We start from the raw sequence: 55,456 nt of genomic DNA on the forward strand, positions 1-55,456 counted from the left end.
GACCCCATGGCCCGGCGCGCCGAGCAGGCGCCGGCGACGGCCTCGGTCGTCGACGTCAGCACCTACGAGTGGGGCGACGCCGACTGGCTGTCGCATCGCGCCGCGACGAACGCGCACGAACGCCCCATGTCGATCTACGAGCTGCACCTCGGATCGTGGCGGCCGGGCAGGGGCTACCGCGAGATCGCCGACGAGCTCATCGAGTACCTCGACTGGCTGGGCTACACGCACGTCGAGTTCATGCCCCTCGCGGAGCATCCCTTCGGCGGGTCGTGGGGCTACCAGGTGACCGGCTACTACGCCGCGACCAGCCGGTTCGGCTCCCCCGACGACCTCAAGCACCTCATCGACCGCCTGCACCGCGCCGGCATCGGCGTGATCATGGACTGGGTGCCCGGGCACTTCCCGAAGGACGAGTGGGCGCTCGCCCGCTTCGACGGCGAACCCCTCTACGAGCACGCCGACCCCCGGCGCGGCGAGCAGCAGGACTGGGGCACGCTCGTCTTCGACTACGGCAACCCCCGCGTGCGCAACTTCCTCGTCGCGAACGCCCTGTTCTGGCTGGAGGAGATGCACGTCGACGGGCTCCGCGTCGACGCGGTGGCATCCATGCTCTACCTCGACTACTCGCGCGCCGACGGCGAATGGCTGCCGAACGTGCACGGCGGCCGCGAGCACCTCGAGGCGATCGCCTTCCTCCAGGAGGCCACCGCGACCGCGTACAAGCGCAATCCCGGCATCGTGATGATCGCCGAGGAGTCGACGTCGTGGCCGGGCGTCACCTCGCCGACCTCGTCGGGCGGACTCGGCTTCGGCTACAAGTGGAACATGGGCTGGATGCACGACTCGCTCGAGTACGTCCGTCGCGACCCGATGCACCGATCGCACCACCACCACGAGCTGACCTTCTCGTTCCTCTACGCCTTCAGCGAGCACTTCATCCTGCCGATCTCGCACGACGAGGTCGTGCACGGCAAGGGTTCGCTCGTGCGGAAGATGCCCGGCGATCACTGGCAGCAGCTCGCCAACGTACGGGCCTACCTCGCGTTCATGTGGGCGCACCCCGGCAAGCAGCTGCTGTTCATGGGCCAGGAGTTCGGGCAGCTCAGCGAGTGGAGCGAGGAGCGCGGGCTCGACTGGTGGATCCTCGACCAGCCGAGCCATCGGCAGCTCGCCGAGTTCGTCGGCGCGCTGAACCGCCGCTATCGCGACACGGCGGCACTGTGGCAGCTCGACGACGACGCGGCCGGCTTCGAATGGGTCGAGGGCGGCGCCGCGGCCGAGAACGTGCTCGCCTTCCTCCGCTTCGACCGGGAGCGACGCCCGCTGCTCTGCGTCGTGAACTTCGCCGGGCGCCCCCACGAGGGCTTCCGGCTGGGCCTGCCGTTCACCGGTCGGTGGCGCGAGGTGCTGAACTCGGATGCCGCGGAGTTCGGCGGCTCGGGCGCCGGCAACCTCGGCGGCGTCGACACCCAACCGGTGCCGTGGGCCGGGCGCCCCGCCTCGGCGAGCTTCACCCTGCCGCCGCTCGGCGCGGTCTGGTTCGAGCTCGAGTGACGACGGACGGCGGTGCCCCACGGCACCGCCGTCATCGCATCGCGGGTCGTGGCCTCAGTAGAGCAGGCTCGCGAGCCGGCGACGGGCGGCCGCCACGCGGGCGTCCTCCGTGCCGACGACCTCGAACAGCTCCACGAGCCGTTCCCGCACGAGCTTCTGCCCGTCGGCGTCGAGCGACGGGAACATCGTGAGCAGCCGGTCGAACGCATCGTCGACATGACCGCCCGAGACGTCGAGGTCGACGACGTCGAGCTGCGCGGCGAGGTCGTCGGGCGCGCCGGCTGCCGCCTGGCGGATCTCGTCGAGGGTCTTGCCGGCCAGCCGGCCGAGGAGGTTCACCTGGGCCAGGCCGGCGACCGCCAGGGCGTCACGAGGGTCCTGTGCGATGGCGGTACGGTACGCCGACGCGGCCGCGTCGTAGTCGCGACGCTCGATCGCGTCGTACGCCTCCTGGTGGAGCGGGGGCAGCGGCGCCTCCACCGGCTCGGCCGCGGGCTCGGTCTCGCCGTCGGCGGGCTCGACCCGACCCGACACGCCGTGCTGCGACCCGAGGTCGAGCAGCTGGTCGAAGAGCTGCGAGATGACGTCGTCGGGCTGCTCGCCCGCGAAGAGCGGCACCGGCTGCCCCGCGACGAGCGCGACGACCGTCGGGATCGCCTGCGCCTGGAACGCCTGCACGAGCTGCGGGCTGCGGTCGGCGTCGGCCGCGGCGAGGACCAGCCGGCCGTCGCGGGCTCGCACCAGCCGTTCGAGGGCTCCGAGGAGCGCCTGCGACGGCTCGCTCCACGAGGCCCACAGCGCCACGACCACGGGCACCGTGCGCGAGAGTTCGAGGACGGCGCCGAAGCCCGCGTCGTCGGTCTCGACCACGATCCGGTCGGCCGACGACGGCGCGTGCGCTCCGGTGGGGGCTGCGGCCGACTGCTGACGCTGCACGAGCGACGACAGGTCGACGGCGCCGCGGAGGGCCGCCCCTGAGGGAGGAATCGGGTTCGTCACTTGACCTCCGCTGCTCGGATGAGGTTCTCGGACCAGCCGAGGAGTTGGATCTGCGCGTTCTCGCCCGCACTCACGCCAGGCACGTAGAAGAGCAGCTGGATGCCGCTCGCCCGCGAGACGCCCTTGGCGCTCTGCTCGGTGAAGCCAGAGAGCGCCGCGGCGCTGCCGCCCTCCTGGAAGCCGGTGGTGCCGCCGTCGTTGGGCACGCTCTTCTCGCCGCGGAGCACGTCGACCGCGACGATCGCGCCGGCGTCGATCGTGCCGAACGAGATCGGCGCCATCGAGCCCGCGGCCGTCGACACGGTCAGGGTCGCCGTCGGGTTCTCGGTCTCCGCCGCCTTCTTGCGGGTCGCGGCGTTGAGCGCCTCGTCGAGATCGGAGTCGTCGAGGGCGAACATCGGGGCGAAGGCGCTCTCGGCGCCGTTCTGCAGGATGTCGGCGTAGGCCGCGGCGACCTGGCCCGTGGGCATCACGAGGCCCTTGTACTCGGGCGAGATCGGCGGGGCGCCGATCGAGGCGGGGGCGACCTCGGGCACGTCGGTGTCGGGCACGAGCGCGGTCTGGGAGATGACCCGGTAGTTCTCGCGGGGGGTCTCCTGCACGAGCACGAGCGCCGTCGGCGCGATCGTCTCGTCGTCGGCGTTCTTCGCGATCGTGAGCACCGTGCGCGGCCAGCCCGTGGACTGCTGCGGAAGGGTGAGCGTCACCGGGGAGGCTGGGATCGCCGGCGGAAGCGGGTGATCGGGAAGCGTGCCCCGGATGGTGTAGTTGGCGACGCGCGCCTGGAGGGGCGGACCGACGAACCGCTCGGCGATGGCCTCCGTCCCGCGGGACTCGTCGACGTCGCTCGTGAAGACCGCGAGGCGGCGCATGATCCGCTCCATCTGAGGCACAGTCACCGCCGGTTCGACCGTCGGCGCCTCGGGATCGACCTCGGCCTCGGCCTCGGCGTCGCCGGAGGCGGGCGGCGTCGCCGGCGCGGTCGTCGCCGGGGCGCCCGCGCCGTCGAAGCTCGGCCAGTAGTCGGCCGAGCATGCGGAGAGAGCGAGGGCGGGCACGAGCAGGGCGGGCACGATCGCGACCCGCTTGGCGCGCCCGATGGCACGGCGGCCGCCGCCGGCGACCTGGTTGCGGGTCGGCTTCGGTGCGCTCGGGAGCCGGCCGCGCGGGCCCTTCGGCAGGTTGCGTCGCGGGCCGCGCGATCGCTTGTGCCGGATGAACCCCGACGCGAGCAGCGCGAGCCCCACGAGGAAGACGAGCGCGCCGCCGACGATCAGCGGGCCGGCCCACGGCGTCACGGTGTCGGTGGGCCAGTCGAGCGACACGCGGGCGGGGGCCGGGGACAGCCCGTCGGACGCGACGAGCACGGAGATGCCCTCGGGGACGTCGATGGTCGTGGTCACGAAGCGCTCTCCGGTGAACTCGTCGAGCCAGAGGTCGGAGCCGACGGGGGTCGCCGCCGCGAGCGCCTCGGGGTCGGGTGCGGCCTCGGTGGCAGCCGGCGTCCCGGTCGCCGTCGGCGCCGGGGTCGCGGTCGGCGCGGAGGTTGCGGGCGTCTCGGCCGGGGTCTCGGCCGTCGGGTCGTCGCTCGGCGCGGCGGCGACCGTCTCGGTCACGAGCGCCTTCTCCTCGGGGTCGTAGCCCACGGACACGTAGGGGATCTCGCCGAGCCACGCCTCGATGTCGGTCGTGCGGCCGTAGGAGATGAAGACGGGCCCGTCGCCCGTCACCGAGATCTCCTGCTTGCCCGGGTTCGCGGCCAGCGCGTCGGGACCGATCACGAGGAACGCGCTCTCGCCGTCGGACTCCGCCGACATCGAGACCCGATCGGGTTCCATGAACACCGTGCGTTGGGCGATGCCGAGCCCGATCATCACGGCCGCGGCGACGAAGGCCACGATTGCGAGGGCGAAGCGCACGAACAACCTCCAAAGCCGCGCGTGGCGGCATCCGACAAAGACATTCCACACTACCGGCTGAGTCTGTGAGTCGCCTCACCGAACGCTGGCAACGAGCGGACCCCGAGGCCTCCCGAAGCCCCGTACAATCGGAACGATTCCCGCATGAGCCCCCACAAACGCGGGACACGACCCGGAGGAAGCATGGCCGTCGAAGAGACCGAGTTCACACAGGTGTTCCGCGGATACGACAAGGACGAGGTCGACAAGGCCATCAACGGCCTTCGTCGCGACATCATCACCGCGAACAACCAGTCGTCCGACTCGGCGAAGGAGAACAAGCGCCTGCTCGCGCGCATCGAAGAGCTCACCGCGGAGCTCGAAGAGGTCGGCAGCCCGACCTTCTCGGGTCTCGGCACCAAGCTCGAGAACACGCTGCGCGTCGCCGAGGAGCAGTCCACCCGCCTCATCGCGCAGGCCGACATCGACGCCGAGAAGCTCCGCCGGGCCGCCGAGGACGAGGCGCACCTCATGCGCTCCGACGCCCACGAGCTCGCCGAGCGCACGCTCACCGAGGCGCGCGCCCAGGCGAACCGCGTGCTCGAGAACGCCCGCGTCGAGGCCGACGACATGGTCGCCCGCGCCCACGAGACGAGCGAGCAGCTGCGCCAGGACGCCGCTCGCGACGCCGCCGCGATCCGGGGCGCCGTCGCCACCGAGACCGCCGAGCTGCGCACCACCGCGAAGCGCGAGTCCGCTGCGCTCGTGTCGGCCGCCGAGCGGAAGTCCTCCGAGATCCTCGTCGCCGCGAACACCGAGGCGAGCGAGGCGCGCGCCACCGCCGCGGGCCTCACGCAGGAGACCGAGCAGACCCGCGCGGAGGTCGCCATCGAGCTCGACCGCGCCCGCGCCGAGCTCGCGAAGGAGACCGAGCAGGCCCGCATCGACCTCGCCCGCGAGACCGAGCAGTCCAAGCTCGACCTCGAGCGCGAGTCCGCCGAGGCCCGCGCCGACATCGAGGCCGAGATCACCGAGCGCCGTGCCGCCCTCGTGCACGAGCTCGAGCAGGCGCGCACCGACCTCGACCGCGAACTCGCCGGCAGCCGTGCCGAGCTCGCCGAGCAGCGCGAGCAGGCCAAGGTCGACCTCGAGCGCGAGGCCGAGGCCGCGCGCCTCAAGCTCCAGCACGAGCTCGACCGCATCCGGGCCAAGCACGCCGCCGACCTCGACCAGATGCGCGCCGACCTCGCCCTCGAGCAGGAGCAGGCCCGGGCCGACTTCGACGCCGAGTCCGAGCAGTCGCGCATCGACCTCGACAACCAGCTGACCGCGATGCGCAAGAAGACGACGCACGAGGTGAACCGGATGCGTCGTGAGATCGAGAAGGCGCACCTGGACCTCGAGTCCGAGCTCACCGCGAAGCGCGACGAGTCCGAGCAGGAGCGCCTCACCGCGCACCAGGAGGCCGTCGCCCAGACGCAGCAGTTCCTCGAGGACGCGAACGCCGAGCTGGCCGAGGCCGTCGCCCGCACCGCCGCGAGCCGCGCCGAGGCCGAGCGGCTCGAGACCGAGGTCCGCGCCGAGATCGCGGGCGTCCGCGACAAGGCCGACGAGGAGGCGCGCGAGCGCGTCGCCGCCGCGCACGACCAGGCCCGCAAGCTGATCGCCGACGCCGAAGAGCGCACGCGCGCCCTCGTGGCGGACGCGGAGGACCGCCTCTCGCAGATTAGGATCGAGCGCGACGCGGTCGCCGGCTACTTCGAGAGCCTGCGCGGCGTCCTGACTCAGGCAGAGCAGATCGCCGCCGAATCGAAGTAGACCGGCCCGAAGGAGCGCGTTTCCCGTGAAGATCCAGAACGCGTTCCGCATCGGCCTCGTCGGCACGCTGGGGGTCGGCGTCGGGCTCTTCATCCTGGCGTCGATCGTCAGCCTGTCGGCGATCATCACCTACATCGGAGCAGCACTCTTCCTGGCCCTCGGCCTCGATCCGGCGATCAGCTGGCTCGAGCGCCGAGGGCTTCCGCGTTGGGCCGCCATCCTCATCGTGATGAGCGGGGTCGGGCTCATCTTCGCCGCGCTCGTGCTCGCGGTCGTGCCGACCATCGTCGAGCAGGTGAGCGACTTCATCGACGAGATCCCCCGGATCGTCCAGCAGGTCAGCTCCCAGGACTGGCTCGAGTTCCTCCAGGAGCAGTTCCCGCTGCTCAAGGTCGAGGAGATCGCCGACCAGGTGACGGCGGCGCTCACCGACTTCTTCACGAACCCCGACAAGCTCTCGGAGCTCGCGGGCGGCGTGCTGCAGGTCGCCGTGGCGATCGGCACCGGCGTGTTCGCGGTCATCATCGTCTTCATCCTGATGCTCTACTTCACCGCCTCGCTCAACACGATGAAGCGGGCGACCTACCAGCTGGTGCCCGCGTCGAAGCGCGCCCGATTCGCCGATCTCACCGAGCAGATCACCCAGTCGGTCGGGCGCTTCGTGCTCGGGCAGGTCTCGCTCGCGGCCGTCAACGGCGCGCTGAGCTTCATCTACCTGTCGATCATCGGCGCGCCGTTCACAGCGGTGCTGGCGTTCCTCGCCTTCATGTTCTCGCTCATCCCCCTCGTCGGCACCCTGACGGGCTCGGTGATCATCGTGCTCGTCTGCCTCATCCCGACCATCGGCTCGCCGCTCACCGCCCTCGCCGCGGCGATCTACTACGTGATCTACATGCAGGTCGAGGCGTACGTGCTGAGCCCGCGCATCATGAACCGCGCGGTCAAGGTCCCGGGCGCCCTCGTCGTCATCGCCGCACTCGCGGGCGGCGCGCTCGGCGGCATCCTCGGTGCGCTCGTCGCGATCCCGGTCGCGGCCGCGTTCCTGCTGATCATCAAGCAGGTCGTGATCCCGCGGCAGAACGAGCGCTAGGTCACTCGCTCGCGGCCCCGGCGCGCACCGGCCAGTGGTCGGGCAGCGGCGCCGCAGCGGGATTCACCGCGGACACGATCTCGTCGAGCACCCGCCGGGTCTGGGACTCCCCCACCCACAGGTGGCGGCCTCCCGCGACGTCGATGCGCCGCAGGCGAGGAAGCCCCGCGAACCGCTCGGCGGCCTCGGCGGGCCTCAGGTAGTCGTCGTGCTCGGGGATCAGGGCCACGAGAGCCGGCGACGCGTCGCGCCATCTCGCGAGCTCGGCGTCGCTCGTGCGATGCAGCGGCGGTGAGAGCAGGATCGCCCCGTCGATGCCGTGGTCGAGCCCGTACTTGAGTGCGAGCTCGGTGCCGAACGACCAGCCGACGAGCCAGGGATGCGGCAGCCCCCGCTCGGCCACGAACGCCATCGCCGCGGCCACGTCGGCCCGCTCGGCCAGGCCCTCGCCGAACGCGCCCTCGCTCGTTCCGCGCGGCGATGCGGTGCCCCGGGTGTTGAAGCGCAGCACGGCGAGGTCGGCGAGCGCCGGCAGCCTCGCCGCGGCCTTCCGGAGGATGTGCGAGTCCATGAAGCCGCCCGCGGTCGGCAGCGGATGCAGCGTGACCAGCGTCGCGACCGGGTCGCGCTCGGCCGGCAGCGCGAGCTCGCCGACGAGGCGCAGTCCGTCGCTCGTCCGCAGCTCGATCTCCTCACGGCGAGCGGGCAGCTCGACACCGGCCCGGATCTCGATCGACTCGTCTGTTCCGCTCACCGTGCGCCCAACCTCCAACAGTGCGTGTGCCAGTGCCGCCGCCCCGCGAGGTCGGCGGCGTCGCCGAGGACGCCGTCGGCGCGCCAGGCGACGAGGTGCGCGACGCCCGGCGCTACCTCGAGTCCGCAGCCGGGGCAGAGGTACGCCTTCAGCGCCTGCGCCTCCGAGACGGGCTGGACGTTCCACTCGCGGCCGGCGTGCACCTCGGTGCGCCGCCAGCCGGCCGTGAGTCGCTCGACGTCGAGGTCGGGATGCCCTTCGCGTGCGCGAGCAGCGCGGCCCCGGGATCGGTTCGAACGCGCCATGCCGTCAAGTCTAGGGCGACGCGAGCCGCCCTCCGCCCTCGTCGGGCTCAGTACCAGCCGACGGACTCGGAATGACCCCACGCGCCGCAAGGGGTGCCGTAGCGACCCGAGATGTACCCGAGGCCCCACTCGATCTGCGTCCCGGCGTTGGTCTCCCAGTCGGCGCCCGCGGTGGCCATCTTGGAGCCGGGGAGCGCCTGCGGGATGCCGTACGCGCCGCTGCCGGCGTTGTAGGCGTTCACGTTCCAGCCGGACTCCTTGTTCCAGAGTGCGACGAGGCAGTCGAACTCGCCCGTGCCCCACCCGCGTGCGGCCACCGCGCCCGCGGCATAGGCCTGGGCCGAACCGGGGTCGGGCGTCACCGCGGGCGGCGCCCAGCCCTCGCCGGAGGAGGCGGGCACGACGACGACCTCGGGCTTCTCCTCGACGACGTAGTTCTCGGGGCCGCCGAGCGTGACCTCGTAGCCGGTGCCCGCGGCGACCGACTGCGCGGCCTCGCCTCCGAAGCGATCGCCGTCGAACGCGAACTCGGCGGAGGCGGTCGCGCCCGAGTACGGGTCGACGATGTTGACGAGCACGAGGCCCGACGCGGCGAAGAAGGCGAAGAGCACCGAAGCGGCCTGCTTGACCGGACCCCTGGTGGGTCGACTCCTCGTCACCGGCGCCTGCTGCACGGCCGCGTCTGATCCATTGTGTCTACCCACGATTCGTCGAGTGTATCGGAGCGCGGGCGGGCACGTCGACCGCGACGCGGCACGTCATCGGACGGCGAGCATCACGTCGACGACGGCGTCGAGCACGAGGTCGACCTGCGCCTCGCGATAGCCGCCGCGTTGGGTCGCGAAGACCACCGAGCGGACGTCCTCGACGGAGATCGGCCACCCGTCGCGGAAGTAGCGCGTGAGGCGATCGGTGAAGCGGTCGACCTCGCGCACGCTGTACCCGAGCACGAGCGGGTTCATCCGCTCGAACCGCTCGCCCTCCGGGCGCGCGAGGCGGTTGGAGACGACCTGGGCCGTCATCCTGGCCTCGCGCAGCCATGCCTCGTCGCCGTGCAACCTGGCGGCGACCTGGCGCTCCTGCGCGGCGAAGGCGTCCTCGAGGCGCGCAAGCGCGGCATCGACGTGATCCGTCGAGTAGCCGCGCTTCTGCATCGCGAACGCCGTGAGCCGGATCTGCTCGCTCGTCAGCGGCTCGTCGTCGGGCAGCGCGGCGCCGTCGTACGCGCGTCGAGCACGCTGCAGGAACGCCTCGACCTGTGCGGTGTTGTAGCCGAGGCGGGGCTTTCGGGCGAGCGGGAAGGTCGGATCCACCGCACCAGTATCGCGCACGCTCAGCCGAAGATCCGGAACGCCACGAACGCGACCGCGGCGGACGGGAGGATCGAGTCCAGGCGATCGAGGAATCCACCGTGCCCGGGCAGCCACGAGCTCATGTCCTTGATGCCGATGTCGCGCTTGATGAGCGACTCGACGAGGTCGCCGAGCGTCGCGGTGAGGAAGATCGCCGCGCCGAACAGCAGCCCGAACCACCAGGTGTTGCCGAGCAGGAGGAGCGAGATCAGCAGGCCGGCGACGATGCTGGTCGCCGCGCCGCCCGCGAAGCCCTCCCACGTCTTCTTCGGGCTGATCACCGGCGCCATCTTGTGCTTGCCGAACATGAGCCCGAACGCGTACGCGCCGGTGTCGGCGGCGACGGCCGCGATGATGAACGCGAGCGTCCACAGCTCGCCCCCGTCGGCCGCCGTGAGCACCACGGCGAAGGTCGCCAGGAACGTCACGTAGCCCTGCACGAAGGCGCCGGCGGCGAGATCGCGCACGAGGCCGCGCCCGTCGGTGCGACGAGACGGCAGCGTCTGCTCGACGAGGCGCCAGGCCGTGACGATCGCGATGCCGCCGAGCACGGCGATCAGCTGGCCGCCCGCTCCGCCGTAGTACGCCACCGGCACCGCGGCGACCGCCACGACGACCGTCGGGATGCGCGGGACGCGGTACTCGGCCTTGCGCAGCGCCTGCGCGAGCTCGTAGCTCGCGAAGCCGGCGATCACGACGGCGAGGAGCATGAAGAGCTCCTTGACGACGAGGAGGCTCAGCAGCACGGCCCCGCCGAACACGAGGCCGATCAGGATCGCCACGAGCAGGTTGCGACCGGTCCGCGCGTTGATCTTCTCCTGGGCCTCGTCGAACTGCGCCTTGGATGCCTCGAACTGACGCTCGAGGCCGGCCTTGCGTGCGTTCACCTGGGCGCGGAACTCGCCACGCGCGGTCCGTTCATGCCCCCCGGCGTCCGACTTGCCCTCTTCTGGGACGCCTGTCATCTCGCTCCCTCAGACCTCGAGGAGTTCGGCTTCCTTGCGCTTGAGCGCCTCGTCGATCGCGTCGACGTTCGACTTCGTGATCTGCTCGAGCTCCTTCTCGCCGCGCGCCACCTCGTCATCGCCGACCTCGCCCTTCAGCGCGTCGAGGTCGTCCTTCGCCTTGCGGCGGATGTTCCGCACGGAGACCTTCGCGTCCTCGCCCTTCGAGCGCACGATCTTGACGAACTCCTTGCGGCGCTCCTCGGTGAGCTCGGGCAGCGTCACGCGGATGAGGTTGCCGTCGTTCGTCGGGTTCGCCCCGAGGTTCGGCATGTCGCGGATGGCCTGCTCGATGTCCTTCATCGCGCCCTTGTCGTACGGGGTGACGACGAGCGTGCGCGCCTCGGGGTTCTGCAGCGACGCGAGCTGCGAGAGCGGCGTCGGGGTGCCGTAGTAGCTCACCATGATCTTCTGGAAGAGCTGCGGGTTCGCCCGCCCCGTGCGGACGGTCGCGAAGTCGTCCTTGGCGACCTCGACCGCCTTCTGCATGCGGGTGGTGGCATCGGAAAGTACATCCGCGATCACGGGAACTCCTTACGGTTCGCTACTCGGGCCAGTCTATCGACTGGTCGGCTCCACGCCGTTGCTCACGACGGTGCCGAGGTCGGCGCCGAGGATCGCAGCGGTCACGTTGCCGGCGGGGGTCATGCCGAACACCTGCATCGGCATGCCGTTGTCCATGCAGAGGCTGAAGGCGGTCGAGTCGACGACCTTGAGGCCGCGCTGCAGCGCCTCCTGGTAGCTGATCCGGTCGATCTTCGTCGCCTCGGGGTTGGTGCGCGGGTCGTCGGAGTACACGCCGTCGACGCCGTTCTTCGCGACGAGCACGACCTCGGCGTCGATCTCGAGCGCGCGCTGCGCCGCGACCGTGTCGGTCGAGAAGTACGGGAGGCCGGCGCCGGCGCCGAAGATCACGACGCGTCCCTTCTCGAGGTGCCGTTCGGCGCGACGCGGGATGTAGGGCTCGGCGACCTGGGTCATCGAGATCGCGGACTGCACGCGCGTCTCGGCGCCCGCCTGCTCGAGGAAGTCCTGGAGCGCGAGGGAGTTCATCACGGTGCCGAGCATGCCCATGTAGTCGGCCCGGCCGCGGTCCATGCCGCGCTGGCTGAGCTCCGCGCCGCGGAAGAAGTTGCCGCCGCCGACCACGATCGCGACCTCGACCGTCTTGGCCGCGTCCGCGATCTCGCGGGCGAGGGCGCTCACGACATCGGGGTTGACCCCGAGCGCTCCCCCGCCGAATGCCTCTCCTGAGAGCTTCAGCATCACTCTGCGCTTGCGTTCCGTCATCCCCGCCGTCCTTCCGGTACCCGTGTCAAAACTAGTGCTTCGCCGCGCCCGGGCACAGTGCCGGGCGAGTCGCGCGCGGCGCGCCGCCGTCGGGATGACGTCGGCGCGGAAGCATCCGCGCATGGAAAAGGGAGTCCGGATCGACTGAACGATCCGGACTCCCTCACCAGGGTGTTACGCCGTGGCCTTGAAGCGGGCGAACCCGGTCACGGTGAGACCGGCGTCCTCCAGCACCTTCTTGACCTGCTGCTTGTCGTCGCGGGCGTAGCCCTGCTCGAGCAGCACGATCTGCTTGAAGAAGCCGGTGAGACGGCCGTCGACGATCTTCTCCAGCATCGCCTCGGGCTTGCCCTCGTTGCGGCTGATCTCGGTGACGATGTCGCGCTCCTTCTCGACGAGCTCGGCCGGCACGTCCTCACGCGTGAGGTACTGCGGGTCGAACATCGCGATGTGCTGCGCGACGGCGCGAGCGGTCTCGGCGTCGGCGCCCGTGTAGGCGACGACCACGCCGATCTGCGGCGGCAGGTCCTTCGAGGTCTTGTGCAGGTAGACCGCGAACTCGTCGCCCGAGAGGGTGACGGCCTTCGCGAGCTCGACCTTCTCGCCGAGGGTCGCGGCCTGCTCGTCGATGACCTCGCCGACGGTCTTGCCGTCGACGGGCGCCGCGAGGGCGGCCTGCACGTCGGTGGCACCGGCGGCGGCGACCGCGTCGAGCACCTTCTCGGCGAGCGCGACGAACTTGTCGTTCTTCGCGACGAAGTCGGTCTCGCAGGCGAGCTGGATCATCGTGTAGCCGGCCGGCGACTGCTTGGCGGCGACGAGACCCTCGGTGGTCGAGCGGTCGGCGCGCTTCGCGTTGCCCTTGGCACCCTTGAGACGCAGGATCTCGGTGGCCTTCTCGAGGTCGCCGTCGGCCTCCTCGAGCGCCTTCTTGGTGTCGACCATGCCCGTGCCGAGCTGCTCGCGCAGGGTCTTGATGTCAGCGATGCTGATTGCCATGTCTGGCTGTCTCCTTCGGGGACTTATTCGGCGGGAGTGGCGGCGGCCTCTGCGGCCTCGGCGTCGGCGGCCGACTCGGTCGCGGCGACCTCGGTCGCTGCCTCGTCGACGACCTCGGCGGCCTCGACCTTGGCCTCGGCCTCGGTCTCGGCGGTCTTCTCGGTCGCGGCGCTCTGCTGGAGGAGCTCCTGCTCCCACTCGGCGAGCGGCTCGACGGCCGAGACGTTGCCGGCCTCTTCGGGCTTCTGGTGGCGCTCGATGAGGCCCTCGGCCGCGGCGTCGGCGATGATGCGGGTGAGCAGGCTCACCGAGCGGATCGCGTCGTCGTTGCCCGGGATCGGGTACTGGACCTCGTCGGGGTCGCAGTTGGTGTCGAGGATGCCGATGACGGGGATGCCGAGCTTCTTGGCCTCGTCGATCGCGAGGTGCTCCTTCTTGGTGTCGACCACCCAGAGCGCCGAGGGGGTCTTCGACAGGTTGCGGATGCCGCCGAGCGACTTGTGCAGCTTGTCGAGCTCGCGCTTCTTGATGAGGAGCTCCTTCTTGGTGAAGCCGCTCGTGGTGCCCTCGAAGTCGAGCTCCTCGAGCTCCTTCATGCGCGCGAGGCGCTTGGAGACCGTCTGGAAGTTGGTGAGGAGGCCGCCCAGCCAGCGCTGGTTGACGTAGGGCTGGCCGACGCGGGTCGCCTGCTCGGCGATGGACTCCTGGGCCTGCTTCTTCGTGCCGACGAAGAGGATCGTGCCGCCGTGGGCGACCGTCTCGCGGACGAAGTCGTACGCCTTGTCGATGAAGGCGAGCGACTGCTGCAGGTCGATGATGTAGATGCCGGAACGCTCGGTGAAGATGAAGCGCTTCATCTTCGGGTTCCAACGGCGGGTCTGGTGCCCGAAGTGCACGCCGCTGTCGAGCAGCTGGCGAATGGTGACGACGGCCATGAGCCGTTCTCCTTCTGTTCTCAGTTGTCGCAACCGGCCGGCGGCCGGGAGCCCTGGTGCCCGGCACGGCTCCGCCGTCGCCCTGATTTCTCAGGGGTCGGACTGAATGGAGTCGGTCGCCGAATGGGCACGCGTAGTCACCTCGACGGGCGAGGCGCTCTTGACACTCTACCATCGGCACTCCTCCTCCCCAACCGCGCGCCCGCCGCCGCGCTCCCGGTGCTCGGGGGCCGAACGGGCTGATGCCTCGGAGCCGCCGCAGGATCGTGGCCATGACCCTTCTCCCGCCCCCAGCAGTGCGGCGACGGCGCCGCGTTCTCGCCTCCACGCTCGCATCCACGACGCTCGCCCTCGCGGTCGCCGTCGCGTTCGCCGCCGTCTCGCCGCCCGTTGCGCTCGCGCTCGGACTCGCGCCCGCCGCGACGCCCGCCGAGTCCGAGCGGGCGACGACGACGCAGTGGGTCTGGCCGGTGCCCGCCCCCATCCGCGTGGTCTCCCCGTTCCGCGCCCCGCCGACGCCGTACGCCTCCGGACATCGCGGCATCGACCTCGAGATCGAACCGGGGGCGCCGCTCGTGGCCGCCGAGTCGGGCGTCGTGCGCTACGCCGGCATGGTCGCCGGCCGCGGGGTGGTCTCGATCGACCACGGCGGCGGGATCGTGAGCGCGATCGAGCCCGTCGACCCCGCCGTCGCGACCGGAGACGAGCTCGCGGCCGGCGCGGCGATCGGTACCGCCGCCCGGGGCGGCCACTGCGAGGGCGACTGCGTGCACTTCGGCGTCAGGGTCGACGGCGAGTACGTCTCGCCGTTCCGGTTCCTCGGTGGCCTTCCGCGTGCGGTGCTGCTGCCGTCGGCCTGACGCGCGAGGCGCGCGTCAGGCTCGCGGGTGCGCGGTGCGGTAGCTCTCCTTCAGCCGCTCCGCCGAGACGTGAGTGTAGATCTGCGTGGTGCCGAGGCTCGCGTGGCCCAGGAACTCCTGCACCGCCCTGAGATCCGCACCGCCGTCGAGGAGGTGCGTCGCCGCGGTGTGGCGGAAGGTGTGCGGACCGCTCGGCCCCGTCCCCGGGATCTCGGCGAGAACACCGGCCACGAGCGCGTAGACGCTGCGGGTACCCATGCGCGCACCTCGCGCGCCGAGGAAGGCCGCATCGGCGTTCGAGGTGGTGCGTGCCGGTCTCTGAGCGGCCGTGCCGTCGCCCTTCCTCGCCCGCTCGAGGATCGCCGGGCGGCCGAGCTCGAGATACCGGTCGAGGGCGCGCGCCGCGGGTGCGCCGTACGGCACGACCCGCTCCTTCGACCCCTTGCCGACCACCCGGACGGTACGGCGCCGCCGATCGACGTCGCGGACGTCGATGCCGACGAGCTCGGAGACGCGGAGCGCCGAGGCGTAGAGGAGCTCGACGATCGCGACGTCGCGGACGTCGATCGGGTCGTCCGTCGCGACGGCCCTCGCCTCGAGGCGGGCGAGCGCCTCGTCGAGCGCGGGCGCCGCGACGACGCGCGGCAGCGCGCGCTGGGCTCTGGGGGCGCGCAGTCGCGCACCGTGGTCGATCGGCACGAGGCCGCGGCGGGTCATCCATGCCGTGAAGCCGCGCGCGGAGGCGGCGCGGCGCGCGATCGTGGCCCTGGCCAGCCCGCGCTCGGTCGCCGCCCAGAGCCAGTCGCGCAGGACCGGGAGGTCGATCTCGCCCGCCTCCGCGACGCCGTGCTCCTCTGCGAAGCGGAGGAGGTCGGCGAGATCGGACCGGTAGGCGGCGACCGTGTGCTCGGAGTAGCCGCGCTCGGTGCGCACGTGCGCGAGGTAGTCGTCGACGACGACGTCGAGCGGCGAGGTCACGGCGGCGGCTTGCGCGAGAAGCGCTCGAGTCGTTCGGCCGGGGTCATCGCCTCGAGTTCGGCGAGGTACGCCTCGCCGAAGCTCGTGACGACGTCGAACGGGCCGACCGGCACGACCGAGGCCGCGAAGGCGTCCTCGAAGAGGTGGACGAGCGAGAAGGAGCGCCCGCCGTCGATGCCGACGAGCTCGCGGGGCGGCGCCGAGAGGTCCATCGTGTAGGCGGTCGCCCCGGCGACGGAGACGGGGATGCCCGCGAACGCGCCGTGGGTCGCGTAGTGGAGGTGACCGCCGAGGAACAGCCGCACGTCGCGACCGCGCACGACCTCGGCCAGTCCGTCCTGTCCGCGGAGCTCGAGCACGTCCATCAGGGCCAGCGGCGTCGCGATCGGCGCGTGGTGCATGGCGATGACGGTGCCGCGCGGGGCGGGCTCGGCGAGCACGGCGGCCAGCCAGTCGAGCGAGCGAGCGTCGAGCTCGCCGTGGTGGTACCCGGGCACCGTGGTGTCGAGCGCGATGATCCGGAGCCCGTCGAGGTCGATGACCCGGTGCACCGGTTCGTCGGACGATGGCGCCCCGCCGGGCGCCTCGTCGAGCAGGCCCGCCCGGAAGGCCGCGCGCTCGTCGTGGTTGCCCATCACCCAGACGAGCTCCGCCCCGGTCTCGCGGGCGAGCGGATCGAGCGCCGCACGCGCGCGCACGTACGCGTCGGGTTCGCCGAGGTCGGCCACGTCGCCGGTGACGACGATCGCGTCGAGGGAGGAGCCGAGGCGTTCGAGCTGCGCCGCGGTCTGCGCGAGGGCGGCGACCGTGTCGGCCGCACCCCCGAGCGGGGCGCCGCCCGAGAGCAGGTGCGTGTCGCTGACGTGCGCGATGACGGTCGTCGCCGCCGGATACCTGCCGAGTCTCGCCATCTCCCCACCCCCTTCGAGGCCAGCCTACGATCCGGCACCGACAGGCGTCGGGACGACGGGCCGCCCCGCGCACTTCTCCCTCACAGTGCGCCCCCGCACGGGCATTCCCCCGAACCGGGTGACGGGGCCGACCGGCTCGGTCCGCGCGCCACGCTCGAAGTGGAGGTGGTCGACTTGGCCCACAACACGGAGCTCGGCCGGCACGGCGAACGACTCGCCGCCGCCCATCTCGAGGCGCGCGGCATGTCGGTGATCGAGCGCAACTGGCGATGCCGGCTCGGCGAGATCGACCTGATCGCCCGCGACGGCGGCGTCGTCGTCTTCGTCGAGGTCAAGGCGCGATCCGGTCGCGGCTACGGGCATCCGTTCGAGGCGATCACGCCGCTGAAGCTCGCTCGGCTGCGCCGGCTCGCGACCGCCTGGTGCGAGCAGTCCGGCACCGGCCCCACGCGCATCCGCATCGATGCGATCGCGATCACCGTGCCGCGCGACGCACCCGCCGTCATCGAGCATCTCGAGGGAGTGAGCTGATGCCCGTCGCCCGTACGACCTCGGTCGCCCTGCTCGGCCTCACCGGTTCGATCGTCGAGGTCGAGGCCGACCTCTCCGCGCAGCTGCCGGGCGTCGTCATCATCGGCCTGCCCGACGCCGCCCTCGGCGAGGCGCGTGACCGCGTGCGCTCGGCCGCGAGCAATGCGGGCTGCCCGCTGCCGAGCCGGCGCCTCACGGTCAATCTCTCGCCCGCCGCCCTCCCCAAGCACGGATCGGGGTTCGACCTCGCGATCGCGATCTCCTGCCTCGCCGCGGCGGGCGAGCTCTCGAGCGAGTCGGTCGCCCGCGTCGTGCACCTCGGCGAGCTCGGGCTCGACGGCCGACTCCGGCCGATCGACGGCATCCTCCCGGCCGTCCTCGCGGCCGTCCGCTCGGGGCACGACCTCGTCATGGTGCCCTCGGCCAACGCCGAGGAGGCCTCGCTCGTGCCCGGCGCACGGGTCATCGGCGTCGCCTCGCTCCTCGACGCCGCGATCTGGCACGGCGGCGCCTTCGAGCCGCGGGCCTGCGACCCGGTGCCCGGCCCGTCGCCCGCGACCGATGCCGCCGAGCCCGCCGGCGACCTGGCCGAGATCGCGGGCAACAGCGATGCGGTCGAGGCAATGCTCGTCGCCGCCTCCGGCGGGCACCACGTCTCCATGCTCGGGCCGCCCGGCGCGGGCAAGACGATGCTCGCCTCCCGCCTGCCCGGTCTCCTTCCCGACCTCGACGCGGATGCCGCACTCGAGGTCGCGTCGATCCACTCGCTCGCGGGTCGCCGGCCCGGCGCGCAGCTCTCGTTCAGGCCGCCCTTCGAGGCGCCGCACCATACGGCCACCGCCGCGGCGATCGTCGGCGGGGGAAGCCGGCTGATCAGGCCGGGCGCGGCGGCGCGGGCGACGCACGGCGTGCTCTTCCTCGACGAGGCGCCCGAGTTTCCGAGGGCCGTCCTCGACGTGCTGCGTCAGCCGATCGAGTCGGGCACGATCTCGATCCATCGCGCGAACGCCGTCGCGACCTTCCCGGCGCGATTCCAGCTGGTGCTCGCCGCGAATCCGTGCCCGTGCGGCAACTCGGGCACCGACGCGTGCACGTGCGCGCCGATGGTGCAGCGCCGCTACCTCTCGCGGCTCTCGGGGCCGCTCCTCGATCGGGTCGACCTGCAGCTGCGGGTTCCCCGGGTGACCGTCGCGGCGATGCGGATGGCCGACGGCGGCGGAATCTCCACCGCGCAGGGACGCACGATGGTCTCGACCGCGCGCGCTGCGGCCGCCGAGCGCCTGCGCGGCACCCCCTGGCGGACCAACGCCGAGATGCCCGGGCCGTGGCTCCGCGGGGCCGGTCGGCTCCATCCCGGGAGCCGTGCGACGACGACCCTCGATCGCCTGCTCGAACGGGGCGGCATCACGATGCGCGGGTACGACCGGATCCTGAAGGTCGCCTGGACCCTCGCGGACCTCGCCGGGCGCACCACGCCGAGCGCCGAGCACGTCGGTCGCGCCATGTTCTTCAAGTCGGGAGTCACCTCATGAGCGCCACGCTGCGCACCGTCGCCGCCCATTCCTCCGCGATCGCCGCCGTCCGCGACGGCCGCACGCCCGACGACGAGGAGGGTCGCGCCGAGGCCGCCGCCCGTGCAGCGCTCGGGTTCCTCTCCGAGCCGGGCGACGGTGTGCTCGGACACCTCGTCGCCTCCGTCGGGGCGCCCGCGGTGCTCGACCTCATCGTCGCGGGCGCCGCGCCCGCCGAGTTCGCCGCCGCCCTGCGCGCCTCGGGCGAGCCGCTCGCCGAGTCGTCGATCGAGCACGGACTCCAGCGCTGGCGCCCGCGCGTCGACGCCGGGGCGTTCGTGCGCTCGCTCGAGCAGGCGGCCCGCGTGGGCGCGCGTCTACTGATGCCCGGCGACGCGGAATGGCCGACCGGCGTCGACGATCTCGGGGCGCACGCCCCGCTCGCCCTCTGGGTGCGCGGCCGCGCCGCCGCCCTCGCCGGTGCGCAGCCGACGATCTCGCTCGTCGGGGCGCGTGCGGCGAGCGGCTACGGCGAGCATGTGACGGCCGACGCCTCGGCCGGCCTCGTCGATCGCGGGTTCCTCATCGTCTCCGGCGGCGCCTACGGCATCGACGGCACCGCCCACCGGGCGGCGCTCGCGAGCGACGGCACGACGGTCGCGTTCCTCGCCGGCGGCATCGACCGGTTCTATCCCGCGGGCCACGAGTCGTTGCTCACCCGCATCGCCCAGTCGGGCGCGATCTTCTCCGAGGTGCCCTGCGGCACCGCCCCCTCCAAGTGGCGCTTCCTCCAGCGAAACCGGCTCATCGCCGCCGCCGGCGAGGCGACGGTCGTGATCGAGGCCGGGCTCCGGTCGGGTTCGTTGAACACCGCGGCCCACGCGACGCAGCTCGGCCGCCCGCTCGGCGCAGTGCCCGGGCCGGTGACGAGCCCGTCGTCGGCCGGATGCCACCGGCTGATGCGCGAGCGCGATGCCACCTGCGTCGTCGACGCGGCGCAGATGGCCGAGCTCGCCGCCGGTATGGGATTCGGCATCGACGGCGGCGCGGCGGGCCGCTCGGCGGCCGTGGCACCGGCGTCGCCCGATCCCTCGCCCGACGCCGTCCGACTGCTCGATGCCCTCAGCTCGAGGAGCGCCCGCTCGGTCGACGAGCTCGCCCGACGCAGCGGCATGGCGCCCGGCCTGGTGATGTCGACGCTCGCCGAACTCGAGGTCGATCGCCGAGCGGTCCGCGACGTCGACGGCGACTGGAAGCAGCGGGCGCGGCGTCGATGACCGATCCGGACAGTGCCGCACGCGCGGCCGTCCAGCACCGCGACCCGACCGATGCGGCGCACCGACGGCTACTCGTCGAGCGCGAGCTCCTTCGGCAGCTCGAACTCGCGAGCCGCCAGCTCCTCGACGTTGACGTCCTTGAAGGTCAGCACCCGCACGGCCTTCACGAAGCGGTCGGCACGGTAGACGTCCCAGACCCAGACGTCCTTCATCGTCAGCTCGAAGTAGAAGTCGTGCTCGGTGTCACGGCGCACGAGCTCGACCTCGTTCGCGAGGTAGAACCGTCGCTCGGTCTCGACCACGAACTTGAACTGCGAGACGATGTCTCGGTACTCGCGGTACAGGGCCAACTCGACCTCGCGGTCGTAGTCTTCGAACTCGTCTTCATCCATCGTGGTTCATCCTACGCCGAGGTCGAACAGGGCCGGTGCCTCGGGCGCCCGCTCATGCAGCCAGGTGCGTCGATGCAGTGCGTTCGGGCCGTGCTCGTCGATCGCGGCGAAATGCGCGCGACTCGAGTAGCCCTTGTTCTCGTCCCACGAGTAGAGCGGGGTGTCGGCGTGCGCGCGACGCATCCCGCCGTCTCGGTGCACCTTCGCGAGGACCGAGGCCGCCGCCACCGAGGCGCAGTCGCGGTCGGCCTTGATCCGGGTGCGCACGGCGACCCGCCGCTCGATGGCCGGGCTCAGCCAGTCGTGGTTGCCGTCGAGGATGAGCGGCGAACCGGCCACCGCGTCGGCGAGCGACGTGCCGGGGGCGAGCGCGGCGAACGCGCGCGCGCCGGCGAGCCCGAGGCACGCCATGATGCCGAGCTCATCGATCTCGGCCGCCGAGGCCTCCCCCACCGCCCAGGCGCGCACCCACGCGCCGGCCCGCGGCGCCATCGCGTCGCGACGCGGCTCGCTCATGAGCTTCGAATCGCGCAGGCCCGCCGGCATCCGCCGCACGGCGGGGTCGATGACGACGAGGCCGACGGTCACGGGGCCCGCGAGCGCGCCGCGGCCGACCTCGTCGCAGGCGAGCACGAACGGCGCCCCCTCGTCGAAGAGCTCGCGCTCGGCGCGGAGGTTCGGGATCGCCTGTCCGGCCATCACCCTTCGCCTTCGTCGACGCCCTCGAAGACGGTCGGGTAGTTGTCGAGCCATGCCCAGTGCGAGATCGGCCAGCTGACGACGAACGCCCGGCCGACGACGTTGTCGATCGGCACGAAGCCCTTGAGCGGCGTGTCGCCGTTGTAGCGCGAGTCCTTGGAGTTGCCGCGGTTGTCGCCCATCACCCAGAGCGCGCCCTCGGGCACGGTCTCGTCGAAGTCGACCTCGGAGACCTTGGTCTCGCCCGGCGGCAGTGCGACGTACGCCGACTCGTCGAGCGGCACGCCGTTCACGCTCATCTGGCCCAGGGCGTTGCAGCAGGTGACGTGGTCGCCCGGCAGGCCGATGACGCGCTTGACGAGGTGATCGTTCGAGTCGGGCGCAGAGAGCCCCACGAAGGCGGTGAACCAGTCGATCGCGGCGATGAGCGGCGGCTGCGGCTCCTCGACGCGGGCCGGCAGCCAGCCGCCCGGGTCCTTGAAGACCACGACGTCGCCCCGCGAGATGGGCGTGACCTCGGGAACCAGCTGGTTCACGATGATGCGATCGTCCTTCACGAGCGTCATCTCCATCGACTGCGATGGGATGAAGAACGACCGGATGAGGAACGTCTTGATGAGGAACGAAACGAGCACCGCCACCACGAAGATGACGAGCAGGTCCCTCAGGAAGAGGAGTACCCCGCGCTGCCTGCCGCGTGCCGATGCCGAACCAGCGCGATCTTCGCGCATGGTGGTGTCTTCTGTCATTTAACCGCCCGAGCTCCCCACCAGTCTATTGGTGGGGAGCTCGGTCGGAGTTCGCGGACGACCGCGATTCGCGCAGACGATCAGGCGTCGCGCTTCTCCTTGATCTTGGCCTTCTTGCCACGGAGCTTGCGCAGGTAGTAGAGCTTCGCGCGACGGACGTCACCGCGGGTGACGACCTCGATGTGGTCGATGACCGGCGAGTGCACCGGGAACTTGCGCTCGACGCCGACCTGGAAGCTGACCTTGCGGACCGTGAAGGTCTCGCGCACGCCTTCGCCCGAGCGGCCGATGACGACGCCCTGGAAGACCTGGATGCGCGAGCGGGTGCCTTCGATGATGTTCACGTGCACCTTGACGGTGTCGCCGGGGCGGAAGTCGGGGATGTCCGACCGCAGGCTCGCGGCGTCGACATGGTCGAGAATGTGCATGATGTTCGCTCTCTGCGCCCGCAACCGGTCGAACGCGGATCTTGAATGGAAAGTGTCTGGTGCCGCCTCGCACGGAAGCCCGTGCGTCGCATGCTCCCCGGAGGCAGAGTCGTCGGCGGGATCACTCCCGCAGCGGCACAATCCTCTATTGTGCCATGCCGGGTGCCCGGCAGGCAAAGCGGCCGGCCTCGCCGCGCGGACGCCACGGCGTCGCCGCCGCAGGCCTCAGTCGCGCACCTCGTGGATGATGATCACGTCGTCGTCGCCGTCGTCGAACGGCGGACGGCGGACGCCCGGGGCATCCTGGCGCGGCATGCCGCCCTGCTGCTCGGCCGCGAGCCGCTCGAACTCGGCCATCGAGGCGTTCATCCGCTTCGCGCCGTCCTTCACGAGCTGCCAGAGCGAGACCCAGAAGGCGGCGATCGCCGCGACGATCGCGAGGATGCCGAAGAACGCTGCTCCTGCGGTGTAGAAGCCCGTGGCGATGAGGGCCGCGTGCCAGGCGCCGATCACGCCGACGTCCGTCCACGAGACGGCCCGTTCGCGCCGCACCGTCGGCCGCGCGTTCACGAGGAGGGCGACGACGCCGAGCGTGAGGAACGCGATGGGCACCACGATCACGAGGCCGAGGGTGCCCCAGCCGCCCGATCCGAAGATCGCCCAGCCCACGAGGAGCCACACCGGCAGTGCGACGATCGCGATGAACTGCCAGCGGTAGAAGAGGCGCCGGATGAGCATGAGCCCAGCGTAATCCGGGCCGGCTGCGAGCGCGCCGGGTGTTCACTCAGGGCGGAGGCGACAGAATGGTCTCGGAGAGGATGAGCGTGATCGAACTGAGGACCCCCGCCGAGCTCGAGGAGATGCGGCCCGCCGGCCGCTTCGTGGCCAGCGTGATCGAGGCGACGTCGAAGGCCGCGGCCGTCGGCGTCAACCTGCTCGAGCTCGATGCGCTCGCGCACGAGATGATCCGCAAGGCGGGCGCCGAGAGCTGCTACATCGACTACCACCCGTCGTTCGGCGCGAGCCCGTTCGGCAAGGTGATCTGCACCTCGGTGAACGACGCGGTGCTGCACGGTCTCCCCCGCGACTACAAGCTGCGCGACGGCGACCTGCTGAGCCTCGACTTCGCGGCCTCGCTGAACGGCTGGGTCTCCGACTCGGCGATCTCGATCGTCGTCGGAACCCCCCGCGACGAGGACCTGCGCCTCATCGACACGACGCAGCGCGCACTCGACGCGGGCATCGCCGCGGCGCGACCGGGCAACCGCATCGGCGACATCTCGCGCGCGATCGCCGATGTGGCGAAGGCCGACGGCTACTCGATCAACACCGACTTCGGCGGGCACGGCGTCGGGCGCACCATGCACGGCGACCCGCACATCCCGAACAACGGCCGGCCCGGCCGCGGGCTGCCGCTGAAGCCCGGCCTCGTCGTGGCGATCGAGCCGTGGTTCCTCCAGACCACCGACGAGATCTTCACCGACCCCGACGGCTGGACGCTGCGCAGCGCCGACGGCTCGCGCGGCGCGCACTCCGAGCACACGATCGCCATCACCGACGGCGACCCGATCGTGCTCACGCAGCGCGGCTGACCGCGCCGAGCCGACTCAGCGGTCGAGCTCGACCTCGATCATGCCGCCGACGATCCTCGTGCGGTAGGTGCGGAGCGCGAGCGTCGCGTCGGTGAAGCACTCGCCGGTACCGAGGTCGTAGACCTCCTTGTGCAGCGGGGACGCGATCGTCGGGCGCTCGCCCCGCGACCCCACGATGCCGCGCGCCATGACGGGCGCCCCGGTGTGGGGGTCGAGGTGGTCGACCGCGTAGACCTCGTCGGCCCGCAGCCGCACGAGGGCGATCTGACGGTCGCCGTGCAGCGCGACCTCGCCCCAGCCGGGTTCGAGCTCGTCGAGCTCGCAGGCCGTGAGCCAGGCGGTCGTCGTGGCGGTGGCGGTCGACGTCATACGGATCCTCCAGGGTCGTGCCGGGCGCTCCCGCCCGGCGAGGCATGCGCACGACGCTAACGGCGGATCGTTTCCGCCGGCCCGTCGCGGTGTTTCGGCGCCGTGAAGACCGCCTCACATCCGACGACGGCCGCGGTGCGTCCGACGCGCATCTCGGTTACCGCGCCGAAACAGCCCCGAAACGACTCGCTCCTACGCTCGCCTCATCCGATCCGGGGAGGCAGCATGACCGGCAGCACGACCGAGCACCGCCGCGGCGCCGGGGTGCGCGACGTCCTCATCGTGGGCGGCGGACCCGCCGCACACCGCCTGGCCGACAGCCTGCATGCCAGGGACGCGGGCCGCACCCTGCGCGTCACGGTGGTCGGCGAGGAGCCGCACGCCCCCTACGACCGGGTCGCCCTCAGCACCCGTCTCGCGGACGGGGCGGTCGACCTCGCACTCCAGCCGAGCCGCATGTGGGAGGACGGGCACGTCGAGCTTGTCGTCGGCGAGCGCGTCGTCTCGATCGACGTCGACGCGAGCTCCGCGACGACGTCGAGCGGGCGGCGACTCCACTGGGACGAGCTCGTGCTCGCGACCGGCTCGAGCGCGCCGGTGCCCGAGCTCCCCGGTTCCGAGCATGCCCGCGTCTACCGCACCATCGAGGACGTCGACGCCCTCGTCGCGGAGACGGCGGCGATCGCGGCGGAGCGAGGCAGGCCGGCCCGGGTGGTCGTCGCGGGCGGCGGACTCCTCGGGCTCGAGGCGGCCGGCGGTCTCGCGGCACTCGGCGCCGACGCCGCCGTCGTGCACTCGGGCGGCTGGCTCATGTCGGCGCAGCTCGACGAGGGCGCGGGGCGAGCGCTCGGCCGGATCATTGCGGGCCAGGGCATCGGCCTGCACCTCGGCGTTCGTCCGACCGCGCTCGTCGTCGAGGGCGATGCGGTGGTGGGGGTCGACCTCGCGAACGGGCGGCGCATCGACTGCGACCTCGTCGTCTTCGCGATCGGCATCAGCCCGCGCGACGAGCTCGCCCGCGAGCTCGGCCTCCAGCTGGGGCCCCGCGGCGGCGTCGCGATCGACTCGGCCTGCGCGACGTCGCTGCCGAACGTGCACGCGATCGGCGAGGTGGCGAGCTTCGAGGGGCGCTGCACCGGGCTCGTCGCCCCGGCGAACGCGATGGCCGAGGTCGTCGCCGATCGCCTGCTCGGCGGCGCGGCCGAGTTCACCACGGTCGACGACGCGACGAAGCTGAAGCTCTCGGGCGTCGACGTCGCCAGCTTCGGCGATGCGCTCGCCCGCACCGAGCACGCGCTCGAGATCGTGTACGCCGACCCGGCTCGCGGGCTCTACCAGAAGCTCGTCATGACCGGCGACGCGAAGACGCTCCTCGGCGGCGTCTTCGTCGGCGACGCGTCCCCGTATTCGAGCCTGCGCCCGCTGCTCGGCACCGAGCTCTCGAGCGAGCCGGCCGCGTACCTCTCGGCGTCGGGGGTCGAGCCGCCCGCGGGCGACGAGCTGCCGCCGGCCGCGCTCGTCTGCGCGTGCAACAACGTGACGGCGGGCTCGATCCGCGACGCGATCGCGGGCGACGGGCACGCCGAGGGCTGCACCGAGCTCGGCGCCCTGAAGGCGTGCACCCGCGCGGGCACCCAGTGCGGCTCGTGCGTCCCGCTCGTGAAGAAGCTCCTCGAGGGCGAGCTGAAGAAGTCGGGCGTCGCCCTCTCGCGGGCGCTCTGCGAGCACTTCGAGCTCTCGCGCCAGGAGCTGTTCGAATCGGTGCGGGTGCTCGGGCTCACGAGCTTCGACGAGATCGTCGCGCGGCTCGGCACCGGTCGCGGCTGCGACATCTGCAAGCCCGTGATCGCCTCGATCCTCGCCACCCAGCACGGCTCGTACATCCTCGACGGCGGCCGCGGCGGCCTGCAGGACACGAACGACCGGGCCATGGCGAACATGCAGAAGGACGGCACCTACTCGGTCGTGCCGCGGATCCCGGCAGGCGAGATCACCCCCGAGAAGCTCGCGGTCATCGCCGCGGTCGCGCAGGAGTTCGGCCTCTACACGAAGATCACGGGCGGCCAGCGCATCGACCTGTTCGGCGCGCGGCTCGACCAGCTGCCCGACATCTGGAAGCAGCTCGTCGACGCCGGCTTCGAGTCGGGCCAGGCCTACGGCAAGGCCCTCCGCAACGTGAAGAGCTGCGTGGGGTCGACCTGGTGCCGGTACGGCGTGCAGGATTCGGTCGCGATGGCGGTGCGGCTCGAACTCCGCTACCGCGGTCTGCGCTCGCCGCACAAGCTCAAGTTCGGCGTCTCGGGGTGCGCTCGCGAGTGCGCCGAGGCCCGCGGCAAGGACGTCGGCGTCATCGCGACGGATCAGGGGTGGAACCTCTACGTCGGCGGCAACGGCGGCTTCCAGCCGGCGCACGCGCAGCTCCTCGCGAGCGACCTCGACGACGAGACGCTGATCCGCTACATCGACCGCTACCTGATGTACTACATCCGCACCGCCGACCGCCTGCAGCGCACCGCGCGATGGATGGAGGACCTCGAGGGCGGCCTCGAGCACGTGCGCGAGGTCGTCGTCGACGACCGCCTCGGCCTCGCCGCGGAACTCGAGGCGGCGGTCGCGACCCACGTCGACCACTACGAGGACGAGTGGGCGGCGACGCTCGCCGACCCCGAGCGACTGCGCCGGTTCCGTTCCTTCGTGAACGCCCCGCAGACGCCCGACCCCTCGATCGCACGGGTCGCCGAGCGCGAGCAGTTCCGGCCCGCCACCGCCGAGGAGCGGGCCGACGGACGGGCCGTCCTGATCGCCGGCGCCACCATCCCGACGAGGGAGGCGCTCGGGTGACCGGGCGCGTCACGCTCGTGGGCGGCGGCCCGGGCGCGATCGACCTGCTCACGGTCCGGGCCGTGCGCGCCCTCGCCGACGCCGACGTCGTGCTCGTCGACCGGCTCGCACCCCACGAGGAGCTCGCCGCCCTCGCCCCGCACGCCGAGATCGTCGACGTCGGCAAGACGCCGGGCCATCACGCCGTGCCGCAGCGCGAGATCGAGGTGATGCTCGTGCGGTACGCGGCATCCGGCGCCCACGTGGTGCGCCTGAAGGGCGGCGACCCGTACGTGCTCGGCCGCGGCGGCGAGGAGGTGCTCGCCTGTCACGCGGCGGGGATCCCCGTCGAGGTGGTCCCGGGGGTCACGAGCGCCATCGCCGTGCCGGGTGCCGCCGGGATCCCGGTCACGCATCGCGAGGTGAGCCGCCTGTTCACGGTCGTCTCGGGGCACGCCCCGCTCGACGACGAGGAGCTCGCCCACCTCGCCGGGCTCGGCGGCACGATCGTCGTGCTCATGGGCATCGCGACCCTGCCCTCGCTCGTCGCCGGGCTCGCCAGGCACGGCCTTCCGCCGGGGCATCCGGTCGCCGTCGTCGAGCGCGGGTTCAGCGCCGAGCAGCGCACCACGGTCGGCACGCTCGCCGACATCGTCGGGACGGCCGCGCGGGCGCGCGTCGCGTCCCCAGCGGTGGTGGTCGTCGGCGAGGTCGTCCGCCTCGCGCATGACGGGGAGGCGGCCGCGGGCGAGCTGATGGCCCGGGCGGCCGCGATGTCGGTGATCGCATGACGGATGCCGCGGAGTGCCCGCCGGGCTTCCGCCCCGACCAGCTGGCGGGGTTCCGCATCGGCGTCACGAGCGACCGGCGGTCCGCCGACCTCATCGACGCCCTCGCCCGGCGCGGGGCCCAGGTGCTGCACGCGCCGACCCTCAGGATGGCGAACGCCGCGAGCGACGACCCCGTCATCGCCGACACCCGCGCGATCATCGCCGCCCGGCCCGACGTGCTGCTCGCGACGACCGCCTACGGGGTGCGGCGCTGGTTCGAGGTCGCCGACGCGGCAGGGCTCGGCGAGGACCTCGTCGAGGCGCTGCAGCCGACCGCGATCCTCGTGCGCGGCCCGAAGGCCCGCGGCGGCATCCGGGCCGCCGGGCTGAACGACGTCGGCATGAGCGCCGAGGAGACGACGGAGTCGCTCATCGACGAGGTGCTCGACCGCTACCCGCCGGGCCTCACGGTCGCCGTGCAGCTGCACGGGTTCCTCCAGGCGCACCAGCTCGACCGGCTGCGCGAGGTGCACCCGCGGGTGCTCACCGTCGAACCGTACCGATGGGTGGAGACCGACGCCGACGACGACCGCGTCGACCGCCTGATCGACGCCGCCTGCTCGGGCGGCCTCGACGCCGTCACCTTCACGAGCGCGCCCGCCGTGCACGCGCTCTTCGGCGCCGCCGAGGCGCGCGGTCGCTACGACGAGCTCGTCGATGCGATGTGCGGGCCCGTCGTCGCGGCTGCCGTCGGCCCCGTGACCGCGGCGCCGCTGCTCGACGCGGGGATCGTGCCGATCCAGCCCGAGCGCTTCAGGATGGGCGCGCTCATCCGGCTCGTCTGCGAGCACCTCGAGCAGTCCCGGGTGCTCCGGCTCGACACCCGGCACGGCGAGCTCGCCCTGCGCGGGGCGATGCTCGAGATCGACGATCGGCGGGTGCCCCTCGCCCCCGTCGCGCTCGCCCTGCTGCGCGCCCTCGTGCTCGCCCACGGCGCCGTCGTCGCCCGCGACCGGCTCGCCTCCAGCCTGCCGGGCACCGGCGACCCGCACGCCCTCGAGGTCGCGCTCAGCCGACTGCGGCAGACCATCGGGGTGCCGGGGCTCATCGCGACCGTGGTCAAGCGCGGGTACCGGATCGATGTCTGAGCCTCGCCTCACATCCCGCCGGGCACCGGGTGAGCACCTCGAGACCGGGCGTTCACGGGCGGCACGATCGGCGGAAACACCGGCTCCGTAGCGTCGGCCGCACGAGTTCCGCGCACGAACGACCGCACCGGAGGCACCGATGACCGACACCGTCACGACCGAGCAGCACCAGCCGCAGTCCGCGCCCGCCGCCGCACCCGCCACCGCCGCAGCGGTCGCCGCCGGCGCCGCGCCCGCGCTCGTGATGCGCCCGGGCCGCTGGATCGACCACTGGGACCCCGAGGACCACGAGCAGTGGCGGACGGCCGGCCGTGCGATCGCCCGCCGCAACCTCCGCTGGTCGATCTTCGCCGAGTTCCTCGGCTTCGTGGTCTGGCAGCTCTGGTCGATCGTCGCGGTGACGCTGCCCGAGGCCGGCTTCGCGCTCTCGACGGGCGAGATCTTCTGGCTGATCTCGATCCCGAGCCTCGTGGGTGCGACGCTGCGGATCCCCTACTCGTTCCTCGTGCCGCGCTTCGGCGGCCGCAACTGGACGATCATCTCGGCGGGGCTCCTGCTCGCGCCGGCGATCGCCCTCGCCGTCTGCGTCGGCAACCCCGAGACCCCGTTCGGCGTCCTCCTCGCGGTCGCGGCGATCGCTGGTTTCGGCGGCGGCAACTTCGCGAGCTCGATGTCGAACATCACCTACTTCTACCCGCAGCGCGAGAAGGGCTGGGCGCTCGGGCTCAACGCCGCGGGCGGCAACCTCGGTGCCGCCGTCGCCCAGTTCGTCGTGCCAATCGTCATCACGATCGGCGCAGGGGCATCCCTCAACCTGCCGCTCGCCGGCTGGATCTGGGTGCCGTTCATCCTCGTCGCGATGGTCGGCGCCTGGCGCCGCATGGACAACCTCTCGAACGCGAAGGCCGACCTCGCGGGCTCGGCGGCGGCCCTCAAGGAGCCGCACCTCTGGGTGCTGTCGCTGCTCTACATCGGCACCTTCGGCTCGTTCATCGGCTTCGCGAGCGTGTTCCCCAAGCTGATCGTCGACCAGTTCCCCGCCTTCGGGGCGATCGAGGTGGGCGGCACCTCGATCGGGCTCGCCTTCCTCGGCGCACTCGTCGGCTCGCTGGCGCGACCGTACGGCGGGCGCCTCGCCGACCGCTTCGGCGGCGCCCGGATCACGATGTGCGCCTTCGCCGCGATGGCGGCGATCACCCTCGCGGTCCTCCTGGCACTGCCGGTCACGGGATTCTGGGGCTTCCTCGGCCTGTTCCTGCTGCTCTTCGCTGCGGCCGGCGCCGGCAACGGCTCCACCTATCGGATGGTGCCGATCGTCTTCGCGCTGCGCGCCTCCGGCGACGAGACGCCGCGCAAGCGCAAGGCGGCCGCGGCACTGGGCCTCATCTCGGCGATCGGCGCGTACGGCGGCTTCCTGATCCCGCAGGCGCTCAACCTCTCGTTCCAGGCGACGGGCGGCTATGCGGGCGCCTTCCTCGGCTTCGTCGCCGGCTACGCCGTGCTCCTCGCCCTGACCGCCCTCGTCTACGTGCGCCCCGGCCGTGCGCGCGCTCAGCAGATCTGAATCGAGCACCGATGCCACGAGCTGCCGCCGACACCCACTGCCCGTACTGCGCGCTGCAGTGCGCGATGACACTCGGCGAGCCGGATGCCGCGGCGTCGGCCTCGTCGCAGGCGCAGGTGAGCGTCTCCGCGCGCGACTTCCCGACGAACCGCGGGGGGCTGTGCAAGAAGGGGTGGACGTCGGCGGAGCTCCTCGGCAGCACCGCGCGGCTCCGCGTGCCGCTCGTGCGGGGCGCGGACGGCGTGCTCGCCGAGGCGAGCTGGGACGAGGCGCTCGACCTCGTCGCGGGGCGGCTCCGAGGCATCCGCGAGCAGCACGGCGCCGACGCCGTCGGCGTCTTCGGCGGCGGCGGACTCACGAACGAGAAGGCGTACCTGCTCGGCAAGTTCGCCCGACTCGCCCTCGGCACGAGCCGCATCGACTACAACGGCCGCTACTGCATGTCGTCGGCCGCCGCGGCGGGCAACCGGGCGTTCGGCGTCGACCGCGGCCTGCCGTTCCCCGTCGAGGATCTCGACGGTGCCGACACCGTCCTCCTGCTCGGGTCGAACGTCGCCGCGACGATGCCCCCGTTCATCGGGCACCTCGCGGGCGCGCAGGCGGCGGGCGGCCTCGTGGTCGTCGATCCTCGCCGTACGGCGACCGCGCGCCTCGCCGACGACGGGCGGGGCCTGCACCTGCAGCCGGCGCCCGGCACCGACCTCGTGCTCCTGCTCGGCCTCATCCACCAGGTCATCGCGGAGGGACTCGTCGACGCCGACTACGTCGAGCGGCGGACGCTCGGGTTCGCGGCGCTCCGGCGCTCCGTCGCGAGCTGGTGGCCCGAGCGCGTCCAGTCGGCGACGGGGGTGCCCGCCGCCGCCATCCGCCGGCTCGCCCGGCGCCTCGCCGCGGGCGGGAACACCTTCATCCTCACGGGGCGGGGCGTCGAGCAGCACGTCGACGGCACCGACACGGCGACGGCGGCGATCAACCTCGCGCTCCTGCTGGGGCTGCCCGGGCGGCCGGGCAGCGGGTACGGCACCCTCACGGGGCAGGGCAACGGCCAGGGCGGGCGCGAGCACGGACAGAAGTGCGACCAGCTGCCCGGCTATCGCAAGATCACCGACCCCGTCGCCCGCGCGCACGTCGCCGCCGTGTGGGGTGTCGCGCCCGAACGGATCCCCGGGCCGGGGCTGCCCGCGGTCGAGCTGCTGCAGTCGCTCGGCAGGCCCGGCGGCGTGCGCGCCCTGCTCGTGCACGGCTCGAACCTCGTGGTCTCGTCGCCGAACGTGGCCGCCGTGCGCACGGGCATCGCGGCGCTCGACCTCCTCGTCGTGTGCGACTTCGTGCTCTCGGAGACGGCGGCGCTCGCCGACGTCGTGCTGCCGGTGCGCCAATGGGCCGAGGAGGAGGGCACGATGACCTCGCTCGAGGGGCGCGTGCTGCGACGGCGGCGTGCGATCGAGCCGCCCGAGGGCACCCGCGACGAGCTCTGGGTGCTCGCCGAGCTCGCCCGGCGGCTCGACTGCACCGCGACCTTCGACACCGACCCGGAACGCGTGTTCGAGGAGCTTCGGGTGGCCTCGGAGGGCGGGCTCGCCGACTACTCGGGCATCGACTACGCGATGCTCGATCGCGGGGAGGTCGCGTACTGGCCCTACCCGCGCGGCAGCGCCGGCACGCCGCGGCTCTTCGCCGAGCGGTTCGCCCACGCCGACGGGCTCGCGCGGCTCGTGACGGTCTCGGTGCGGCCGGCGGTGCTCGAGGGCCCCGCCCCCGACGAGCTCGTGCTCGTGACCGGGCGGCTGCTCGAGCACTACCAGAGCGGCGCCCAGACGCGGCTCGTGCCCGAGCTGCTCGCGGCCGAGCCCGAGCTGCGTGCGTCGATCCACCCGGCGACCGCCGAACGGCTCGGCGTCGCCGACGGCGCGATGGTCGAGATCGCCAACGCGGGCGGACGCGTCTCCTGCCGGGCGAGGCTCACCACCGAGGTCCGGGTCGAGACCGTGTTCCTGCCGTTCCATTTCGGCGACGACCGGGCGGCGAACCTGCTGACGAGCGACCGCGTCGACCCTGTGTCGGCCATGCCCGAGTTCAAGACGAATCGCGTGCGGGTGACCTCCGCAGCCGAGCTCGCGACCGGCCCTGCCGGCTCCCCCGCCCGCCGCGCAGAAGCCGGAGCCCCCGCATGACCGCACCGCACCGCATCGTCCTCATCGGCTACGGCCCCGTCGGCGCCCGGTTCGTCGACGAGCTGCTGCCGGCCGTCGCCGACGGCTCGGTCGAGCTGACCGTCGTCGGCGGCGAGCACGTCGAGGCGTACAACCGCGTGCTCGTCGCCGAGTACGCGGTCGGCGGCACCGAGCTCGACTCGATGCTCGTCGGCGATCGCGCGGGCGCCGAGACGGCGGGCGTCAGGATGCGGCTCGGCGTCGCCGCGCGGTCGATCGACCGCGACGCCCGCACCGTCGAGCTCGAGACGGGCGAGCTCCTCGGCTACGACCGGCTCGTGCTCGCGACGGGCGCCCGCGCGAACGTGCCGACGCTCGACGGCGTCGAACGGCGCCGACGCGACCTCGTCTCGCTCGAGAAGTACGCCGGGGCGCTCGTCGGCCGCGACGACGAACTCCCCGCCGGCATCACGGCCCTGCGCGACCTCGCCGACGCCGAGCGCGTGCTCGCCGCGGTGCGGGCGCGCCACCGGATCATCGTGCTCGGAGCGGGCGTGCTCGGGCTCGAGCTCGCCCTCGCCGCCGCCCATGCGGGCGCCGAGGTCTGCGTCGTGCACCACGGCGGGCACCCGATGCCCCGCAACCTCGATCGCGGCGCCGGCCTCGTGCTCCGGGCGGCGCTCCGCCGCACCGGGGTCACGGTCGTCGCGAACTCGCGCGCCGAGGCGGTCGGGTTCCGCGACGACGCCGACGGCACCCGCCGCTTCGACCAGCTCGTCACGGCCGACGGCAAGCAACTCCGCGGCGAGCTGCTCGTGCTCTCGTGCGGCGTCAGCGCCCGGGCGGAGCTCGCGCTCCTCGCGGGCCTGCGCACGGCGGCGGGCATCGTCGTGCACCCGTGGCTCGCCTCCTGGACCGACCCCGCCGTCTTCGCGATCGGCGACTGCGCCCAGATCGTCGAGCACACCGAGGAGAACGCGCGCGAGCGCACGCTGCCCGGTGCGCCGGCGGGCCTCATCGGGCCGGGCTGGCGTCAGGCCGACTGGCTCGCGGCGAGGCTCGCGGCGGAGGCCCGCGGCGAGGTCCGCGGCGAGGCATCCGCCCCGCCCTCGACCGCGGATGCCGCCGACCGCTCGCCCGGCGCGCAGACGGCGCTGCCGGCCGAGCGCGAGGCGATCGTCATGCTGAAGGCCGAGCACCTCGACGTCGTGGCGGTCGGCGACGTCGCCGCCGAGCCGTGGGACGAGGACCCCGCGCACCCGCTGCGGCGCGTCGCGCAGTGGGCAGACCCCGAACACCACCGTTACGTGAAGATGGTGACCGAGGCCGGGGTGCTCACGGCGTTCGCGAGCGTCGGGATGCCGCGCACCGCAGCCGAACTGACGCTGCTCTTCGAGCGCAGGGGCGAGCTTCCGGCCGACCGCTCGCTGCTCCTCCGGTTCGACGGGCCCGACGACGACCCCTCCGCGGCGGGCGATGCGTTCGCGCCGACGGCGACGGTGTGCTGGTGCAACGGCGTCACGGTCGAGCGCATCGAGGCCTCGGCTGCCGCCGGCAGCACCACGGTCGCGTGCGTCGGCCGCGACACCCGGGCCGGCACCGGCTGCGGCGGGTGCAAGGGGCGCATCGGAGAGGTCCTCGCGCGGGCGGCGGCGGCGGGAACGGCGTCCGGGACGGGCGGATCGGGCGGACCGGGCGGACCGGGCTCCGTCGCCGAATCCGACGATGCACCGAGCCTGACCGGCTGACCGTCGGCCGGCAGGCCGCACCCCGTGGCGGCGCTCGGCCGCGCCCTGCCTCGAGGTCGGGCTCAGGCTCGGGCTCGGGGCTCGGGGCTGGCGATCGCGCCGCCTAGATCGCGACGCGGTCGGCCGCTTCGGCCTCGCGATGACGATCGAGCACGAGCGCGACGAGCTCGGAAGGGGCGGGCTCCCCCGGCATGAGCAGCGGTTCGGCGACGAGCTCGGCGTCCGCCGCAGCCGCCGCGTCGGAGAACGTCCCCGGCGCGAGCAGGTAGGGGGCGATTGCGATCCGCACCCCGGGGTGGACCTCGCGGATCATCTCGACGGCGTCGGGCAGGCGCGGGATCGCGGCGGCGATGAAGCCGACCGTGACCGAGCGGCCGAGCCGGTGGCCGAGCCGACGGGCGGTCTCGAAGCACTCCCGGACCGCCCGCGGGTCGTTCGATCCCGCGGCGGCGAGCACGACGGCATCGTCGGGCTCGAGGCCGGCGAGCCGGAGCCGGCGGGCGAGCACCTCGACGATGCGGTCGTCGGGTCCGAGCGCCTCGGCGAGCCCGGCGCCGGTGCCGAGGCGGTCGAGCCCGAGCGCGAGGCCGGTGCGCACGTGGAAGCCCGCCGACAGCACGAGCGGCACGATCACCGGGGCGGGGCCGCCGCCGCCCAGGAGGTCGCCCGCGAGATCGCCCGCGCGAGCGTCGACGAAGCTGATGGCGACGTCGAGTCCGGGCCGCGCGGAGGCGACCCCGTCGGCGAGCCGCATGATCGCCTCGCGGTTCGCCGCCGACGGTGCGCCGTGCGTCACCGCGACGAGCCGGAGCGGCCGCTCGGCCGCGTCGTCGCGCGGGGCCGGAACTGCACTCGTGACCATGCTCCGACCCGCGCTCTCCGGCGGGGAATCGATGGTGCCCGCCGCTTCGACGGTATGAAGCGGGTGTTACGGGGCGGCGAGCCCGGTGTTTCGGGCGCGTGAAGAACGGCTCACGCGTTCGCGTCGGCGGGACCCCCGGGCAGCAGTTCGGGTCGCACGCGCCGGGTGCGCTCGAGCTGCTGCTCGGTGCGCCACGCCGCGACCGCGCCGTGGTTGCCCGAGCGCAGCACCGGCGGCACCTCGAGGCCGCGCCACTCGGCGGGCTTCGTGTAGCTCGGGTACTCGAGCAGGCCGTTCTCGTGCGACTCCTCGACGAGCGACTCGGGGTTGCCGACGACGCCCGGCACGAGGCGGCCGGCCGCCTCGATCATGGCCATGACGGCGACCTCGCCGCCGTTCAGCACGTAGTCGCCGAGCGAGATGAGCCGCACGCGCATACGCGTCGAGTAGTGGTCGACGACGCGCTGGTCGATGCCCTCGTAGCGCCCGCAGGCGAAGACGAGGTGCTGCTCCTCGGCGAGCTCGCGCGCGATCGCCTGCGTGAACGGCTCGCCCGCGGGCGAGGGGACGATGAGCAGTGCATCGGATGCCTCGTGGCCGACGATCGAGTCGAGGGCCTCGCCCCACGGCTCGGGCTTCATGACCATGCCCGCACCGCCGCCGTACGGCGTGTCGTCGACGGTGCGGTGCCGGTCGTGCGTGAAGTCGCGCAGGTCGTGCGCGGTGACCTCGAGGAGGCCGGACTCGCGCGCCCTGCCGAGCAGCGACAGGTCGAGCACCGAGAAGAACTCGGGGAAGATCGTGACGATGTCGACGCGCATCGCTCGCCTACTCGCCGGGCGCGTCGCCGTCGGCGACGGACTCGGCCGCGGCATCCGCCGTGTCGCCCTCGGCGAGCTCCTCGAAGAGGCCGGCCGGCGGCGTGACCGTCAGCGTGCCGGCCTCGAGGTCGACCTCGGGCACGATCGCCGAGACGAAGGGCACCATGACGTCGCGACCGCCGGGTCGCTCCTGGTCGACGCGCACGATCAGCAGGTCTTGCGCCGGCAGGTGCTCGACGTGCACGACCTCGCCGATGCGAGCGCCGTCGCGGAGGACCGCGAGCCCGATGAGCTGGTGATCGTACCAGGCGTCGTCTTCGGGCGCCTCGTCGTCGACCTGGTCGACCCAGAGGATGGCCTTCAGGAGCGTCTCGGCCGCCGTGCGGTCGTCGACGCCCTCGAAGAACCCGACGGGCTGCCCGTTGTACCACCGGACCTCGCGGAGGGTCAGGTGCCCGCCGTGCCACGGCGAGTCCTTCGGCACCTGCAGCGAGAACACCGCGCCCGGGACGAAGCGACGCTCGGGGTCGTCGGTGTAGAGCTCGAGCTTGATCGCGCCCTTGAGGCCGTGCGCCTTGGTCAGGCGGCCGACCCGGAGCTGCGTACCCGGTGAGTCGGCCACGTCAGTCGTCGGTGTCGACGACGTCGACACGCACACGGCGGCCATCGGCCAGCGCGGTCACGAGCGTACGGAGCGCCTTGGCCGTGCGGCCGGCGCGCCCGATGACGCGACCGAGGTCCTCGGGGTTCACGTGAACCTCGAGGACCTCGCCGCGTGCGCTCGACGCGGAGACGACCCTCACGTCGTCAGGGTGATCGACGATCCCCTTGACGAGGTGTTCGAGCGCGGACTGGAGCAAGGCTTACGCCTCGTCCGTCGCGGTCTCCGCAGCCTCGGCCTCGGCCTCGGCGGGGGCCTCTTCGGCCTTGGGCGCCGGCTTCTCGGCCTTGGGCTTCAGCACCGGCTTCTTCTTCTCGTCGGCGACGAACTCGACCTTGGCGGCCTTCGTCTGCACCGTCGAGACGGCGTTCGCGTCGCCCTTGAACTTGCCCCAGTCGCCCGTGAGCTTGAGGATGGCCGCGACCTGCTCGGTCGGCTGCGCGCCGACGGAGAGCCAGTACTGGGCACGCTCCGAGTCGACCTCGATGAACGAGGGCTGCTCGGTGGGGTGGTACTTGCCGATCTCCTCGATCACACGACCGTCGCGCTTGGTGCGCGAGTCGGCGACGACGATGCGGTAGTACGGCGCACGGATCTTGCCGAGACGCTTGAGACGGATCTTGACAGCCACGATTCTCCTGAATGTGTAGAAAGGTTGAACCGATCGCCTGGAGCGTGGGGTGCACACCCGGCGGAAGCTCGAAATGGTCGGACCACGGCCTGATAGAGGGTCGGGCGGCGATCCAACCCCCTATTCTGCCAGATTCGGCGGTCGCCCGCGAACCGGCGCCGCGTCGCGCGTCAGCGCAGCCCCGCCATCCAGCGCTCGATGCCGTCGGCGTCGATGGGAAGGCCGGCCGAGAGCACCTCGCTGCCGTCCGCCGTGACGACGAGGTCGTCCTCGAGGCGGACGCCGACGCCGCGGAGCTCGGGCGGCACGGTCTCGTCGAAGGCGTGGAAGTAGAGCCCCGGCTCGACGGTCAGCGCCATACCCTGCCGCATCGTCGCCCCCTGGTAGGCGGCGTGGCTCGAGGCCGAGCAGTCGTGCACGTCGATGCCGAGGTGATGGCCGACGCCGCACACGATGTAGCGGCGGTGCTGCTGGCCGCCCGGCGAGAGCGCCTCGTCGACCGAGACGGGCAGCAGCCCCCAGTCGGCGAGGCCCTGTGCCAGGACCTCCATGCACGCGGCGTGGAAGTCGGCCCAGTCGCGGCCGGGCCCGACGGCCGCGAGGCCCGCCCGGTGGGATGCCTCGACGAGGTCGTGCACCTCGCGCTGCGCCGCGCCGAATCGGCCCGAGGCCGGCAGCGTCCGCGTCACGTCGGCGGTGAACCCCGAGCGGCGCTCGACGCCGAGGTCGAGCAGCAGCAGCGCCTCGGGGTCGATGTCGCCCTCGGCGCGCACCCAGTGCAGGATCGGCGCGTGCGCCCCGGACCCCACGATCGAGGTGTAGCCGACGCCCGCGCCGACCGTGCGCGCGTGCCGGTCGAAGGTGCCCTGCAGCCAGCGCTCGCCGCCCGCGCGCACGGCGCGCGGGATCTCGAGCACCGTCTCGGCGAAGCCCTCGACGGTGGCGTCGACGGCCGCGCGCAGCTCGGCGAGCTCCCACTCGTCCTTGATCATGCGCAGCTCGGCGAGCACGCGCGCGAGCTCGCCCGAGCGCGGGCGTCCCGCGAACGAGGCCGCCCGCCCGTCGAGCGGCACGGTGCCGCCGATGAGCGCGTCGGCCGGGAGGTCGAGGTCGTCGACGCTCCGGGTCCGGAGGCCGAGCGCCTCGGCGTACTCGCCGACGCCCGGCATCGGACCGACCCAGAGCTCGCCGCGCAGCGGGTCGGCGAAGAATCCCTCGTCGCCGGGGCGGAACGGCGCGGGCAGGTAGAGGGTCGCGTCGTGGCGGGAGCCCACGGGCTCGAGCACGAGCACGGCGTCCTCGACCGCCGCGCCCACGAGCCAGAGGAAGTCGCTGTCGGCGCGGAACTCGTGCGCGTTGTCGTTCACCCGCATCGGCGCCCGCCCCGCCGAGACCGCGAGCGTGCGCCCGGCGAATGCCGCCGACAGCCGGTCGCGGTGACGTGCGGCGGCCTCGGGCGCCCCCGCCGGCACGAGCGGCGCACGATCGGCCTCGCCCCAGCCTCCCTGCATGAACTCGCGGAAGCCGGGCGACGCGGCGAGGCGCGGCACGCGCGGGTCGGGTTCGGCGGGCTGCGGCATCGACCGCGGGGTCGTGGCAGGCACGAGGAGCTTCCGGGACATCGGTCACCTTCGGGTTCATCCGTGCCGCGATGCCGGACAGCACCGCGGATCGCCGGCTGCGACGGGAGCCTGCAGCCGCCGGCCCCTCGAATGGGAGCTCGGCGAGCTCGGACGCGCTTCGTCGAACACTCCGCGATGTGTAGCACATTACACATCACACAGTAGGATGTCGACATGACCGATGTCATCGCCGCCATGCGGGTCCTCGATGGGGACGCGCTCCGCGCCCGCGTCGACATTCCCCGCGCCGCCAGCGCCCTCCGGGCCGCGCTCCGGGCCGGGTTCGATCCCGACGACGATCCGCCGCGGTCGATCGTCGACGTCCGGCACGGGCAGCTGCTGCTGATGCCCGCCGACCTCGGCCGCTACGCCGGGCAGAAGCTCGCGACCGTCGCCCCCGCGAACCCGGCGCGCGGCCTCGAGCGCATCCAGGCCGTCTACATCGTGCTCGACGCCGAGACCCTCTCCCCCGTCGCACTGCTCGACGGCACCGAGCTCACGAACCTGCGCACGCCCGCGATGTCCGCCGCGATGGTCGATCTCGTCGCCGAGCCCGACGCCGCGAGCCTCGTCGTCTTCGGCACCGGCCCGCAGGGCGTCCGCCATGTCGAGGCGATGCGGGCGATCCGCCCGGTCGAGCGGGTGCGCTTCGTCGGCCGCGACCTCGAGCGCGCCGAACGTGCGGTCGCCGCGGTCGCCGCATCCGGACTCGACGCCGCCGTGGGCACCGCCCGCGACGTCGCCGACGCCGATCTCGTGGTGTGCGCGACGACCGCGCGCGAACCGCTCTTCGACGCGACCCTCGTGCGCGATCGCGCCGCGCTCGTCGCGGTCGGCTCGCACGAGCGCGACGCCCGCGAGCTGCCGGGCGCCCTCCTCGGGCGGGCGCAGGTGATCGTGGAGACCGATCGCGTCTCGCGCACGGAGGCCGGCGATGTGATCATGGCGGTCGACGAGGGACACCTCGCCCCGGGCGACGTCGTGCCGATGGCGCGGATCGCGACCGGCGAGGTCGCCGTGGCGCGGGACCGCCCCCGCGTCGTGAAGACGTGCGGCATGGGATGGCAGGACCTCGCGGTCGCCGCGGTCGCGATCGAGCACGAGGAGTCGTACGTGTGATGCGCTGGAGCACCGAGGACTGGCACACGGCCGGCGAGCCGTTCCGGATCGTGGAGGGCGTCGCGACCGAAGGCGCCACCGTGGCCGAGCGGCGCGTGCACGCCAGGTCGGGCGAACCCGACCGGGTGCGCCGCTTCCTCTGCCTCGAGCCGCGCGGCCACGACGACATGTACGGCGGGTTCATCACGCCGCCCGACGACGACGGCGCCCACTTCGGCGTGCTGTTCTGGCACAAGGACGGCTTCTCGACCGCGTGCGGGCACGGCACCATGGCGCTCGGCGCCTGGGCCGTCGCGACCGGGCGCGTCGACGCCCCCGACGACGGCGAGGCGAGGGTCGTGATCGACGTGCCGAGCGGTCGCGTCGAGGCGCGCGTGCAGCGCTCGGGCGGCGTGACGACCGGCGTCGTCTTCCGCAACGTGGCCTCCCGGGTGCTCGCCCGCGGCCTCCCGCTCGTGACGAGCCGCGGCGAGGTGCTCGTCGATCTCGTCTTCGGCGGCGCGGTCTACGCGACGCTGCCGGCCGCGTCGCTCGGGCTCGAGGTGGCCCCGGCGCACACGACCGAGCTCATCCGCGTCGGCCGCGAGATCAAGTGGGCGCTGAACGACCACCCCGCGGCGCAGCTCGACGACGACCGGCTCTCGGGCGTCTACGGCACGATCTTCGTCGACGAGCTGGGCCGCACCGACGACGGACCGTGGCAGCGCAACGTCACGGTCTTCGCCGACGGGAGGTCGACCGCAGCCCGTGCGGCTCGGGCACCGCCGCGCGCGTCGCGCTGCTCGCGCACACGGGCGAGCTCGCCGACGGCGAGACGCTCACGCACGACTCGATCATCGGCACGCGCTTCCTCGCGCGCGTCGCCGAGCGCACGGGCGGCGGCGTGATCCCCGAGATCGCCGGGCAGGCGTACCGCGTCGGACGGTGCGAGTTCGAGCTCGACCCCGCCGACCCCCTCGCCGGGGGCTTCAGCCTGCGCTGACCCGCCCCGCGACCGACCGGCATCGATTCAGGGAATAGGCCGCTGCTCAGGACGATGTCGGCGAATCCGTCCTGAGCAGCGGCCCTTTTCCTGAAACGGTGGGGGGTCGGCGGATGCCACGAGGCCGGCCCCGTGGCATCCGTCACCGTTCGTCCGTCAGTGCGCGCCGGTGAGGCTTCCCCACCCGGTCGAGGCGCCGGCGGCGCTGCGCCGCTGCGGCACGCCCCACGGGTTGTCGTCGCGGAGCGGTGCGGGCAGCAGGGCCTGCGGCGCGTTCTGGTACGCGACCCCGCGCAGGAACCGCATGATCGCCGCCGTGCCGACGCTCGTGGCGTCGGTCGTCGTCGCGGGATACGGTCCGCCGTGCTGCATCGCGCTCGTGACGGAGACGCCGGTCGGCCAGCCGCCGAAGAGCACGCGTCCGCTCGTCTCGGCGAGCGCGTCGACGAGGTCGGCGAGGCCGCCGCCCTGGAGCTCGTCGTCGCTCGCGTGCAGGGTCGACGTAAGGTTGCCCGGGAACAGCTCGCGCTGGACCCCCGGCAGCTCGGCCGCGTCGTCGTACCGCACGATGATCGACAGGGGGCCGAACGACTCCTCCAGGAGCTCGTCGCGATGCTCGCGCAGCGTGTCGAGGTCGACCTCTACCACGGTCGGCGTCGCGAAGCGCTGCTCGGCGTCGTCGACGCGCACCTCCCCCGCGGCGAGGACCGTCACGCCGGGGGCGCCGAGCACGGCGCCGCGGCGTTCCTCGAAGGCGCGGCCGATGCCGGGGTTCAGCAGCCGGTGCTCGGCGACCCCCGCGGCGGTCTCCCCGACCGGGCCGAGCTGCGCGCCGCGCGGCACGAAGAGGAAGCCGGGCTTCGTGCAGAGCTGCCCGGCCGAACCCGAGACCGAGGCGAGGAAGCCCTGGAGCAGCTCGGGGTCGGCGTCGACGGCGCCCGCCGTCGCATAGACCGGGTTGACGCTGCCGAGTTCGCCGAAGAACGGGATGGGACGGGGCCGCGACGCCGCGAGGTCGGCGAGCAGCCGCCCGACGTGCGTCGAACCCGTGAACGCGCCGGCGCGGATGCGCTCGTCCTGCAGCAGCTCGACGCCGGCCCGCTGACCCGCGACGACTTGGAACACGCCGTCGGGCATGCCGGCGGTGGCGAGCGCGGCGGCGACGAGCTCGCCGGTGCGACGTGAGAGCTCGGGGTGCCCCGAGTGCGCCTTCACGACCAGCGGGCAGCCCGCCGCGAGCGCCGCGACCGAGTCGCCGCCGGCCACCGAGAACGCGAAGGGGAAGTTCGATGCCGCGAAGTTCAGCACCGGCCCGACGGGCTCGAGCACGCGCCGCACGTCGGGACGCGGGCCGATCACGTACCCGGCGTCGGCGTCGTCGATGCGCGCATCGAGGTAGGCGCCGTCGACGATCACCTCCGCGAAGAGGCGCAGCTGGTTCGAGGTGCGCCGTACCTCGCCCGTGAGGCGCGGCTCGGTGAGGCCGGTCTCGCGCATCGCGATCGCGATGAGCTCGGCGGCGTGCGCGTCGAGCGCGTCGGCGACCGCGACGAGCGCGGCCGCCCGCGCGCGGGGCTCGGTCTCGGCGAAGGGGCGTGCGGCGCGCGCCGCCCGGGCGGCGACGGCGTCGGTGTCGGTGTCGGTCTCGGTGCTCATGGATGCCTCCGGCTGGTGGATTCGGGTGACGGTACCCGGGGCGACCGTCAGAAGACGAAGCCCTCGGGGAAGGGGTCGTCGTCGTCGAGGAAGTACTGGCCGAGGCCGGTCACCCAGGCGCGGCCAGTGATGGTCGGCACGACGGCGGGCACCCCGCCCACCTCGGTCTCGCGGAGGAGCCGCCCCGTGAACTCCGTGCCGATGAACGACTCGTTGACGAAGTCGGTCTCGAGCGCCAGCTCGCCCCGGGCGTGCAGCTCGGCCATGCGCGCGCTCGTGCCGGTGCCGCACGGCGAGCGGTCGAACCACCCGGGGTGGATCGCCATCGCGTGCCTCGAGCGCGCGGCGTCGGAGCCCGGGGCGATGAACTCGACGTGATGCACGTGGTTCGCCCCCTCGATCACGGGATGCTGCGGGGGTGCCTGCGTGTTGATCGCGTCCATGATCGCGAGGCCCGCGCGCAGGATGTCGTCCTTGCGGGCCCGGTCGAACGGCAGCCCGACCGCGTCGAGCTCGACCAGCGCGTAGAAGTTGCCGCCGAAGGCGACCGAGTACGGCACCTCGCCGTAGCCGGGCACGTCGATCGAGGCATCCAGCCGCTCGGCGAAGCTCGGCACGTTCTCGATCGTGACGTGCTTCGCCCGGCCGTGCTCGACCGCGACGCGGGCGATCACGAGGCCGGCCGGCACGTCGAGGCGGATCTCGGTGACCGGCTCCGTCACCTCGACCATGCCCGTCTCGACGAGCACGGTCGCGACCCCGATGGTGCCGTGCCCGCACATCGGCAGGAACCCGGATGCCTCGATGAAGACGACGCCCCAGTCGGCGTCCTCGCGCGCCGGCGGCTGCAGCAGCGCGCCCGACATCGACGCGTGCCCGCGGGGCTCGTTCATGAGCAGGCCCCGCAGCCCGTCGAGGTGCTCCATCGCCCAGAGCCGTCGGTCGTTCATGGTCGCGCCGGGGATCGGGCCGACGCCGCCCGTGACGACCCTGGTCGGCATGCCCTCGGTGTGGGAGTCGACCGCGGAGAGGACCCGGCGCGCACGCATCAGGCCTCCACCGTCGGAACGGGCGCGGGGCGACGGCCTCGATGCAGCGTCTCAGGCGCAGCACGCATCAGGCGAGCACCGCCCGGCGTGCCTCGAGCGCCGCAAGGGCGCGCTCGGTGTCGGCGGTGACCTGGGCGTGCTGCTCGGGGGTGAGCGGGCCGCGCGGCGGGCGGGTCGGGCCGCCGTAGGAGTTGCCGCAGATGTCCATCGAGAGCTTGATGGCCTGCACGAACTCGGTGCGCGAGTCCCAGCGGAAGACGGCGACGAGCTGCTCGTAGAGCGCCTTCGCCTCGTGCCACTTGCCCTCGATGCAGAGGCTGTAGAGCTCGACGGCCTCGCGCGGGAAGGCGTTGGGGTAGCCGGCGAACCAGCCGACGGCGCCGTTCACCATGAGCTCGAAGAGCACGTCGTCGGCACCGGCGATGACGTCGATGTCGCACTTCTCCTTGATCTCGTAGACGCGGCGAACGTCACCCGTGAACTCCTTGATGGCGACGACCTCGGGGATCTCGGCGAGCTTCGCGACGAGCGAGGGCACGAGGTCGACCTTGGTGTCGAAGGGGTTGTTGTAGGCCATGATCGGCAGGCCGACCTTCGCGACCTCCTGGTAGTGGGCGATGACCTCGGCCTCGTTGGCACGGTAGAGGGTCGGCGGGAGCAGGAGCACCCCGTCGGCGCCGTCTTCGCGGGCGAGCTCGGCCCAGTGCCGTGCCTGGTGGCTGCCGACGCCGTGCACGCCGGCGATCACGATTCCGCGGCCGTCGACGGCCTCGACGGCGACCTGGATCACCTTGCGGCGCTCCTCGTCGGTGAGCGAGGAGTACTCGCCGAGCGAGCCGTTGGGGCCGACGCCGCGGCAGCCGTTCGACATGAGGAAGTCGACGTGCTCGCCGAACCTGTCGTAGTCGACGGCGAGCCCGGCGGGCGCCGCGGCGTCCTCGCGGAAGGCGAGGGTGGTGGCGACGACGACACCGCCCAGGTCCATGTTCTGCTCGGTCATTGGGGTTTCCATCCTGTCGGTCTCGATGTTCCGGTGGGTCTCGGGGCGTCGACGGGACATCCTCGACCTGAAGTAGTGTGTAATATATCACGCACTACGAGAAGGCGCGATCCTTCCGTCAATTCTCCCCGCCGCCCGGCCGACCCGACCCGCCGACTTCACCGAGGCGCACCGGCGCGAGCAGCGGCCGGCGATCGAAGCCGGAGCTCGCCCCGGCCGACGGGCCGGCGATCGTGACGGCCGAGGCGGAGCCCGCGGCGCGCTGCGGCGACGCCCCCTCGAGCGGCTCGGGTGCCGTCGGCCCCGATGCGGTCGCCCCCCGGGCCTCGGCGACGATCGCCTCGACGGCGCGCCCGCACGTGCGCGCCTGGCACGGACCGAGCCCGGCCCGCGTCGCGAGGCGCATCGCCCGCAGCGGCACCTCGGCGCGTTCGACGATCGCGCGTTTCGCCACCGCCTCGCAGCGGCAGATGATCGTGTCGTCCTCGAGCCACGCGGTCCATCCGGGGCGGATCCCGTGCGCCGTCTCCAGTCTCCGCGCGAAGCGCCGCATCCGGTCGCGCACCGCGAGCGCGCCGCTCAGGCGCGGATCCTCCTGCGCCACGCCCGCCGCGCGGAAGCCCGCGATCGCCCCCTCGGCGAGGGCGGCGTCGGCACCGCCGATGCCCGTGACCTCGCCCGCGGCGAACACCCGAGGCTGCGTGGTGCGCTGCGCATCGTCGACGAGCACGAATCGCCCGCGTCGATCGCCGACGACCTCGCAGCCGAGCATGAGCGCCGCCTCGAGGCGCGGCGTGAAGCCGTGTCCGAGCGCGACGGCGTCGCATTCGACGACCCGCTCCGTGCCGGGCACCGGCCGCCAGTCTCCATCGAGACGTGCGACGACCGCGCCCTCGACGCGCTCGTCGCCGAGCACGCGCACGACGCCGCTGCCGACCCGGTACGGGATGCGGTGGCGGGCGAGCGCTCCCGCGTACCCGGCCAGTTCGCCCGACTTGCCGAGGAGCTGCCACGGCTTCGGCAGCCACCCCCTCGCGAGCGCTCCGACGCGGGATGCCTCGTGCACGCCGACGACCGCGGAGCCGACGAGTGCGAGCGACTGGGCGACGGGCAGCAGGAACGGCCCGGCACCCGCGACGAGCGTGCGCCGCCCCACCGACACGCCGTCGCGCTTCGCGAGAGCTTGGGCCGCCCCCGCGGTCGTCACGCCGGGCAGGGTCCACCCCGGGATCGGCAGGGCGAGATCGTGCGCGCCCGTGGCGATGACGAGCGCGTCGGCCTCGACGACGACCGCACGGCGGCCGGCCCCGTCCGCGGGGCCCACCGCGGCGCGGAGCACGATGGGCCCGGCCGCCTCGTCACTCCAGCCACTGCCGCCGCCCGCGGCACCCGCGCCGTCGGGCTCGCGCAGCTCGACCGACCACACGGCCGCCCCCGCGTGCACCTCGGCCCCGGCGAGGGCGTCCAACAGCTCGTCGAAGCGACGCGTCCCGTGCTGCATGCGCGGATCGGTCAGCCCCGGGCGGTGGCGCCAGAACTGCCCGCCCGGGCGGGCGCCCTCGTCGAGCAGGGTCACCTCGGCTCCCGCGGCGAGCGCCGCCTCGGCCGCGGCGAGCCCTGCCGGCCCGCCCCCGAGGATCGCGACGCGGGTCATCGGCGCACCTCCCGTTCGACGAGGTCGCCGTCGACGGCCTCGCGCTGGCAGGCGCGCACGCCCTCGACGCCGTTCACGGTCACGAGGCAGTCGTGGCACACCCCGATGCCGCAGAACACGCCGCGATCGCCGTCCTGGGCGCCGCGCCAGGCGACCCGGCCCGCGCCGAGCAGCACTCCGGCGATCGTCTGGCCTGCGCGGCCCGACACGGCCTCGCCGTCGACGAGGAGGTCGACGGTGCCGTGCGTCCCACCCGTCGCGGCCGTCGCGGCCGTCGCGGCCGTCGCGCGAGCCTCGCGCGCACCGCGTGCGCGGCTCACGCCGCCACCCCGATCCCGGGGCGGCCGGGCCGGAACGGCGCCGGGTCGAGCGACGTCGGCGTGCCGAGCACCGCGTGCGAGACGAGCTCGGCGGTCGCGGGGGCCAGGCCGATGCCGGCGCCCTCGTGGCCGGTGGCGTGGAAGAGCCCGGCGAGGCGCGGGTCCTCTCCGATCACGGGCAGGTGGTCGGGGGCGTAGGGGCGGAAGCCGAAGTAGCTGCGCAGGAGCATGGTGTCCTCGAGGAAGGGGAAGAGCCGGGTCGCCTTCGCCGCGATCGCGCGCACCGGGTCGACGCCCGGGCGATCGTCGAAGCCGACGCGTTCACGGCTCGAGCCGATGAGCACGGTGCCGCCGGGGGTCGACTCGACGACGGTCGAGGTCTGCAGCGCGGCATCCCCCGACCCGACGGCGCCGACGTAGTCGGCGTCGTAGACCTTGTGGAAGACCCGCTGGGGCATCGGCGTCGTCACGAGGATGACGCCGCGGCGCGGGCGGATGTCGATCGGCGCGCCCAGCCTGCGGCCGAGCTCGCCCGCCCAGGGGCCGGCGCAGTTCACGACCGCGTCGACCTCGAGCGGGCCGGCGGTCGTCTCGAGCGCACGGATGCGGCCGCCGGAGGCGCGCGCCCCCGTCACCTCGGCCTCGAGGAGGCGCGCGCCGCCGCGGACCGCCGCGTCGGCGAGCGACTGGGTGGTGTTCGAGGGCTGCAGCTGGGCATCCTCGGGGTAGTGGATCGCGAGCGAGACCTCGGGCGAGAGGTGCGGTTCGGCCGCGAGCAGGGCCGACGCGTCGAGCTCCTCGGCCTGGATGCCGATCCCCCGCTGCGTCTCGGCGAAGCGACGGAGCGCCTGCTCGCCGCCCGGGAACGCGACGACCACGCCGCCCTTCGCCTCGAACTCGGTCGCCGGCCGGCCGCCCGCACGGCCCGCGTCGAGCCGTTCGGCGAGCGCGCGCCAACGCGCGTTCGAGTGGATGGCGAGCTCGGCCTCCGGGCCGGGCGCCTTGTCGCTCACGAGCAGGTTGCCCTCGCACCGACTCGAGGTCTCACCTGCGACCCCCACCCGGTCGACGAGCACCACCTCGGCGCCGTGCTCGACCAGGTCGAGGGCGCACGCGGCGCCCACGATGCCCGCTCCGATCACTGCGACCCGCATCGTCGTCCTTCCAGCTCACCCGAACCGCTCACTCGCGGTACGTGACATATTACTCATGGGAGCGGGCGACCACGACCGTTCCGCCCCGCCGGGCGGCGACCGGACGAACTCGTCGGGCTCAGGCCTCGTCCTGGCCGCTCCAGAGTCCGGCGACGTGGCCGACGTGGCGGCGCATGAGGTCTTCAGCCGCGACGCCGTCGCCCGCGACGAGCAGGCGCACGAGCTCGGCGTGCTCGAGCGAGGAGGCCACGAGCGCGTCGCTCTCGGCGAGGTTCACGAGGCCGACGAGACGCGTCTGCTGGCGCAACTCGCTCACGAGCCGCACGAGGTGCCGGTTGCCGGTCAGCTCGAGCAGCGTGAGGTGGAACGCCGTGTCGGCCTCGAGGTAGTCCTCGAACCGGCCCTCGCTGCCCGCCGCGACGATCTCGGCCGCCAGTTCGTCGAGCCGCGCCACCGTCGCGTCGGACAGCTCGCCTGCGAGCTGCCGCATCGGCGGGGCCTCGAGCAGCGCGCGCACCTCGCCGAGCTCCTTGAGCTCGTCCAGCGAGATCTCGGTCACCCGGAACCCGCGGTTCCGGATGGGGCTCAGGAACCCGCGCCGGGCGAGGTTCAGCATCGCCTCGCGCACGGGCGTCGCACTGACGCCGAACTCGGCCGCGAGCGTCGGCACCGTGAGCACCGCGCCCGGTGCGAACTCGCCCGCGACGATCCGCGACGACAGGGTGCGCTCGACCTGCTCGCGCAGGCTCTGCACCTCGAGCAGCCGCATGGGCTCGGGGCTCACGGGGTACCGTCCTGGCGAGATGTCATGCGGCACATCGTACTCCAGCGGCACGTCGGCGATCGGGAGGCGCGAACCCGGCGTCATCCCGCGTCGCACCGCGGAACCGCCCGACCCGCCGTGCGATGATGGGCGCACGGGCCCGCCCCAGCGCGGCCCTGAGGAAGGCCGCCATGCCGATCGAGTTCGCGCATTCCCCCCGTTCCACCATCGGCCTCGAGTGGGAGATCGCGATCGTCGATCGCGCCACCGGCGAACTCGCCTCGATCGGCGACCGCGTGCTCGAGCTCCTCGATGCGGGCAGCCCCTCCGGCACACATCCCTCGATCACGTCCGAGCTGCTGACGAACACGGTCGAGCTCGTGAGCGGCGTGCACACCACCGTCGCCGGCGCGGTGAACGACCTCGAGCAGCAGCTCGCCGAGGTGCGCGCGGTCATCGACGGGCTCGGCGAGTACGAGCTGATCTGCAGCGGCTCCCACCCGTTCAGCCAGTGGTACGACCAGCACCTCACCGACAAGCCCAGGTACCACAAGCTCATCGAGCGCACGCGCTGGTGGGGGCGCAACATGATGATCTGGGGCGTGCACGTGCACGTCGGCATCGAGGATCGCGACAAGGCGCTGCCGATCCTCGACGGACTGCTCGCCTACCTGCCGCACCTGCAGGCGCTCAGCGCCTCGAGCCCGTTCTGGGCGGGCGTCGACACGGGCTACGCCTCCAACCGCGCACTCATGTTCCAGCAGCTGCCCACCGCGGGGCTCCCCTATCCGCTCCCCGACTGGTCGGCCTACGAGCGCTACGTCGGCGACCTCGTGCGCACCGGGGTCATCGAGGACCACAGCGAGGTCCGCTGGGACATCCGCCCGTCGCCGAAATGGGGCACCGTCGAGGTTCGCGTCTGCGACGGCGTGTCGACCGCGGCCGAGATCGCCGCGATCGGCGCCCTCGTGCAGTGCCTCGTCGAGTGGATGTCGACGCGGCTCGACGAGGGCGAGACCCTCACGGTGCTGCAGCCCTGGTACGTGCGCGAGAACAAGTGGCGCGCGGCCCGGTACGGGCTCGAGGCCGAGGTCATCACGGATGTCTCGGGCACCGAGCGTCCCGTCGCCGACGACCTGCGCGAGCTCCTGACGACGCTGGCGCCCGTGGCCGATCGGCTCGGCTGCGCGGCCGAGCTGCAGGGCGTGCGCGCGACCCTCGACGCCGGCGCGAGCGCGCAACGCCAGCTCGACGTCGCGCAGGCCGCGGGAGGCGATCTCACCGCCGTCGTCGCGCACCTCGCCCGAGAGCTGCGCGAGGGGTTCGGCGCCCCGGCGTCGCCCGAGGGCGGCCGCGAGGCGTCCGACGGCTGAGCCGCCCGGTGCCCGGCACCGCGCACCCGGCGCATGACGCACCGGCGCGCCCGCGCGCCGACGATCGGGCCGCGTGCGAGCGGCCCGCCGCCGGGCTCAGCCGATCAGCGGCCGAGCAGCTTCTGCATCGCCGCGAGGTCGGCCTCGCTCGGCGTGCCCTTCTTGGCGCCGCCGAGAGCGAAGCCCGAACCGCTCGGCGCCTGGCCCTGGCCCGCCGGCGTGACGCCGGAGGCGATCGCCTCGTTCTCGGCCGCCCGCTTCGCCGGGTTGCCCGAGCGCGAGCCGCCCGACTTCTTCTTGTTCTTCGCGGCGTTGCGCTTGCCGCCGCCGTAGCCGCCGGCGCCGGGGATCGGACCCATGCCGGGGATCTGCGGCACGCCGCCGCGGGCGACGGTCTTCATCATCTTCGCGGCCTGCTCGAAGCGCTGCACGAGCTGGTTCACGTCGGTGACGGTCATGCCCGAGCCCTTCGCGATGCGCAGGCGCCGCGAGCCGTTCAGGAGCTTCGTGTTCTTGCGCTCGGCGGGCGTCATCGACTGGATGATCGCCTCGGTGCGCACGATCTCGCGCTCGTCGAAGTTCTCGAGCTGCTGCTTCATGCCGCCCGCGCCCGGCAGCATGCCGAGCATCTTCTTGATCGAGCCGGCGCCGCGCAGCTGCTGCATCTGCGCCAGGAAGTCGTCGAGCGTGAACTGCTCGGTCGCGAGCTTCTCGGCGACCTTCAGCGCCTCTTCCTCGTCGAAGGCCTGCTGGGCCTGCTCGATGAGCGTGAGGATGTCGCCGAGGTCGAGGATGCGGCTCGCCATGCGGTCGGGGTGGAAGGGCTCGAAGTCGTCGAGGCCCTCGCCCGTGGAGGCGAAGATGATGGGGCGCCCCGTGACCGAGGCGACCGAGAGCGCGGCACCGCCGCGCGCGTCGCCGTCGAGCTTCGAGAGCACGACGCCGGTGAAGTCGACGCCCTCCTGGAAGGCCTTCGCGGTCGTCACCGCGTCCTGGCCGATCATCGCGTCGATGACGAAGAGCACCTCGTCGGGATCGGTCGCCTTGCGGATGTTCGACGCCTGCTTCATCATCTCGGCGTCGACGCCGAGACGGCCGGCGGTGTCGATGATGACGACGTCGTGCTGCGCGCGACGCGCCTGCTCGACGCCCGCCTTCGCGACCTTCACCGGGTCGCCGACACCGTTGCCGGGCTCGGGGGCGAAGACCGGCACGCCGGCCTGCGAGCCGACGACCTGCAGCTGGTTGACCGCGTTGGGGCGCTGGAGGTCGCTGGCGACGAGGAGCGGCGTGTGCCCCTCCTTCGCGAGGTGCTTCGCGAGCTTGCCCGCGAGCGTCGTCTTTCCGGCGCCCTGGAGGCCGGCGAGCATGATGACCGTCGGCGGGTTCTTCGCGAACTGCAGGCGGCGCTGCTGGCCGCCGAGGATCGCCACCAGCTCCTCGTTGACGATCTGCACGACCTGCTGGGCCGGGTTCAGGGCCTTGTTGACCTCATCGCCGAGCGCGCGCTCGCGCACGTGCGCCGTGAACTGCTTGACCACGTCGAGCGAGACGTCGGCGTCGAGCAGGGCGCGGCGGATCTCGCGCACCGTGCCGTCGACGTCGGATGCGGAGAGCTTGCCCTTGGTGCGGAGGTTCTTGAAGGTCTCCGCGAGGCGGTCAGACAGGTTTCCGAAGGTAGCCATGGTGCCTTCGATTCTAGGCGAGGTCGGATGCCTCTCCGCGTCGCGGCGCGGACGACCACCCCGGCCGCCGCGGCGGGGCGTTCGGCGAGGCTCGCGCGCTCAGCCCTCGAAGCGGACGTCGACGATCTCGCGCTCGAGGTCGATCGACGCGACGAGCCGTTCGTCGGTGTCGTCGGGGGCGAGCGCGTACTCGAACTCGGCGAAGGCATCGCCGGGCTCGTCGGCGTCGGGGCGGAGGTCGACCCGGACGAGGCTGAGCGAGCGCAGTGCGTCGACCTGGCGGTCGCCCGAGTCGCGTCCGATCGCCGCGTCGACGTCGTCGGCCTGCTCGAGCTCGGGGTCGAGCACGACGTCGAGGAACCGCACGATCGGCGAGCTCTTGCTGTCGAGCTGGCTGACGAACGCCTGGCGCAACTCGTCGTCGACGAGCTCGAGCTCGCCGACGAGCGACGAGGCGATGTCGAGCGACGGCAGCGAGACGAGGTCGGCGTCGGCGTCGAGCACCACCTCGACGCGCTGGTCCGCGTACTCGTACGTCTCCGACCAGTAGTCGCCGACGAGGCCGAAGTAGTCGTGTTCGATCGACATGCGTGCTCCTATCCGACGAGCTTCTGCGCGAAGACGTGCGGGGTGAAACCGGTGAGGTCGCCGATGCCCTCGCCCTGCCCGATGAGCTTGATCGGCAGGCCCGTCTTCTCCTGGACGGCGAGGACGAACCCGCCCTTCGCGCTGCCGTCGAGCTTCGTGAGCACGAGGCCGGTCACTCCCCCGTGCTCGATGAAGGCCTCGGCCTGCGCGAGGCCGTTCTGGCCGGTGGTCGCGTCGAGCACGAGCAGCACCTCGCTGATCGGCGCCTGCTTCTCGACGACACGGCGGATCTTGCCGAGCTCGTCCATGAGCCCGCCCTTGGTGTGCAGGCGGCCGGCGGTGTCGATGATCACGATCTCCGTGCCGTCCTGCTTGGCCTTGTCGACCGTCTGGAAGGCGACCGACGCCGGATCCTGGCCCTCGCGCTCGGGGCGCACGATGCCGACCCCCGCCCGCTCGGCCCAGGTGGCGAGCTGGTCGACCGCGGCCGCGCGGAAGGTGTCGGCCGCCCCGACCACGACCGATCGGTCGTAGCTGCGGAGGAAGCGCGCGAACTTGCCGATCGTGGTCGTCTTGCCGACGCCGTTCACGCCGACGACGAGCACGACGGCGGGGCGCTCGGTGAGCTTCAGCGTGGGGTCGTACTTGGCGAGACGCTCCTCGACGACCTCCCGGAGCATCCGCTGGACGTCCTTCGGGTCGGTGGTCTTGAACCGCTCGACCTGCGCGCGGATCTGCGCGACGATCTCCTCGGTGACGTCGGGTCCGAAGTCGGCGCGGATGAGCGCCGACTCGAGGTCGTCCCAGGTGTCGTCGTCGATCGTCTTCGCCCCGAAGACCCCGCGGAGGGCTGCGCCGAGCGACCAGGATGCGCGTTCTGCCATACGACCAGCCTACGGGGGCGGATGCCCGGCGGCGCGCGTCGGCCGGACCCACGGCGATCCGTAGACTCGGCGCGTGCCGTTCCGATTCGTGCTCCCCGCCTCCCTGCCCCTCCTCGAACAGGAGGCGGCCGACGGGGCCGACTCGATCGAACGGCAGATCGCGACGCTGCGCGCCGACTACGGCCGCGCGTCGCGGCTGCTCATCGGCCTCGGCGCCACGGCCGTCCTCGTCGTCGCGATCTTCCTCGTGTGCGGACTCGTCGGGGCCTTCGGGTTCGCGATCCCGTTCGTCGCGCCGATGCTCGCCCTCGTCGCGCTCGGCGCCGGTGCCGTCTGGCTGCTGCTCGGCCTGCACCGCAGCGGGCGACGGCTCTCCATCGCGCTCGCCCGGCGGCTGAGCGCCGACGCCGAGGGCCGCGGTTCGATCGCCGACGCGGTGCTCGCACGCACCTTCATCCTCGAACCCTTCATCCTGGCTCGCCTGGTCGTGGCCTCCCTCAGCCTGCTGTTCGGGGTGATGGCGGCGTCGGTCGTGTTCATGCCGGTGTCCGTCGCCGACCCGGTCGAGGTCTCGCTCGCGGCCGCGACCACGTCGATCGGCGTGGTGCTCGTCCTCGTGGGGTGCGAGGTGTTCGGCGGCGTGTTCCGCGTCCATCGCGCGCATTCCCGCCGGGACCCGGTGCAGCGCCGCCTCCTGGGCGGCTGACCGCCCGTCCCTCGCCCGTTGCACGGAGGCACCGGGCGGTGCAAGGGGTTGCCCGCCGCCGCACGGCCGGAGGAGTCTCGGGACGACGGAAAGGAGCGCGCATGACCTCCGTGGGTTTCCACGCCTCGCACGAACAGCTGCCGCCGAGCCGCCTCCTGGAGGCCGTCGTCCGGGCCGAACGGGCCGGCTTCTCGGCGGCGATGTGCAGCGACCACCTCGCACCCTGGAGCCTCAGGCAGGGGCACTCCGGCTATGCCTGGAGTTGGCTCGGCGCCGCGCTCGAGGCGACCCGGTTCTCGCTCGGCGTCGTCACCGCCCCCGGGCAGCGCTACCACCCGGCGGTCGCCGCGCAGAAGATCGCGACCCTCGCCGAGATGTACCCCGGCCGGTTCTGGGCGGCGCTCGGCAGCGGCGAGGCGATCAACGAGCACGTGACCGGCGACCCGTGGCCGCCGAAGGACGAACGCGACGCGCGACTCGTCGAGACCGTCGGCGTGATGCGCCGGCTGCTCGCCGGCGAGGAGGTGAGCTCCGACGGGCTCGTCCGCGTCGACCGCGCACGGGTGTGGAGCCTGCCTTCCGAGCCCGCTCCCCTCTTCGCCGCCGCGGTGAGCGCCGAGACCGCGAGCGCCGCGGCGAGCTGGGCGGACGGCGTGATCACGGTGGACCAGCCCGACGACGAGCTGCGGGGGTTCATCGACGCCTACCGGGGCGCGGGCGGCCGCGGACCGGTGGCCGTGCAGGTGCACCTGAGCTGGGCGGACACCGACGACGAGGCCCTCGCGATCGCGCACGAGCAGTGGCGCCAGAGCCTCGTGCCGGCGCATCTCGCCTGGGAACTCGACCAGCCGGAGGACTTCGACGAGCGGACCGCATCGGCGACGCCGGCCGACGTCGGCGGCACGCTGCTCGCCTCGGCCGACCCGTCGCGCCACCTCGACCACCTCCTGCGCATCGCGGAGCTCGGGGTCGACCGCATCTACCTGCATCACGTCGGCACCGAGCAGACGTCGTTCATCGAGGCGTTCGGCGAGCGCGTCGTGCCCGGGCTCGAGGCGGTCGTCGCATGAGGATCACCGATCGCAGCGACCTCTGGTGGAAGACGGCGGTCGTCTACTGCCTCGACGTCGAGACCTACATGGACTGCAACGACGACGGCTCGGGCGACTTCGAGGGGCTCGCCCACCGCCTCGACCACCTCGCGGAGCTCGGCGTCACGTGCATCTGGCTCATGCCGTTCCAGCCGACGCCCGACCGCGACGACGGCTACGACATCACCGACTTCCTCGGGGTCGATCCCCGCCTCGGCACGCTCGGCGACGTCGCCGAGTTCACTCGCACGGCGCGCGACCGCGGAATGCGGGTCATCATCGACTTCGTCATGAACCACACCTCCGAGCGGCATCCGTGGTTCAGGGCCGCGCG

54 protein-coding genes and 1 pseudogene (2 of these 55 only partly in view) are annotated in these 55,456 nt (G+C 72.8%); 20 read left to right on the forward strand and 35 right to left on the reverse strand.

Features of this window, described 5'->3' with window-relative positions; all coding sequences use genetic code 11:
- On the forward strand, positions 1-1,557 hold the 3' portion of the coding sequence (gene glgB, locus ACFVTH_RS16570; protein WP_387093216.1) for a 1,4-alpha-glucan branching protein GlgB. It extends 642 nt beyond the left edge of the window; 1,557 of the gene's 2,199 nt are visible here — the last part of the coding sequence; the start codon falls outside the window, past its left edge; it ends in the stop codon at positions 1,555-1,557.
- A gap of 54 nt (positions 1,558-1,611) precedes the next feature.
- Here the strand turns inward: glgB and ACFVTH_RS16575 are convergent, their stop codons facing one another.
- Positions 1,612-2,556: a tetratricopeptide repeat protein gene (locus ACFVTH_RS16575; protein ID WP_387093219.1), complete on the reverse strand. Its 945-nt coding sequence runs from the start codon at positions 2,554-2,556 to the stop codon at positions 1,612-1,614.
- Positions 2,553-4,475: a hypothetical protein gene (locus tag ACFVTH_RS16580; protein ID WP_387093222.1), complete on the reverse strand. Its 1,923-nt coding sequence runs from the start codon at positions 4,473-4,475 to the stop codon at positions 2,553-2,555. Before ACFVTH_RS16580 ends, ACFVTH_RS16575 begins: the two co-directional genes overlap by 4 nt.
- A gap of 183 nt (positions 4,476-4,658) precedes the next feature.
- Between ACFVTH_RS16580 and ACFVTH_RS16585 the strand changes: the two genes are divergently transcribed.
- Both ACFVTH_RS16585 and ACFVTH_RS16590 read left to right on the forward strand, forming a co-directional pair.
- Complete coding sequence (locus ACFVTH_RS16585; protein WP_387093224.1) at positions 4,659-6,272, forward strand: DivIVA domain-containing protein; 1,614 nt, start codon at positions 4,659-4,661, stop codon at positions 6,270-6,272.
- 25 nt (positions 6,273-6,297) lie between these two features.
- Positions 6,298-7,362 (forward strand): AI-2E family transporter, encoded by a 1,065-nt coding sequence (locus ACFVTH_RS16590; RefSeq protein ID WP_386940823.1) that lies wholly within the window; start codon positions 6,298-6,300, stop codon positions 7,360-7,362.
- A 1-nt stretch (position 7,363) separates the two neighbouring features.
- On the opposite strand, the gene ACFVTH_RS16595 is transcribed toward ACFVTH_RS16590, so the two are convergent.
- The 9 genes from ACFVTH_RS16595 to rpsB all read right to left on the reverse strand — a co-directional run bounded on the left by ACFVTH_RS16595 (position 7,364) and on the right by rpsB (position 14,001).
- Entirely contained in the window at positions 7,364-8,095 is a 732-nt protein-coding gene (locus tag ACFVTH_RS16595; RefSeq protein ID WP_387093673.1) for an alpha/beta hydrolase, read from the reverse strand.
- Between the two features lie 17 nt (positions 8,096-8,112).
- Positions 8,113-8,421, reverse strand: coding sequence for a hypothetical protein (locus tag ACFVTH_RS16600; RefSeq protein WP_386940821.1), 309 nt, complete (start codon positions 8,419-8,421; stop codon positions 8,113-8,115).
- Between the two features lie 47 nt (positions 8,422-8,468).
- Positions 8,469-9,080: a lytic transglycosylase domain-containing protein gene (locus ACFVTH_RS16605; RefSeq protein WP_386940819.1), complete on the reverse strand. Its 612-nt coding sequence runs from the start codon at positions 9,078-9,080 to the stop codon at positions 8,469-8,471.
- Positions 9,081-9,179: 99 nt separating this feature from the next.
- A complete protein-coding gene (locus ACFVTH_RS16610) occupies positions 9,180-9,734 on the reverse strand; it encodes a DivIVA domain-containing protein (RefSeq protein WP_386940818.1) in 555 nt (184 codons plus the stop codon).
- 20 nt (positions 9,735-9,754) lie between these two features.
- The gene (locus ACFVTH_RS16615) at positions 9,755-10,738 is read right to left on the reverse strand and encodes a phosphatidate cytidylyltransferase (RefSeq protein ID WP_387093227.1); all 984 of its coding nucleotides are present in this window, start codon (positions 10,736-10,738) and stop codon (positions 9,755-9,757) included.
- A gap of 9 nt (positions 10,739-10,747) precedes the next feature.
- Positions 10,748-11,302 (reverse strand): ribosome recycling factor, encoded by a 555-nt coding sequence (gene frr / locus ACFVTH_RS16620; RefSeq protein WP_386940814.1) that lies wholly within the window; start codon positions 11,300-11,302, stop codon positions 10,748-10,750.
- A 33-nt stretch (positions 11,303-11,335) separates the two neighbouring features.
- Complete coding sequence (gene pyrH, locus ACFVTH_RS16625) at positions 11,336-12,067, reverse strand: UMP kinase (RefSeq protein WP_386940812.1); 732 nt, start codon at positions 12,065-12,067, stop codon at positions 11,336-11,338.
- 174 nt (positions 12,068-12,241) lie between these two features.
- Positions 12,242-13,066: a translation elongation factor Ts gene (gene tsf / locus ACFVTH_RS16630; RefSeq protein WP_387093230.1), complete on the reverse strand. Its 825-nt coding sequence runs from the start codon at positions 13,064-13,066 to the stop codon at positions 12,242-12,244.
- 23 nt (positions 13,067-13,089) lie between these two features.
- Positions 13,090-14,001, reverse strand: a complete 912-nt coding sequence (rpsB, locus tag ACFVTH_RS16635) for a 30S ribosomal protein S2 (RefSeq protein WP_386940810.1) — start codon at positions 13,999-14,001, stop codon at positions 13,090-13,092.
- 272 nt (positions 14,002-14,273) lie between these two features.
- On the opposite strand from rpsB, the gene ACFVTH_RS16640 reads away from it, so the two are divergent.
- The gene (locus ACFVTH_RS16640; protein WP_387093233.1) at positions 14,274-14,861 is read left to right on the forward strand and encodes a M23 family metallopeptidase; all 588 of its coding nucleotides are present in this window, start codon (positions 14,274-14,276) and stop codon (positions 14,859-14,861) included.
- A gap of 15 nt (positions 14,862-14,876) precedes the next feature.
- Here the strand turns inward: ACFVTH_RS16640 and ACFVTH_RS16645 are convergent, their stop codons facing one another.
- Positions 14,877-15,839, reverse strand: a complete 963-nt coding sequence (locus ACFVTH_RS16645; RefSeq protein WP_387093236.1) for a tyrosine-type recombinase/integrase — start codon at positions 15,837-15,839, stop codon at positions 14,877-14,879.
- Positions 15,836-16,750, reverse strand: coding sequence for a metallophosphoesterase (locus ACFVTH_RS16650; protein ID WP_387093239.1), 915 nt, complete (start codon positions 16,748-16,750; stop codon positions 15,836-15,838). Before ACFVTH_RS16650 ends, ACFVTH_RS16645 begins: the two co-directional genes overlap by 4 nt.
- A 174-nt stretch (positions 16,751-16,924) precedes the next feature.
- On the opposite strand from ACFVTH_RS16650, the gene ACFVTH_RS16655 reads away from it, so the two are divergent.
- From ACFVTH_RS16655 to dprA, 3 genes are read left to right on the forward strand one after another with little or no spacing between them, the layout of a single operon-like run.
- On the forward strand, positions 16,925-17,281 hold the full coding sequence (locus tag ACFVTH_RS16655) for a YraN family protein (RefSeq protein ID WP_387093242.1): 357 nt from the start codon (positions 16,925-16,927) through the stop codon (positions 17,279-17,281).
- Complete coding sequence (locus tag ACFVTH_RS16660; RefSeq protein WP_387093245.1) at positions 17,281-18,813, forward strand: YifB family Mg chelatase-like AAA ATPase; 1,533 nt, start codon at positions 17,281-17,283, stop codon at positions 18,811-18,813. Before ACFVTH_RS16655 ends, ACFVTH_RS16660 begins: the two co-directional genes overlap by 1 nt.
- Positions 18,810-20,069: a DNA-processing protein DprA gene (gene dprA / locus ACFVTH_RS16665; protein WP_387093248.1), complete on the forward strand. Its 1,260-nt coding sequence runs from the start codon at positions 18,810-18,812 to the stop codon at positions 20,067-20,069. Before ACFVTH_RS16660 ends, dprA begins: the two co-directional genes overlap by 4 nt.
- Positions 20,070-20,137: 68 nt before the next feature.
- Here the strand turns inward: dprA and ACFVTH_RS16670 are convergent, their stop codons facing one another.
- From ACFVTH_RS16670 to ACFVTH_RS16690, 5 genes are all read right to left on the reverse strand, one after another.
- Positions 20,138-20,461, reverse strand: a complete 324-nt coding sequence (locus ACFVTH_RS16670) for a DUF2469 family protein (RefSeq protein ID WP_386940783.1) — start codon at positions 20,459-20,461, stop codon at positions 20,138-20,140.
- A gap of 6 nt (positions 20,462-20,467) precedes the next feature.
- On the reverse strand, positions 20,468-21,160 hold the full coding sequence (locus ACFVTH_RS16675) for a ribonuclease HII (protein WP_387093251.1): 693 nt from the start codon (positions 21,158-21,160) through the stop codon (positions 20,468-20,470).
- The gene (lepB, locus tag ACFVTH_RS16680; protein WP_387093254.1) at positions 21,160-21,909 is read right to left on the reverse strand and encodes a signal peptidase I; all 750 of its coding nucleotides are present in this window, start codon (positions 21,907-21,909) and stop codon (positions 21,160-21,162) included. Before lepB ends, ACFVTH_RS16675 begins: the two co-directional genes overlap by 1 nt.
- Before the next feature lie 80 nt (positions 21,910-21,989).
- Positions 21,990-22,337 (reverse strand): 50S ribosomal protein L19, encoded by a 348-nt coding sequence (gene rplS / locus ACFVTH_RS16685; protein ID WP_022887850.1) that lies wholly within the window; start codon positions 22,335-22,337, stop codon positions 21,990-21,992.
- 225 nt (positions 22,338-22,562) lie between these two features.
- Complete coding sequence (locus ACFVTH_RS16690) at positions 22,563-23,075, reverse strand: hypothetical protein (protein ID WP_387093257.1); 513 nt, start codon at positions 23,073-23,075, stop codon at positions 22,563-22,565.
- Positions 23,076-23,161: 86 nt separating this feature from the next.
- Between ACFVTH_RS16690 and map the strand changes: the two genes are divergently transcribed.
- On the forward strand, positions 23,162-23,929 hold the full coding sequence (gene map, locus ACFVTH_RS16695) for a type I methionyl aminopeptidase (RefSeq protein WP_387093259.1): 768 nt from the start codon (positions 23,162-23,164) through the stop codon (positions 23,927-23,929).
- Between the two features lie 15 nt (positions 23,930-23,944).
- Here the strand turns inward: map and nirD are convergent, their stop codons facing one another.
- Positions 23,945-24,298, reverse strand: a complete 354-nt coding sequence (gene nirD, locus ACFVTH_RS16700) for a nitrite reductase small subunit NirD (protein WP_387093262.1) — start codon at positions 24,296-24,298, stop codon at positions 23,945-23,947.
- 225 nt (positions 24,299-24,523) lie between these two features.
- On the opposite strand from nirD, the gene nirB reads away from it, so the two are divergent.
- The 6 genes from nirB to ACFVTH_RS16730 all read left to right on the forward strand — a co-directional run bounded on the left by nirB (position 24,524) and on the right by ACFVTH_RS16730 (position 34,501).
- Positions 24,524-27,139 carry a nitrite reductase large subunit NirB gene (gene nirB / locus ACFVTH_RS16705; protein WP_387093265.1) on the forward strand — a complete coding sequence of 872 codons (2,616 nt, stop codon included), beginning with the start codon at positions 24,524-24,526 and terminating at the stop codon, positions 27,137-27,139.
- Positions 27,136-27,909 (forward strand): uroporphyrinogen-III C-methyltransferase, encoded by a 774-nt coding sequence (gene cobA / locus ACFVTH_RS16710; protein ID WP_387093268.1) that lies wholly within the window; start codon positions 27,136-27,138, stop codon positions 27,907-27,909. The genes nirB and cobA overlap by 4 nt, the downstream gene beginning before the upstream one ends.
- Entirely contained in the window at positions 27,906-29,036 is a 1,131-nt protein-coding gene (locus ACFVTH_RS16715) for a uroporphyrinogen-III synthase (RefSeq protein ID WP_387093270.1), read from the forward strand. Before cobA ends, ACFVTH_RS16715 begins: the two co-directional genes overlap by 4 nt.
- Before the next feature lie 139 nt (positions 29,037-29,175).
- Positions 29,176-30,600 (forward strand): MFS transporter, encoded by a 1,425-nt coding sequence (locus ACFVTH_RS16720; protein WP_387093273.1) that lies wholly within the window; start codon positions 29,176-29,178, stop codon positions 30,598-30,600.
- A gap of 11 nt (positions 30,601-30,611) precedes the next feature.
- On the forward strand, positions 30,612-32,774 hold the full coding sequence (locus ACFVTH_RS16725) for a molybdopterin oxidoreductase family protein (protein ID WP_387093276.1): 2,163 nt from the start codon (positions 30,612-30,614) through the stop codon (positions 32,772-32,774).
- Complete coding sequence (locus ACFVTH_RS16730) at positions 32,771-34,501, forward strand: FAD-dependent oxidoreductase (protein WP_387093280.1); 1,731 nt, start codon at positions 32,771-32,773, stop codon at positions 34,499-34,501. The genes ACFVTH_RS16725 and ACFVTH_RS16730 overlap by 4 nt, the downstream gene beginning before the upstream one ends.
- Positions 34,502-34,604: 103 nt before the next feature.
- On the opposite strand, the gene ACFVTH_RS16735 is transcribed toward ACFVTH_RS16730, so the two are convergent.
- The 6 genes from ACFVTH_RS16735 to ACFVTH_RS16760 form a co-directional block, all read right to left on the reverse strand.
- On the reverse strand, positions 34,605-35,363 hold the full coding sequence (locus ACFVTH_RS16735; RefSeq protein ID WP_387093283.1) for a sirohydrochlorin chelatase: 759 nt from the start codon (positions 35,361-35,363) through the stop codon (positions 34,605-34,607).
- 110 nt (positions 35,364-35,473) lie between these two features.
- Positions 35,474-36,184: a tRNA (guanosine(37)-N1)-methyltransferase TrmD gene (gene trmD, locus ACFVTH_RS16740; protein WP_387093286.1), complete on the reverse strand. Its 711-nt coding sequence runs from the start codon at positions 36,182-36,184 to the stop codon at positions 35,474-35,476.
- Positions 36,185-36,191: 7 nt separating this feature from the next.
- Positions 36,192-36,851 (reverse strand): ribosome maturation factor RimM, encoded by a 660-nt coding sequence (gene rimM, locus ACFVTH_RS16745; RefSeq protein WP_387093289.1) that lies wholly within the window; start codon positions 36,849-36,851, stop codon positions 36,192-36,194.
- On the reverse strand, positions 36,808-37,044 hold the full coding sequence (locus ACFVTH_RS16750; RefSeq protein WP_121475435.1) for an RNA-binding protein: 237 nt from the start codon (positions 37,042-37,044) through the stop codon (positions 36,808-36,810). The genes rimM and ACFVTH_RS16750 overlap by 44 nt, the downstream gene beginning before the upstream one ends.
- A 3-nt stretch (positions 37,045-37,047) precedes the next feature.
- Entirely contained in the window at positions 37,048-37,476 is a 429-nt protein-coding gene (gene rpsP, locus ACFVTH_RS16755) for a 30S ribosomal protein S16 (protein WP_376945748.1), read from the reverse strand.
- A gap of 170 nt (positions 37,477-37,646) precedes the next feature.
- A complete protein-coding gene (locus ACFVTH_RS16760) occupies positions 37,647-39,098 on the reverse strand; it encodes an aminopeptidase P family protein (RefSeq protein WP_387093292.1) in 1,452 nt (483 codons plus the stop codon).
- Between the two features lie 174 nt (positions 39,099-39,272).
- Here ACFVTH_RS16760 and ACFVTH_RS16765 point away from each other — a divergent pair, with 174 nt between their 5' ends.
- Both ACFVTH_RS16765 and ACFVTH_RS16770 read left to right on the forward strand, forming a co-directional pair.
- Complete coding sequence (locus ACFVTH_RS16765; protein ID WP_387093293.1) at positions 39,273-40,217, forward strand: ornithine cyclodeaminase family protein; 945 nt, start codon at positions 39,273-39,275, stop codon at positions 40,215-40,217.
- Positions 40,217-41,199 (forward strand): annotated as a pseudogene (locus ACFVTH_RS16770) (proline racemase family protein). The gene ACFVTH_RS16765 and the pseudogene ACFVTH_RS16770 overlap by 1 nt, the downstream one beginning before the upstream one ends.
- Positions 41,200-41,355: 156 nt before the next feature.
- Here ACFVTH_RS16770 and ACFVTH_RS16775 read toward each other — a convergent pair.
- The 7 genes from ACFVTH_RS16775 to ACFVTH_RS16805 all read right to left on the reverse strand — a co-directional run bounded on the left by ACFVTH_RS16775 (position 41,356) and on the right by ACFVTH_RS16805 (position 48,816).
- Positions 41,356-42,855 carry an aldehyde dehydrogenase (NADP(+)) gene (locus ACFVTH_RS16775; RefSeq protein WP_387093296.1) on the reverse strand — a complete coding sequence of 500 codons (1,500 nt, stop codon included), beginning with the start codon at positions 42,853-42,855 and terminating at the stop codon, positions 41,356-41,358.
- 47 nt (positions 42,856-42,902) lie between these two features.
- Positions 42,903-43,904, reverse strand: coding sequence for a proline racemase family protein (locus tag ACFVTH_RS16780; protein WP_387093298.1), 1,002 nt, complete (start codon positions 43,902-43,904; stop codon positions 42,903-42,905).
- Between the two features lie 67 nt (positions 43,905-43,971).
- Complete coding sequence (locus tag ACFVTH_RS16785) at positions 43,972-44,904, reverse strand: dihydrodipicolinate synthase family protein (protein WP_387093301.1); 933 nt, start codon at positions 44,902-44,904, stop codon at positions 43,972-43,974.
- Positions 44,905-45,022: 118 nt separating this feature from the next.
- Positions 45,023-46,558 carry an FAD-dependent oxidoreductase gene (locus ACFVTH_RS16790; RefSeq protein ID WP_387093304.1) on the reverse strand — a complete coding sequence of 512 codons (1,536 nt, stop codon included), beginning with the start codon at positions 46,556-46,558 and terminating at the stop codon, positions 45,023-45,025.
- The gene (locus ACFVTH_RS16795; protein ID WP_387093307.1) at positions 46,555-46,878 is read right to left on the reverse strand and encodes a (2Fe-2S)-binding protein; all 324 of its coding nucleotides are present in this window, start codon (positions 46,876-46,878) and stop codon (positions 46,555-46,557) included. Before ACFVTH_RS16795 ends, ACFVTH_RS16790 begins: the two co-directional genes overlap by 4 nt.
- Positions 46,875-48,032 (reverse strand): NAD(P)/FAD-dependent oxidoreductase, encoded by a 1,158-nt coding sequence (locus ACFVTH_RS16800; RefSeq protein WP_387093309.1) that lies wholly within the window; start codon positions 48,030-48,032, stop codon positions 46,875-46,877. Before ACFVTH_RS16800 ends, ACFVTH_RS16795 begins: the two co-directional genes overlap by 4 nt.
- A 118-nt stretch (positions 48,033-48,150) precedes the next feature.
- A complete protein-coding gene (locus ACFVTH_RS16805; RefSeq protein WP_387093312.1) occupies positions 48,151-48,816 on the reverse strand; it encodes a GntR family transcriptional regulator in 666 nt (221 codons plus the stop codon).
- Between the two features lie 170 nt (positions 48,817-48,986).
- Between ACFVTH_RS16805 and ACFVTH_RS16810 the strand changes: the two genes are divergently transcribed.
- The gene (locus tag ACFVTH_RS16810) at positions 48,987-50,168 is read left to right on the forward strand and encodes a glutamate--cysteine ligase (protein WP_387093315.1); all 1,182 of its coding nucleotides are present in this window, start codon (positions 48,987-48,989) and stop codon (positions 50,166-50,168) included.
- Positions 50,169-50,272: 104 nt separating this feature from the next.
- On the opposite strand, the gene ffh is transcribed toward ACFVTH_RS16810, so the two are convergent.
- The 3 genes from ffh to ftsY form a co-directional block, all read right to left on the reverse strand.
- Positions 50,273-51,853: a signal recognition particle protein gene (ffh, locus tag ACFVTH_RS16815; protein WP_387093317.1), complete on the reverse strand. Its 1,581-nt coding sequence runs from the start codon at positions 51,851-51,853 to the stop codon at positions 50,273-50,275.
- A gap of 99 nt (positions 51,854-51,952) precedes the next feature.
- Complete coding sequence (locus ACFVTH_RS16820) at positions 51,953-52,441, reverse strand: hypothetical protein (protein WP_386940724.1); 489 nt, start codon at positions 52,439-52,441, stop codon at positions 51,953-51,955.
- Between the two features lie 8 nt (positions 52,442-52,449).
- A complete protein-coding gene (ftsY, locus tag ACFVTH_RS16825; RefSeq protein WP_387093319.1) occupies positions 52,450-53,325 on the reverse strand; it encodes a signal recognition particle-docking protein FtsY in 876 nt (291 codons plus the stop codon).
- Positions 53,326-53,398: 73 nt separating this feature from the next.
- Between ftsY and ACFVTH_RS16830 the strand changes: the two genes are divergently transcribed.
- The 3 genes from ACFVTH_RS16830 to ACFVTH_RS16840 form a co-directional block, all read left to right on the forward strand.
- Entirely contained in the window at positions 53,399-54,031 is a 633-nt protein-coding gene (locus tag ACFVTH_RS16830) for a hypothetical protein (RefSeq protein ID WP_387093321.1), read from the forward strand.
- Positions 54,032-54,132: 101 nt separating this feature from the next.
- Complete coding sequence (locus tag ACFVTH_RS16835; RefSeq protein ID WP_387093324.1) at positions 54,133-55,101, forward strand: TIGR03885 family FMN-dependent LLM class oxidoreductase; 969 nt, start codon at positions 54,133-54,135, stop codon at positions 55,099-55,101.
- Positions 55,098-55,456, forward strand: the 5' portion of a protein-coding gene (locus tag ACFVTH_RS16840) for an alpha-amylase family protein (RefSeq protein WP_387093326.1). Its footprint extends 1,303 nt past the window's final position; only the first 359 of its 1,662 coding nucleotides appear in the window; the start codon lies at positions 55,098-55,100; its stop codon lies off the right edge, out of view. The genes ACFVTH_RS16835 and ACFVTH_RS16840 overlap by 4 nt, the downstream gene beginning before the upstream one ends.

The sequence above is a fragment of the Agromyces sp. NPDC058104 genome (assembly GCF_042884835.1).
Taxonomy (GTDB): domain Bacteria; phylum Actinomycetota; class Actinomycetes; order Actinomycetales; family Microbacteriaceae; genus Agromyces.

What these genes read in the sequence shown, in the direction of transcription:
- ACFVTH_RS16585 (WP_387093224.1), top strand. Translation starts at nt 4,659, where the DNA reads ATGGCCGTCGAAGAGACCGAGTTCACACAGGTGTTCCGCGGATACGAC.
- ACFVTH_RS16600 (WP_386940821.1), bottom strand. Translation starts at nt 8,421, where the DNA reads ATGGCGCGTTCGAACCGATCCCGGGGCCGCGCTGCTCGCGCACGCGAA.
- ACFVTH_RS16615 (WP_387093227.1), bottom strand. Translation starts at nt 10,738, where the DNA reads ATGACAGGCGTCCCAGAAGAGGGCAAGTCGGACGCCGGGGGGCATGAA.
- pyrH (WP_386940812.1), bottom strand. Translation starts at nt 12,067, where the DNA reads ATGACGGAACGCAAGCGCAGAGTGATGCTGAAGCTCTCAGGAGAGGCA.
- tsf (WP_387093230.1), bottom strand. Translation starts at nt 13,066, where the DNA reads ATGGCAATCAGCATCGCTGACATCAAGACCCTGCGCGAGCAGCTCGGC.
- rpsB (WP_386940810.1), bottom strand. Translation starts at nt 14,001, where the DNA reads ATGGCCGTCGTCACCATTCGCCAGCTGCTCGACAGCGGCGTGCACTTC.
- ACFVTH_RS16640 (WP_387093233.1), top strand. Translation starts at nt 14,274, where the DNA reads ATGACCCTTCTCCCGCCCCCAGCAGTGCGGCGACGGCGCCGCGTTCTC.
- ACFVTH_RS16650 (WP_387093239.1), bottom strand. Translation starts at nt 16,750, where the DNA reads ATGGCGAGACTCGGCAGGTATCCGGCGGCGACGACCGTCATCGCGCAC.
- ACFVTH_RS16660 (WP_387093245.1), top strand. Translation starts at nt 17,281, where the DNA reads ATGCCCGTCGCCCGTACGACCTCGGTCGCCCTGCTCGGCCTCACCGGT.
- dprA (WP_387093248.1), top strand. Translation starts at nt 18,810, where the DNA reads ATGAGCGCCACGCTGCGCACCGTCGCCGCCCATTCCTCCGCGATCGCC.
- ACFVTH_RS16670 (WP_386940783.1), bottom strand. Translation starts at nt 20,461, where the DNA reads ATGGATGAAGACGAGTTCGAAGACTACGACCGCGAGGTCGAGTTGGCC.
- ACFVTH_RS16675 (WP_387093251.1), bottom strand. Translation starts at nt 21,160, where the DNA reads ATGGCCGGACAGGCGATCCCGAACCTCCGCGCCGAGCGCGAGCTCTTC.
- lepB (WP_387093254.1), bottom strand. Translation starts at nt 21,909, where the DNA reads ATGACAGAAGACACCACCATGCGCGAAGATCGCGCTGGTTCGGCATCG.
- rplS (WP_022887850.1), bottom strand. Translation starts at nt 22,337, where the DNA reads ATGCACATTCTCGACCATGTCGACGCCGCGAGCCTGCGGTCGGACATC.
- ACFVTH_RS16690 (WP_387093257.1), bottom strand. Translation starts at nt 23,075, where the DNA reads ATGCTCATCCGGCGCCTCTTCTACCGCTGGCAGTTCATCGCGATCGTC.
- nirD (WP_387093262.1), bottom strand. Translation starts at nt 24,298, where the DNA reads ATGACGTCGACCGCCACCGCCACGACGACCGCCTGGCTCACGGCCTGC.
- nirB (WP_387093265.1), top strand. Translation starts at nt 24,524, where the DNA reads ATGACCGGCAGCACGACCGAGCACCGCCGCGGCGCCGGGGTGCGCGAC.
- ACFVTH_RS16715 (WP_387093270.1), top strand. Translation starts at nt 27,906, where the DNA reads ATGACGGATGCCGCGGAGTGCCCGCCGGGCTTCCGCCCCGACCAGCTG.
- ACFVTH_RS16720 (WP_387093273.1), top strand. Translation starts at nt 29,176, where the DNA reads ATGACCGACACCGTCACGACCGAGCAGCACCAGCCGCAGTCCGCGCCC.
- ACFVTH_RS16725 (WP_387093276.1), top strand. Translation starts at nt 30,612, where the DNA reads ATGCCACGAGCTGCCGCCGACACCCACTGCCCGTACTGCGCGCTGCAG.
- ACFVTH_RS16730 (WP_387093280.1), top strand. Translation starts at nt 32,771, where the DNA reads ATGACCGCACCGCACCGCATCGTCCTCATCGGCTACGGCCCCGTCGGC.
- ACFVTH_RS16735 (WP_387093283.1), bottom strand. Translation starts at nt 35,363, where the DNA reads ATGGTCACGAGTGCAGTTCCGGCCCCGCGCGACGACGCGGCCGAGCGG.
- trmD (WP_387093286.1), bottom strand. Translation starts at nt 36,184, where the DNA reads ATGCGCGTCGACATCGTCACGATCTTCCCCGAGTTCTTCTCGGTGCTC.
- rimM (WP_387093289.1), bottom strand. Translation starts at nt 36,851, where the DNA reads ATGGCCGCCGTGTGCGTGTCGACGTCGTCGACACCGACGACTGACGTG.
- ACFVTH_RS16760 (WP_387093292.1), bottom strand. Translation starts at nt 39,098, where the DNA reads ATGTCCCGGAAGCTCCTCGTGCCTGCCACGACCCCGCGGTCGATGCCG.
- ACFVTH_RS16765 (WP_387093293.1), top strand. Translation starts at nt 39,273, where the DNA reads ATGACCGATGTCATCGCCGCCATGCGGGTCCTCGATGGGGACGCGCTC.
- ACFVTH_RS16775 (WP_387093296.1), bottom strand. Translation starts at nt 42,855, where the DNA reads ATGAGCACCGAGACCGACACCGACACCGACGCCGTCGCCGCCCGGGCG.
- ACFVTH_RS16780 (WP_387093298.1), bottom strand. Translation starts at nt 43,904, where the DNA reads ATGCGTGCGCGCCGGGTCCTCTCCGCGGTCGACTCCCACACCGAGGGC.
- ACFVTH_RS16785 (WP_387093301.1), bottom strand. Translation starts at nt 44,904, where the DNA reads ATGACCGAGCAGAACATGGACCTGGGCGGTGTCGTCGTCGCCACCACC.
- ACFVTH_RS16790 (WP_387093304.1), bottom strand. Translation starts at nt 46,558, where the DNA reads ATGACCCGCGTCGCGATCCTCGGGGGCGGGCCGGCAGGGCTCGCCGCG.
- ACFVTH_RS16800 (WP_387093309.1), bottom strand. Translation starts at nt 48,032, where the DNA reads ATGCGGGTCGCAGTGATCGGAGCGGGCATCGTGGGCGCCGCGTGCGCC.
- ACFVTH_RS16810 (WP_387093315.1), top strand. Translation starts at nt 48,987, where the DNA reads ATGCCGATCGAGTTCGCGCATTCCCCCCGTTCCACCATCGGCCTCGAG.
- ffh (WP_387093317.1), bottom strand. Translation starts at nt 51,853, where the DNA reads ATGGCTACCTTCGGAAACCTGTCTGACCGCCTCGCGGAGACCTTCAAG.
- ACFVTH_RS16820 (WP_386940724.1), bottom strand. Translation starts at nt 52,441, where the DNA reads ATGTCGATCGAACACGACTACTTCGGCCTCGTCGGCGACTACTGGTCG.
- ftsY (WP_387093319.1), bottom strand. Translation starts at nt 53,325, where the DNA reads ATGGCAGAACGCGCATCCTGGTCGCTCGGCGCAGCCCTCCGCGGGGTC.
- ACFVTH_RS16835 (WP_387093324.1), top strand. Translation starts at nt 54,133, where the DNA reads ATGACCTCCGTGGGTTTCCACGCCTCGCACGAACAGCTGCCGCCGAGC.